The 57,671-nt window shown below is 60.1% G+C and carries 52 protein-coding genes (1 of these 52 running past the window's edge); 30 read left to right on the top strand and 22 right to left on the bottom strand.

The genetic code is table 11. From position 1 onward, the window contains the following. The 3 genes from AQZ52_RS17695 to AQZ52_RS17680 all read right to left on the bottom strand — a co-directional run. Nucleotides 1-2,671, bottom strand: the 5' portion of a protein-coding gene (locus AQZ52_RS17695) for an ATP-dependent helicase (RefSeq protein WP_082698259.1). It extends 641 nt beyond the left edge of the window; the window shows 2,671 of its 3,312 coding nt (coding positions 1-2,671); its start codon is at nt 2,669-2,671; its stop codon lies beyond the left edge, outside the window. An 86-nt stretch (nt 2,672-2,757) separates the two neighbouring features. Then, nucleotides 2,758-3,321, bottom strand: a complete 564-nt coding sequence (locus AQZ52_RS17685) for a hypothetical protein (protein WP_067914334.1) — start codon at nt 3,319-3,321, stop codon at nt 2,758-2,760. Further along, nucleotides 3,318-4,121 carry an RNA polymerase sigma factor gene (locus AQZ52_RS17680; RefSeq protein WP_067914332.1) on the bottom strand — a complete coding sequence of 268 codons (804 nt, stop codon included), beginning with the start codon at nt 4,119-4,121 and terminating at the stop codon, nt 3,318-3,320. Before AQZ52_RS17680 ends, AQZ52_RS17685 begins: the two co-directional genes overlap by 4 nt. 357 nt (nt 4,122-4,478) lie before the next feature. On the opposite strand from AQZ52_RS17680, the gene AQZ52_RS17675 reads away from it, so the two are divergent. After that, the gene (locus AQZ52_RS17675; protein ID WP_067914329.1) at nt 4,479-4,697 is read left to right on the top strand and encodes a hypothetical protein; all 219 of its coding nucleotides are present in this window, start codon (nt 4,479-4,481) and stop codon (nt 4,695-4,697) included. A gap of 14 nt (nt 4,698-4,711) precedes the next feature. Here AQZ52_RS17675 and AQZ52_RS17670 read toward each other — a convergent pair whose 3' ends face one another. The 18 genes from AQZ52_RS17670 to AQZ52_RS17585 form a co-directional block, all read right to left on the bottom strand. Continuing rightward, nucleotides 4,712-7,414 carry a conjugal transfer protein TraG N-terminal domain-containing protein gene (locus AQZ52_RS17670; protein WP_067914326.1) on the bottom strand — a complete coding sequence of 901 codons (2,703 nt, stop codon included), beginning with the start codon at nt 7,412-7,414 and terminating at the stop codon, nt 4,712-4,714. A 27-nt stretch (nt 7,415-7,441) separates the two neighbouring features. Beyond that, the gene (locus AQZ52_RS17665; protein WP_067914323.1) at nt 7,442-8,878 is read right to left on the bottom strand and encodes a conjugal transfer protein TraH; all 1,437 of its coding nucleotides are present in this window, start codon (nt 8,876-8,878) and stop codon (nt 7,442-7,444) included. A 1-nt stretch (nt 8,879) separates the two neighbouring features. Beyond that, nucleotides 8,880-9,716 (bottom strand): conjugal transfer protein TraF, encoded by an 837-nt coding sequence (locus tag AQZ52_RS17660; protein ID WP_067914320.1) that lies wholly within the window; start codon nt 9,714-9,716, stop codon nt 8,880-8,882. After that, the gene (locus tag AQZ52_RS17655; protein WP_067914317.1) at nt 9,697-11,391 is read right to left on the bottom strand and encodes a conjugal transfer protein TraN; all 1,695 of its coding nucleotides are present in this window, start codon (nt 11,389-11,391) and stop codon (nt 9,697-9,699) included. The genes AQZ52_RS17660 and AQZ52_RS17655 overlap by 20 nt, the downstream gene beginning before the upstream one ends. A gap of 14 nt (nt 11,392-11,405) precedes the next feature. After that, nucleotides 11,406-12,173, bottom strand: coding sequence for a type-F conjugative transfer system pilin assembly protein TrbC (trbC, locus tag AQZ52_RS17650; RefSeq protein ID WP_067914314.1), 768 nt, complete (start codon nt 12,171-12,173; stop codon nt 11,406-11,408). Further along, the gene (gene traU / locus AQZ52_RS17645; RefSeq protein WP_420806459.1) at nt 12,170-13,135 is read right to left on the bottom strand and encodes a conjugal transfer pilus assembly protein TraU; all 966 of its coding nucleotides are present in this window, start codon (nt 13,133-13,135) and stop codon (nt 12,170-12,172) included. Before traU ends, trbC begins: the two co-directional genes overlap by 4 nt. Before the next feature lie 59 nt (nt 13,136-13,194). After that, nucleotides 13,195-13,836 carry a type-F conjugative transfer system protein TraW gene (traW, locus tag AQZ52_RS17640; RefSeq protein ID WP_067914309.1) on the bottom strand — a complete coding sequence of 214 codons (642 nt, stop codon included), beginning with the start codon at nt 13,834-13,836 and terminating at the stop codon, nt 13,195-13,197. Nucleotides 13,837-13,838: 2 nt separating this feature from the next. Next, nucleotides 13,839-14,363, bottom strand: a complete 525-nt coding sequence (locus tag AQZ52_RS17635) for a S26 family signal peptidase (RefSeq protein ID WP_067914306.1) — start codon at nt 14,361-14,363, stop codon at nt 13,839-13,841. Further along, complete coding sequence (locus tag AQZ52_RS17630) at nt 14,350-14,730, bottom strand: type-F conjugative transfer system protein TrbI (RefSeq protein ID WP_240481776.1); 381 nt, start codon at nt 14,728-14,730, stop codon at nt 14,350-14,352. The genes AQZ52_RS17635 and AQZ52_RS17630 overlap by 14 nt, the downstream gene beginning before the upstream one ends. Nucleotides 14,731-14,753: 23 nt before the next feature. Then, nucleotides 14,754-15,149: a hypothetical protein gene (locus AQZ52_RS17625; RefSeq protein ID WP_067914300.1), complete on the bottom strand. Its 396-nt coding sequence runs from the start codon at nt 15,147-15,149 to the stop codon at nt 14,754-14,756. 27 nt (nt 15,150-15,176) lie between these two features. Further along, the gene (gene traC, locus AQZ52_RS17620) at nt 15,177-17,723 is read right to left on the bottom strand and encodes a type IV secretion system protein TraC (protein ID WP_067914297.1); all 2,547 of its coding nucleotides are present in this window, start codon (nt 17,721-17,723) and stop codon (nt 15,177-15,179) included. Continuing rightward, a complete protein-coding gene (locus AQZ52_RS17615) occupies nt 17,723-18,397 on the bottom strand; it encodes a conjugal transfer protein TraV (protein ID WP_240481775.1) in 675 nt (224 codons plus the stop codon). Before AQZ52_RS17615 ends, traC begins: the two co-directional genes overlap by 1 nt. 124 nt (nt 18,398-18,521) lie before the next feature. Then, the gene (locus AQZ52_RS17610) at nt 18,522-19,403 is read right to left on the bottom strand and encodes a DsbC family protein (RefSeq protein WP_067914292.1); all 882 of its coding nucleotides are present in this window, start codon (nt 19,401-19,403) and stop codon (nt 18,522-18,524) included. After that, entirely contained in the window at nt 19,400-20,734 is a 1,335-nt protein-coding gene (locus AQZ52_RS17605; protein ID WP_067914289.1) for a TraB/TrbI/VirB10 family type IV secretion system protein, read from the bottom strand. The genes AQZ52_RS17610 and AQZ52_RS17605 overlap by 4 nt, the downstream gene beginning before the upstream one ends. Then, on the bottom strand, nt 20,727-21,479 hold the full coding sequence (locus AQZ52_RS17600) for a type-F conjugative transfer system secretin TraK (protein ID WP_067914286.1): 753 nt from the start codon (nt 21,477-21,479) through the stop codon (nt 20,727-20,729). The genes AQZ52_RS17605 and AQZ52_RS17600 overlap by 8 nt, the downstream gene beginning before the upstream one ends. Further along, nucleotides 21,479-22,051 (bottom strand): type IV conjugative transfer system protein TraE, encoded by a 573-nt coding sequence (locus tag AQZ52_RS17595; RefSeq protein ID WP_067914284.1) that lies wholly within the window; start codon nt 22,049-22,051, stop codon nt 21,479-21,481. Before AQZ52_RS17595 ends, AQZ52_RS17600 begins: the two co-directional genes overlap by 1 nt. A 12-nt stretch (nt 22,052-22,063) precedes the next feature. Then, nucleotides 22,064-22,351 carry a type IV conjugative transfer system protein TraL gene (traL, locus tag AQZ52_RS17590; protein ID WP_067914280.1) on the bottom strand — a complete coding sequence of 96 codons (288 nt, stop codon included), beginning with the start codon at nt 22,349-22,351 and terminating at the stop codon, nt 22,064-22,066. 28 nt (nt 22,352-22,379) lie between these two features. After that, entirely contained in the window at nt 22,380-22,709 is a 330-nt protein-coding gene (locus AQZ52_RS17585) for a hypothetical protein (RefSeq protein ID WP_156425042.1), read from the bottom strand. A gap of 342 nt (nt 22,710-23,051) precedes the next feature. Between AQZ52_RS17585 and AQZ52_RS17580 the strand changes: the two genes are divergently transcribed. Both AQZ52_RS17580 and AQZ52_RS17575 read left to right on the top strand, forming a co-directional pair. Continuing rightward, complete coding sequence (locus AQZ52_RS17580) at nt 23,052-23,513, top strand: helix-turn-helix domain-containing protein (protein ID WP_067914277.1); 462 nt, start codon at nt 23,052-23,054, stop codon at nt 23,511-23,513. A 43-nt stretch (nt 23,514-23,556) separates the two neighbouring features. Next, entirely contained in the window at nt 23,557-23,793 is a 237-nt protein-coding gene (locus AQZ52_RS17575) for an AlpA family transcriptional regulator (protein ID WP_067914274.1), read from the top strand. 374 nt (nt 23,794-24,167) lie between these two features. Here the strand turns inward: AQZ52_RS17575 and AQZ52_RS18685 are convergent, their stop codons facing one another. Continuing rightward, nucleotides 24,168-24,938, bottom strand: a complete 771-nt coding sequence (locus AQZ52_RS18685) for a hypothetical protein (protein WP_169793767.1) — start codon at nt 24,936-24,938, stop codon at nt 24,168-24,170. Nucleotides 24,939-25,030: 92 nt separating this feature from the next. Here AQZ52_RS18685 and AQZ52_RS19300 point away from each other — a divergent pair, with 92 nt between their 5' ends. The 27 genes from AQZ52_RS19300 to AQZ52_RS18660 all read left to right on the top strand — a co-directional run. Further along, nucleotides 25,031-25,141 carry an AlpA family phage regulatory protein gene (locus AQZ52_RS19300; protein WP_082698258.1) on the top strand — a complete coding sequence of 37 codons (111 nt, stop codon included), beginning with the start codon at nt 25,031-25,033 and terminating at the stop codon, nt 25,139-25,141. Between the two features lie 112 nt (nt 25,142-25,253). After that, entirely contained in the window at nt 25,254-38,417 is a 13,164-nt protein-coding gene (locus AQZ52_RS17565) for a DUF6531 domain-containing protein (protein ID WP_067914268.1), read from the top strand. Then, entirely contained in the window at nt 38,417-38,806 is a 390-nt protein-coding gene (locus AQZ52_RS18675; protein ID WP_156425040.1) for a hypothetical protein, read from the top strand. Before AQZ52_RS17565 ends, AQZ52_RS18675 begins: the two co-directional genes overlap by 1 nt. A gap of 204 nt (nt 38,807-39,010) precedes the next feature. Further along, entirely contained in the window at nt 39,011-39,280 is a 270-nt protein-coding gene (locus AQZ52_RS17560; RefSeq protein ID WP_067914265.1) for a flagellar biosynthetic protein FliQ, read from the top strand. Between the two features lie 2 nt (nt 39,281-39,282). Further along, the gene (locus AQZ52_RS17555; RefSeq protein ID WP_067914262.1) at nt 39,283-40,038 is read left to right on the top strand and encodes a flagellar biosynthetic protein FliR; all 756 of its coding nucleotides are present in this window, start codon (nt 39,283-39,285) and stop codon (nt 40,036-40,038) included. After that, the gene (locus AQZ52_RS17550; protein ID WP_067914257.1) at nt 40,038-41,111 is read left to right on the top strand and encodes an EscU/YscU/HrcU family type III secretion system export apparatus switch protein; all 1,074 of its coding nucleotides are present in this window, start codon (nt 40,038-40,040) and stop codon (nt 41,109-41,111) included. Before AQZ52_RS17555 ends, AQZ52_RS17550 begins: the two co-directional genes overlap by 1 nt. Further along, nucleotides 41,108-43,129 (top strand): flagellar biosynthesis protein FlhA, encoded by a 2,022-nt coding sequence (locus AQZ52_RS17545; protein WP_067914255.1) that lies wholly within the window; start codon nt 41,108-41,110, stop codon nt 43,127-43,129. The genes AQZ52_RS17550 and AQZ52_RS17545 overlap by 4 nt, the downstream gene beginning before the upstream one ends. A 35-nt stretch (nt 43,130-43,164) precedes the next feature. Then, a complete protein-coding gene (locus tag AQZ52_RS17540; RefSeq protein WP_169793770.1) occupies nt 43,165-44,295 on the top strand; it encodes a tetratricopeptide repeat protein in 1,131 nt (376 codons plus the stop codon). Nucleotides 44,296-44,454: 159 nt separating this feature from the next. Beyond that, the gene (locus AQZ52_RS17535) at nt 44,455-45,159 is read left to right on the top strand and encodes a flagellar hook basal-body protein (protein ID WP_067914249.1); all 705 of its coding nucleotides are present in this window, start codon (nt 44,455-44,457) and stop codon (nt 45,157-45,159) included. Then, entirely contained in the window at nt 45,156-45,929 is a 774-nt protein-coding gene (locus AQZ52_RS17530; RefSeq protein ID WP_067914246.1) for a flagellar hook-basal body protein, read from the top strand. Before AQZ52_RS17535 ends, AQZ52_RS17530 begins: the two co-directional genes overlap by 4 nt. After that, nucleotides 45,926-46,549, top strand: a complete 624-nt coding sequence (locus tag AQZ52_RS18295; RefSeq protein WP_082698256.1) for a flagella basal body P-ring formation protein FlgA — start codon at nt 45,926-45,928, stop codon at nt 46,547-46,549. Before AQZ52_RS17530 ends, AQZ52_RS18295 begins: the two co-directional genes overlap by 4 nt. Beyond that, nucleotides 46,546-47,112, top strand: a complete 567-nt coding sequence (locus AQZ52_RS17525; protein ID WP_067914243.1) for a flagellar basal body L-ring protein FlgH — start codon at nt 46,546-46,548, stop codon at nt 47,110-47,112. The genes AQZ52_RS18295 and AQZ52_RS17525 overlap by 4 nt, the downstream gene beginning before the upstream one ends. After that, entirely contained in the window at nt 47,112-48,236 is a 1,125-nt protein-coding gene (flgI, locus tag AQZ52_RS17520) for a flagellar basal body P-ring protein FlgI (RefSeq protein WP_082698255.1), read from the top strand. Before AQZ52_RS17525 ends, flgI begins: the two co-directional genes overlap by 1 nt. 10 nt (nt 48,237-48,246) lie before the next feature. Then, nucleotides 48,247-48,591 (top strand): flagellar basal body rod protein FlgB, encoded by a 345-nt coding sequence (locus tag AQZ52_RS18290; RefSeq protein ID WP_169793769.1) that lies wholly within the window; start codon nt 48,247-48,249, stop codon nt 48,589-48,591. Between the two features lie 56 nt (nt 48,592-48,647). Then, a complete protein-coding gene (locus tag AQZ52_RS17515; RefSeq protein ID WP_067914241.1) occupies nt 48,648-49,016 on the top strand; it encodes a flagellar basal body rod protein FlgC in 369 nt (122 codons plus the stop codon). After that, nucleotides 49,016-49,339 (top strand): flagellar hook-basal body complex protein FliE, encoded by a 324-nt coding sequence (fliE, locus tag AQZ52_RS17510; protein WP_067914238.1) that lies wholly within the window; start codon nt 49,016-49,018, stop codon nt 49,337-49,339. Before AQZ52_RS17515 ends, fliE begins: the two co-directional genes overlap by 1 nt. A 5-nt stretch (nt 49,340-49,344) precedes the next feature. Further along, nucleotides 49,345-50,589 (top strand): flagellar basal-body MS-ring/collar protein FliF, encoded by a 1,245-nt coding sequence (fliF, locus tag AQZ52_RS17505; RefSeq protein WP_067914235.1) that lies wholly within the window; start codon nt 49,345-49,347, stop codon nt 50,587-50,589. Continuing rightward, a complete protein-coding gene (locus tag AQZ52_RS18670) occupies nt 50,579-50,914 on the top strand; it encodes a hypothetical protein (RefSeq protein WP_156425038.1) in 336 nt (111 codons plus the stop codon). The genes fliF and AQZ52_RS18670 overlap by 11 nt, the downstream gene beginning before the upstream one ends. Beyond that, nucleotides 50,911-51,555, top strand: a complete 645-nt coding sequence (locus AQZ52_RS17495) for a FliH/SctL family protein (RefSeq protein ID WP_067914229.1) — start codon at nt 50,911-50,913, stop codon at nt 51,553-51,555. Before AQZ52_RS18670 ends, AQZ52_RS17495 begins: the two co-directional genes overlap by 4 nt. Beyond that, nucleotides 51,552-52,862: a FliI/YscN family ATPase gene (locus tag AQZ52_RS17490; RefSeq protein WP_156425037.1), complete on the top strand. Its 1,311-nt coding sequence runs from the start codon at nt 51,552-51,554 to the stop codon at nt 52,860-52,862. Before AQZ52_RS17495 ends, AQZ52_RS17490 begins: the two co-directional genes overlap by 4 nt. Beyond that, nucleotides 52,855-53,304: a hypothetical protein gene (locus AQZ52_RS17485; protein WP_067914225.1), complete on the top strand. Its 450-nt coding sequence runs from the start codon at nt 52,855-52,857 to the stop codon at nt 53,302-53,304. Before AQZ52_RS17490 ends, AQZ52_RS17485 begins: the two co-directional genes overlap by 8 nt. Next, entirely contained in the window at nt 53,301-54,698 is a 1,398-nt protein-coding gene (locus AQZ52_RS18665; protein ID WP_156425036.1) for a hypothetical protein, read from the top strand. Before AQZ52_RS17485 ends, AQZ52_RS18665 begins: the two co-directional genes overlap by 4 nt. Then, entirely contained in the window at nt 54,689-55,138 is a 450-nt protein-coding gene (locus AQZ52_RS17475) for a flagellar hook assembly protein FlgD (protein WP_067914220.1), read from the top strand. Before AQZ52_RS18665 ends, AQZ52_RS17475 begins: the two co-directional genes overlap by 10 nt. A 1-nt stretch (nt 55,139) precedes the next feature. Beyond that, complete coding sequence (locus AQZ52_RS17470) at nt 55,140-56,282, top strand: flagellar hook protein FlgE (RefSeq protein ID WP_067914217.1); 1,143 nt, start codon at nt 55,140-55,142, stop codon at nt 56,280-56,282. 6 nt (nt 56,283-56,288) lie between these two features. After that, nucleotides 56,289-57,038, top strand: coding sequence for a FliM/FliN family flagellar motor switch protein (locus tag AQZ52_RS17465; RefSeq protein ID WP_156425035.1), 750 nt, complete (start codon nt 56,289-56,291; stop codon nt 57,036-57,038). A gap of 16 nt (nt 57,039-57,054) precedes the next feature. Continuing rightward, a complete protein-coding gene (locus tag AQZ52_RS17460) occupies nt 57,055-57,333 on the top strand; it encodes a FliM/FliN family flagellar motor switch protein (RefSeq protein WP_169793768.1) in 279 nt (92 codons plus the stop codon). 8 nt (nt 57,334-57,341) lie between these two features. Then, nucleotides 57,342-57,671, top strand: a 330-nt coding sequence (locus AQZ52_RS18660) for a hypothetical protein (RefSeq protein WP_156425034.1), incomplete at its 3' end; no start/stop codon positions are given.

The following is a 57,671-nucleotide window of genomic DNA, read 5'->3' as shown; positions in this document are numbered from 1 at the left end:
CATTAAGGACATAGGTGTAGAAGAAGCGTCGCGGACAGCGCTCGTAGACGCTAAGCTGGTGCTGCCAATATGTTGACTCGCCGATTAGATTGATCGCCACCGGTGCGTCGCTGTTGTCGATTCCGTAGTTTGTAGCTGAGACGATTCGGCTTTCGACGCCTTTCCCCATGCGCGCGATGAAATCTGACGGGTTGCGCTTGCGATTGGCGGTGTCCTTGTTCGGCGAGTAGAGGATTAGACGGTCCTTGGCGCGCGAAAGCGCGACGTAAAATAAGCATTGAAGCTCATCCTCGTCTTCACGCGCGGCGAAGTCGATGCCAGCGCCTCCTGCATCCTTAATCATGCCGTCGGGGGGCGGGCAGGTTGGGGCGGGATTGCGCTTGGGAAAGCTGCCCTTGGTCATGCCGGTCACGTGAACGGCCGGAAACTCTAGCCCCTTGCTGCCGTGCATCGTCATTAGCCGAATTGCATCGATACCTTGAGCCGCTTGCGGGATATGTCGCAGATCGCGATCATCGCTGAGGCGTACGAGGCGGCGAATGCGCTCTAGCAGGCGCGAAATCGCGTTACCGGAGCTTAGCGGCTGTGCTCGCACGAAATTCAAAAACTGCCAGATGGCAATTCCTTTGGCCCGCGCGGCCATATCGTTGCTCGAGCAGATATCGGCCGCAATTCGCGTGCGATCCAGCAGAAGCTGAGCAAGCACGTCCCAGGGCGCTGAACGCGCGTCAAAGCCATCAAGCAGTGCAGAATAACGCGCAATAGTTGCAATGCCATCGCTAGAGAAGCCCGCAACTCCGCTGCCAAGCCAAGCAAGTGGCGGCAACGCGTCATCGTTCAGTGCATCCGACAAGGCCCCGATGTCCTCAAGGCTAAGCGTCATGCCAGGTATGCCGGTGTCGCGCGCCATTGCCATCGCCCGACGATCGACAAGGAGCGACAGCCAGGCGAGCAGGTCCTTGACCTCAGGACGCTCGAAAACACTCCCGAGATAAAGGACCGGAATGCCGCGCGCTTCGAGCCCGCGACCCAGCTCGGCGAGCCGATCGTTGCCGCGACACAGCAGCGCCTGGTCTCGGTAGCTATATCCTTCTGCGCGCAGTTCTGCGATCGCGTCGGCAACGCCGTCGATCTCGTTTTCGGTGATGCCATCGATATGCCGAAACTCAGGGGGCCGACCGAGACGCCCGCGATGCGCTTTCAGCTTGACCGAAGTGGCACCCGCTAGGGTCATTCCGTCGGCGAATGTCGAATATGCTTCAACGATCTCTTCGCGCGAGCGATAATTGGTATCGAGCTGATCGCGCATTGCACCGGTGAAATCACCATGGTCGAACCTGGCGAGATTGAGCGACGATGCACCGCGGAAACGGTAGATCGACTGGCGCACATCGCCGACACACCAAAGGTTACGCCCTTGATTGGTTATCGCTTTCAGGAGCTGTACGCTGGCGCGATTGACGTCCTGATATTCATCGACCAGCACATGGTCGATGTCCTCGCGCAATTGAGCGGCAATCGTGGGATTTCGTGTTAGGAGCTCAGCGGGAAGCGCCACAAGGTCGCCGAAATCGATGCGCTCGAGCGCACGCTTGAGATCGGTATAGCTCTTATAGACCTGAGCCACCTCACGCGCCCTTTTGACCCGCTCTTGTGTCTCGGAGCTGTGATCCAACGCCCGCATTTCTTCGACTAATTCCGCATATCGATCAGCTGAAACGACTTCGTCCTGGGCGCGCGAGATCGCTGACAGAAAATCGCGGAGTTTGTCTGTCGGGTCGTAAAGCTCGCGGTAGTGCGTTAGGTTAAGCCCCGCCACGCGGTCCAGCATCAAATCAATCGCTTCGGCACGGTCTATCAGGCGCGGCTCACGCGAAAAGCCGAGGGCTTGATGGAACTGCTTTACGAGATTGAGGCCATAGGCGTGAAAGGTGCCGATCCACATCGCCGCCGCCGCGTCAGGCCGCCGCTTAGCGATCCGCTCTGAGAGTTCGCCAGCCGCCTTGTTTGAGTAGGTCATGACGACAAGGCGACGCGGATCAACGTTGTCGCGCTCGAGCAAATCGTCAATACGACCTACGAGCGTTTTGGTTTTGCCAGTGCCAGGACCCGCTTCCAACAAGAAGGCGGGCCCTCGGTGCCGCGCGGCGCGCTCTTGGCGAGGGTTTAGCGGATAAACATCCGCGTCGTCCTTCTCTGGGATGGCCAGTGGGAGGAGTAGCGCATCGAGAAGCTGTTGCGCGACCGCGTCAAAAGGAGCCGCATACTTCAATGCGATCTCCTGCGCAGTCATTCCCGCAAGGTGCTGATCACGAAGGAACGCGCGCGGCATGATCAGTTCGCGCGCGAACAAATCCATCTGTACCTCGCGCCGCGACATCCGGCTATAGTCGGCAACCCGCTCTTCGCCGTCGGGCGCGGCTTCGAACGATCGCGCTGGATCTGCCTCGCAGACGGTGTCCGGCAGGCGCGCATCGCCAAGTTCGGCGTGACCGAGCTCGTGTCCAATCAGAAAAGCAGTTAGAAATGGGCTGGGCGTGACCTCATGAAGGATCGAATGACTCTGAGGCTCATATTTGGCGCGCGACGTCCCCAAAAATGGACTGCCGGGCTTGAGGCCTGTGACCTCGAGAATGCCTATGTGCTTTGCTGCAGCTTTGACGATTGCCATCGCGTCCCAAGGATTGATGCTTCGGATAAGACTACTGCGTTAATTTCTGCCGCACGCTGACGTCCGAGCTCGATGGCATCCACCGCCTAGTCCTCGGCTAGGAGCTCTAGGGCTTGCTCGGCCGAAACGCCCGCATCATCGAGCAGGCTGGCAAAGCTCACTTTTGTCATGGGCGCTCGAGGCGCCTTGTCGGACTTGTGTTGAACGGCTTTTTGAAGACCAGGTGGCTGTGCGAGGAAGGCGATGAGTTCGCTCAAGCCCGTTCCCAGTTCTTGGGCAAGCTGCTCTAAAAATCTTAGCGGAACTGTCCCCGCGGCGACAAGCCTGTCACGAAACGCGTTCAGGATGATTGTCGGAACGCCAAGTGCGTCCCGCACCGAGGCGTAACGTGCGATATCGAGGTTCGCGAGTGGGTTAGGCGCTGATGCGATGTCGATGGACAGCCCATCTATCCAAACTTCACTACGCGCGTCGATCGGATTGTCGCCAGCCAGTGCCTTCTGCAGTTCGAGCTCGTGCAAAAGTGCGGCTAAGTCGCGCGCAGCATGCGGATAAAGGCACACATAGCGATTGAGTACCTCCGGATCGTGGCCCAAGTCGGTCGCGAACATTGCGAGGATGTCATCGATCGAGGGAGTGGAAGACGTCACGACACATCTCCGATCCCGAGATGTCGGCGGATATTCTTGACCGCGCTGTCGCGCCGATTGCGGACAGTTCTCGGGTCGCAACCTAGGATAGCGCTTATCGATGGCTGCGCGGGATCCTTCGCTTCTGCCGGGATGTGGCACATGAGCATTGAAATGACCTCTTTTTGTTCCGGTTGCAGGCTCTCTATCGCCGCCAAAAGCCTTGGCCGGAAAATCGGGTCGAAAAAAATATTGTCGTCGAGTTCATCGAGACTGCCAGCGGCGCGCTCGATCAGTGGCGGGAGCTCACCGGTCTCAGGGTCATGCTCGATCGCGACTTCGCGACGGGCGTTCCGCGCGCTGGCGCGGCGCGCTGAGAGGCGCAGCAGGGCGACAGCTTGGTTGAAATGGACTTCATAAAAGTCGAGCTGCCTGCCGCCTTCGCGATCGAGGGTTACGAGTAAATCGATGCGTGCGTGGGCCGCGTCATTGGCATCGCTGATCGCGGCATCGACCAAAAGCTTGGCGCCCTCTTGTCGCTCTGCACGCGGTAAGGCTTTGACGACGCGTCGGCGAAACAGTCGATAGAAGCGATTGTAACGCGCGTCACGATTGTCCTTCGCGTGCTGACGAAGGAAATGAACGATACACTCAGACGGCACGTAGCCTGGCACCTTAGGGCTGTCGATCTGGCACCGCACCATTAATTCATCGAGAGACATCGTGTGCAGCTCTTTCAACGCTTCCTCTATCTCCGGCTCGCGTGTGTATGGGCGACCATCGGGATAGCAGCTGAGCAAACGCAGCACATCGACGCTCATGACGATCGCTCAATTGCCTCCGATTTTGTGAGCCACAAAAATTTCCTATCACAACCATGCGCCAGTACAATAACTGTTTAGCCAACCTAACCGAGGAAGAGTAGCCGAATTCGATCCTTTTTCTCACAAAACTTGCAAATAGCCGCCCAAAGGGCGGGGCGTCTACGTTGATACCTTGAGCGCGTGGCTAGTATTGAGGGAGGGGCTCAGCGCCGAGCATGCTGCCGACATTGCTATGGCCTCAGGCGGACAGGTGTTGGCCCCCCTGCTACGCGCTGGCCGATGCGCTCCTAAAATTCTGCGGTTCGATGCGCCATGTTTTGTTATGTTCTCCGGAGAAAATGGACGATCGCCAGCATGACGAATTCCGACCTTGAAAGCGTAGCGGCGGCTGGAGGCAGCGACTGGAAAGGGCTGTCTGAAATCGATCAGGCAATCCGCGATAACCGCCTGACGGAATACCGGATTAAAAAATCCTGGGCCGATCCTTGGGGGCGCAAGCTCACGATTGTCGGCGTCGTCGCAATCAGTGGAGTCTTTGCGTTCTTGGCGGGTGCGTCTTTCGGTCTGTGGTGATTTTTACTCGCTGATCACCATTCCTTCACATCGTCAGCCGATTCAGCGCTTGCCCCCTGCGCCCCGCTGGTAACCGCCTCCAAACTCCCCTTGGATCCGCCAATCTTTTGGCGACCGGCAGCCTGAGCCCGCTGAACCTCATCATGGATAGTGCCAACGTCTACCTTAGGCACCGTGCCAGAACCGCCTCCGTCTGTCTGCGCGCGCCCTCGTACTGATCCGGCGCCAGAGATATTCGGACGGGATATAGGTTGTCCGGGAGCCAGGACGAGGCGATCTTCGATTCCGTCGCGAACCTGAGCTGCATAACTCTCAACAAACTTGGCTTGAAGGGCCTGCCCTCCAGAGCTGAGCTGGAACGCAACGTCATCGAAGCGCACGTTCCCATAGAAATCCCGGTTTCGCTCGATTTCAACCAATCCCCATTCTCTGTATGCCTGGGACAGGTTGAGGCTTCCTGCTGCGCTATTGCCCTCGAAGAACGAAGCCTGACTTTCAAGGCGATTGGCAAGTTCTTCGGCGCGCCGGGCCTCCCGGCTGTAGCTCTGGGCCTCAGTAAGCGAGGCGTTCATGCCGCCCGCGGTGGTCGCTACCGATGAACTGGAAGACGTGCTGACTGATCGAACGAACCCGTCTCGGGTGCTCGACCAATTGCGGCTGTCGGACATCTGGGCAAGGCTTCCGAAAATTCGGGACCTGTCTTCGGAGGCGATACCGATGTCACTGTCCGTCCAAGTTCTAGTGCCGCCGCCTTTGGCTCCAATGTTTGCGGAGAGAACGCCATTCGTTACTCCCGCGTTCGCGCCTGCTTCACCGCCTAAAAACCAGGCAGTGGAAATGTCGTCAGCCGCGCGGCGTGATAAACCAAACTGCCGTTGCAGGCTCGTGGACGCCTGATCGACCTCGCTGAAGGCGGTCTGGATGCTGTCGGAGTTGGACGTGCCAGTTGCGCTTTCGAAGGCCGAGCTGCGGCTGAACTGATTTCTGAGTTCACGGAATTTGGAAACTGCGCTCGCGGTCGATTCCGTGGCGACGGTTGCATAAGACTCGCTGTTTGAGCGCGCTTGCGACGCCATCGTCGAGAGCCGCGAGGTGAATTCCTGTCCGAGGCTCGGCGTGAACGGATAACTGGAGTTCGGAAGCTGGTCGTAGCTGGCTTCGGGAAAGCTTGTGGTCATTGACCCGGTGTCGCTGAAGGTGCGCGTCTGACCTGCACCGTAGGTGAAGCTGGGAGCGATGGTGCCTTGCGCGAACTGGCGGGTGAGAACCGTCGAATTCTCAAAGCTCGTGTTCCCGAGTGCGACATTGCCAGTGCTGGCCTCGCGGGCCGCTTCCTCCGCCGCGTTCTGACTGGGATTGAGGTAGCTTGTCGCGTTGTTTGAAATGGCCATCGCACCCTTGGCGACGCCGCCCGCAAGGAACGGCACCGAGGCAATCAGATAGCCTGCCAGAATGCCGATATCGCTGTTGACGTCGGCCATCCCGGTGAAGCTCGCCAGGCTCAGGCCCTTGGCGCCAGCAACCGCCGTCATGTCGGCCGCTCCCTTGTACATCAGCATCATGTGCAGGATCACAAAGAGCGGTCCCCATGCCGCGAGATAGAAAAATCCTGTGATGTAACCCTTCAACGCGACTGGGCCTGTCTTCGGCATCAGGAATAGCGGGAAGAGCACCGGAAACAGCGCGTAGAACAGGACAGTGAGCACGATGTTCAGGAGCGGCACCCACTTCATCGCGTTGCTGGCGATCGAGCCATAGGTCCGCTCGGTCTGGATGTCGGCCCTGGTCTGGGCATAGACATCGACATTGCCGGCCCCGCTGCCGCCGGCCATCGAATGCATCGCCTGGCTCATCGCGTTGATGGTGAGGGTCTGCTTGAAGATTGCGGTCGCATTGGCCGAGACGCCGCTGAGATACTGATAGGCCACAGGTAGATCGGCAAATAGCTTCGCCTTGGCGAGCGCCGCTGTCTGGTTGGGATAGAGCTGGCGGCCAAAGACGGTTCCCATATCGTCGATGAGGCCCGCCCACCGGGCATTCAGAGCATTATAGGCCTCGCGGCAAGTGACGATGCTTGAGGTTACTTGGCCGGACGCCGCATCGCGGGTGAGAAAGCGCTGGGCGCGGGCCTGGCTTCCCGGGGCTATGGTAACCCAGATGTCGTTTGTTTCTGCGAGTTCCTTCATCGAATAGCGCCCGAGCAGCACATCGTAGAAGACACACTGCCGGAAATGCTCATCGAGGTTGGAGGCAAACTCCGGGTCGGAGATGCGCAACGAGCGCGTAGCGTCGTAAAGCCGGGCGCCATAGATCATGCCATTGCGGGAATAGTTGAGATTGCCGGGCAGGCCAAACACGACTTCGGCCGAGCCCGTAAGATAGTCGCCGACCTGGCTGGTGAAGCTTGCCATCAGTGCAAGGCCGAGCGGCACGTTGCTGACATTGGCCGGCGCAAGGCTCGGGTTGAGCCGGTCGGTCACGTGGACGTCGAGGCGCGGCACCATCAGGCAGGAGTAGATCAGGGTCGCGCCGAGGAACCAGTTGATCCAGGCGCGCCAGTCCTGATTGAACGCAAGCGTAAGGGCTGACAGACCAAGGCCCATGACCATGACTACCTGAAGCAGGCTCTTGTAGCCGCCGCTGCCGGTCCAGGCTGCGACCGCCTGAAACACGTTCACCAGATAATCGCCGCCGCCGACCGTGAAAATTTCAACCATGGCTCATGTTCCGCTTGGGTTTGGCGATCAGTGGGTGAGGGCTCGGTTCTGAACGCCGCGCGACCAGTCGAGCGAAGCTGCCATGCCGGGCGACATCGAAGCCGCGAGCTCATTCTCGATGAATGCCGTCTTCTCGATGATCTGCATGATCGCGCCCACCTTGAGGTGCGTATTGGCCTGACGGTCAGCCAGCGCCTGGCGCACGACGCCCACCTGTCCCTGCCACATGGCGATCTTGGCCTCGTCCGCTCCAATGAAGCTCGACATCGAACGGCCGGCTTCCCCGACAATTCGGTCAAGGACCGCAAACAACATGTCGACGCTCGCGATCTCGGCCAGTGTCTCGCGATCATCCGTCGGCATGCCGCGGCCATAGGCGGCCTGTACGGTCAGGATCTTGTAGAGCGGCACTGACGAGACCTGCAGGAGTTCCTTCTGGGCCGAGGTGATCGCTGTGTCGTCGTGGATCGCCTGCACCATGCCTGCGATCAGCGCGGACACACGGGGGCGGAGGGCTTTTGAGGCGGGAAGGCTCAGCGACTTGAATCCAGGCTCGAGACATTTGGCGGGCTCGTCGCAATGGAAGATCAAGACATTGCTGCCCGACGTTCCATCAAGCAGCGATGTCACCAGTGTCGAGGAGGCTTCCCCCACGATCGGCACGAACTTGCCCGGCGCATCATCCTTGGGCGGCACGTAAATGATCGTGCCGAGGAGCGTCATGGCGTATTCGGCGAGCTCCTGGTCGAACGTACCATTCGGCGAGAAGAACGCCGACTTCTTGAGGATGGTCCAGGTATAGTTTCTCGCCACGCCTGTGTTCACATCATCATATTTGCCCCCGCCCTGGGCCGTGGTGCTGGTCCGCTGTCCCCTGGTGCCGCAGCCATGCTTGGCCGCGGCATAGTCGGTGAATATGCCTTCCGAATTGCCGATCGCCTCGCAGATCGCCTTGTCGGCAAGGTCGCCCTTTGGCCAAACGCCGCCGACCAGACCCTGGGCAAGCTCGCAGCTGCTGATGTTGAGATTGTTCATGAGCTGAGCCTTTTGGCTGAACTCCTGCATGATCTTCGAGCATTCCGGGCAGACCGTGTCGATCGCGAGGCTGAAGGCAAAACCGACCGCGTTGTTGGCGACCGCCTTCAGCATCGCGACGATCTCGCTCGCGTTGATAAAACTGAACGAGCCGGCAAAAATATCGATGCCCCCGCAGCCTGCGCGGGCGCGCGGCAGCTGCAAGTTTGCGATGTTGGTCGTCTTTTGCGGGAAGCGGGTCCAGATGTTGCCGAGGCTATAATAGCCCGCCGACTGGCCCTGAAACGCCGTCGGGCCGTTCACATTCGCGGCCCCGCCGACATCGCGCAGAAACGAATCCATCGAGCTGCCGACATTCGCGGAGACGCTGGCGAGGGGGAGGGCTGCCGCGAGGATCGCAGCGAGCAGCGCGGTCTTTGAGCGTTTCATGCTAGTAGTCACGTCCGGCTTCCTTCGATGTGAGGAGGTAGATGCGGTCCTGAAGCTCGTCGGCGGACATCACGCCGTAGCCGATCGGGATCGCCTGGCCTTTTGCGGCATCCCACAGCACAACTGCGGGTGTGACCTTGGGCTCAAGCCCCATGCGGACGCGCTGATTGGTCTCGACGGTGTAGCTCGGGAACTGCCGCGATGGCCCACCATCGGTCGAGACCGCGCGCACGGTGATGTGCCAGGTCGAAGCGACGCTTTGCACGATCGGCGACATGACCTCGCAGGCGCCGCAGGTCTGGGCAAAGAAGTAGAACAGGCCGTAGCGCTCGGAGAGGTGCGCCATCACGGTATTGCGCTCCGCGCCGCGTGCGTCCTGCCACTGGCGCTTGCCGAGCGTCGAAACCGGCCGCTGCAGGGTGTAGTCGAGATCAGGATCCTGCCAGATCGCGCGCTGCCAGACATCGCTGAAGAGCGAGGCCCGGTCGAGTTGCTCGCGCTGGAAACGGATGTAGGCCGTGACGTTGGCGGGTGTGGGCTCCATGATTGCCTTGGCCTTGAGCTCACGAAGCTCGGCCGTGACCGCATCAAGCTGGCTCGTCGCGCTGACGGCAGGGGCCGATGGTTTGCTGGCGGGCTCGGGCGGCTTGGGTTTGGCGCAGTAGAACCAGTATCCGAGCCGGCGCTCGGCGCAATAGAAGCTGTCCTGTCTGTCATCGGTCGTGACAAGCGGCGGCTCTTCGGCTCCCGCTGGAGCAGTGCTGAAACCACTGGTGGCGGTGAGGGCGAGGCAGGCGGCCAAGAGCCGCTGGCCGGTCTTACTGGCGCGCACTTGCATAATAGTCCTCGATCTTTTGCTGGATTTCCTGGGTTGCCTGCAGTTCGTCAGGCAGACGGGCGGCATCGGTGAACTCGGCGTAGACCTCGCTGAAATCCATTTTCGAGAGGTCGAGCTGCGCGAATTCGTCGACCGTGAAGCCGAGGCACTGTTCGGTCTTGGGCTTGCCCCAGGGCTTGCTCAGCTGCTGGCGGCCCTGCTCCTGCAGGATGCGGGAAAGCTTGGATTCAAAGCAGCAGTAGACCTTCCGCTTGGTGAAGCAGACCCCGAGGAAGCTTGAGGCGCAATAGGTGCCGACATAGCTGCACAGACCCTGCGCATCGCGCTGATGGAGCAGCATTTCCTCGCGCCCGCAGCCCAGCGCAACGAGCAGCTGGATCCCCGGGATGAGCGGAAAACCCTTGCCCTTGCAGCAATTAAGGATGCCGAAGACCTTGGAGGCGCAGCTTGCACGCTCGCCCTTGAACAAGCTCAGCGTACCGGGATCAAACTCGCGCCGCGCCTGGTCCATGGAGTTCAGCGCGACGACGGCATCCTTGAACTCGTCATTGGCTGCGCGGTTAATCGTCTCGCACGACCCGTCGATGCAGTAGACATCGCCGTCACAGATGAATTGATTGGTGCTCGCCTGCCTGTCCGGAACCGGGCAATCATAGACCCACTCCCAGGTTCGGCAGGGTTCGTCGGTCAGGCAATCCTTGCGCACCAGTTTACAGCCGGGCGTGGTCTCAAGCGTCTGGCAGTCCTGCGCTTCCGCAAACTTCGTGCAGGTGTAGCTGCGCGACCACGCCCAGCACGGCTGCGTAACGGCAACCCCGTCGACGATGCGGGTAACCGGATCGCTGTCGGTGCAGGTCTCGTTGTCCTGCTGGCAGGTGCTGTCGGCCGCAAGCCCGGTGCACTTGCTTTTATCGCGGGTCGTTGTGACGACATTCTCGCCGGTCACACTGGTCGGGGTCGCTCCATCGATGGCCGGCGAGCAACTGACCTGGTCAATGTAGATATCTGGAAAGCAGCCGCCAAAAGGGAGGCAGCCAATCGCCACGGAAGACGTGACTTTGCACTGGGGCGCTGGGTAACGGTTGCAGTTATAGACGCTCGTGGGATCGGCGCCCGGTGCCCGGACACAGAAGTAGCCATAGACTTGCCGTTGCTCGGGCTTCGCGGTCAGGGTGACGGGGCAAGTCCGGGTCTCTTGCGTCGCGGTGTAGCCGGTGTTGCAGGTGGCCATGTAGCGACCAGCAGTGCCGGACCCCGGCGGCAGCGGCACGCAGCGCCCTTGCGTGCCGCCTATGCCCATGCCGCTGGTATAGGAAAGAGGATTGTCACCAATGACTTTGCTGCGCGCGATCGTGGCATCGAGATCCTTCGGCGCAAAACGTGCGCGCCGGTCCATGGAGTCCCGCATGGTGCGATAGCCGGTGCTCGTTGAAGTCTGGCTGGCGGCCTCCCGGCTCATCCGGTCAGGATCAGCAAAAAAGCTCGCCTCAACCGGGACGCCGCCGAAGCCCGGAATTCGGCTGGCATCGGGGTTTGTGGTTGCTGCGCCCTGAGCCGCTGCGGCCTTGTCGCGGCCGAAGGCCTTGCCGTCGGCCTTTGCAGCATCGGTCGTCGTCTGGGCGTGCAGCGCTCCGGCAAACGTAAGGCAGACGAGGACGAGAACAAGCCGTTTCATTGGCCAACCCTTTTTCACTGAGGCGCCCTTTCGAGGCGGGCGAGGTGCTGGGCAGCGAGGAGCGCTCCGGGGCCGCCGCCGCGCGCAAAGGTTTCGAGCGCGTGACCCGCGGTCACGTTGCCGATCATGCGGTCGTGCGGCGGGAGCGGACCCGCGCAGTCGAAGCCGTCGCACAAGTCAAAGTCGCTGCTGGTGACGACATAAGCCGGCACTTCTTGGATCCCGAAGGCGCGGAACAGGCGCGGATCGATCCCCACGCCGTCAAGCTGCTCGCCCGGCTTCGCGACCTTCGCAAGTGCAGCGCTCAGAGCCTTGGCGCTGTTTTGCGGCAACCCGCGAAACACGACCACACCGCCGGCGCGGGCCACATCGTCGATCATAGCCCGCAGTGCAGCAGGGGGCATCGAGGTGCTGGCAAAAGCGATGAACCTGGGCGCCTGACCCATGTTTTCGCTCGCCATCGTGCCGGCATCGACAAGCACCTTATCGAAATCGAAGGTGCCTTCGGGGCCGGGCGGCCGCTTGGGCTTTGCCGCCTCAACCACGAAGCGCTTCCCATGTGCCTCCGCGCTCGCAGCGCTCGCCTTGGCCTCGTCTGTCAGCTTTTCTGCGCGCGCCCGCGCGCTTGCAGCAAGAGCATCCGCCTCTGCAGACTGACTGGCAGCGCGCGCACGGATGGCTTCGAGATCGAGTTCGGAGCCAGCGGTTTGGGCCGCTGCTCCAGCGAAGGCCGCAGCGCTCGCGAGACAAGCAATTACAGCAAGATGGGGAAGGGTTCTCATAACGCGCAACAGTTTCGTTTGCGCCAGACCAAGTAGCCCATGTCTTCGCCGATGGCGGGATAGACCTGACCTGCCGACATGAATGTGGTGGACGCGCCAATGGGTGCGCAGGCGTAGCGGCCCTTGGTCTGCGGATTGGGGTTCGTGGCCTGAAAACGGTATTGCTGCTTGCGCATGACCGGCATCAGGTATTTGCCGCAAAGGCCTTTGCCGCCCATCGTGCCCCAGGCGATCAGGTCGCGGTGGAGCTTATAGGCAAAGCGAGCGAGTGCGAGGCGCGAGGCCTGAACGTGGCCGATCGTGGCCGAGACATTGCCGTTCAGCGGATACATCGTCCCCTGACAGCCCGCGCACCAGAACAGCTGGTCAGTGGGCAATTTGACAGTGGCCGCCACGCAATCGGCAGCGCAGGCCGCCAGCGCCAGCGGATTGGCAAAGAGCACGGCTTCGGGATTGATGATTGCGGTGAGTTCGCTGTCCTGCCACAACGGATCGATCTCGGTTATGTAGAGGATGTCGATCGAACCTGACTCAAGGCACAGGAAATCCGCAATAATCTCCATCCAGTAGATCAGCGGATAGGCGTACCAGTGGACGTGCCACTGCGAGTTGTACTGGGTTGCGCCGCCCACCGCCGAGGGGCCGGCCATCGATTTGAAGCCGATGTCGAAGCCGGGATCGAGCTTCATCCCGCCAAGATTGACGAAGCACCACGGCTTCATGCTGACATCAGCGAGCCGCACCGGTTCCCAGAAGCCCATGGCAATACCGGGCCTGAGGCCGCAAAGGCAAACCGGCAGAGCAGGGTTGCTCGTGTCCGGTCGGCTCGACGGCCAGATCTTCAGACCTCCGATCGAGATCGGAAACAGGCACGACCAGCAGATATCGGTGATCGGGTTCACGAAATGCCCCGTGCAGCGGCCAGGTCCCGCCGAAGCTTGGGCAGGCGTGCTCGCCATCATGCTCACACTGCCGAGCAACAATGCGCTGCAAAGCCATACAAAAAGGCTGCTTTTCGGGTTCATGATGGTGATCGCTCCTGCGGCTTGATCGGCGCCTCGGTGATGACGAGGACGCGGCCTTGCTGCTCGACCGCCGCGGGCACCGCGCGAATGCCGAAGTGCTTCACGAGCTTGCCACCCTGATCAAAGTAGAAGCGGCGCTGGCGGGCCTTCATGAGTTCGAGCGGGGCGCCGCGAACCAGGATGAGTTTGGCGCGTGACGTCCCGTAGCGCTGTGCTGCCCAGGCGAGTTGAGCCGGGTCGTCGCCGTCGAGAAAGACGAGGGGGGCGCGCAGCGGGACGGTATCGAGTGGATTGACCCGTGTGCCCGCCGCCATGATGACCCGACCTTTGTCGTCGGCAATGTCGCGTTCGACCGTGATCGTTGGATCGAAGCGCCAGATGCGTGCTTCGGAAGCAGCGGTGATGCCGGCCACGGGTTCGGGCCGATTGACGCGCGCGATCGTGCGGCGCTTGAGCTCCTCGTTGAGCCGCGCGGTCTCACCGCTCGCTTCGAGGTGCTGGAGGCGTGCATGGATCTGTTGCAGCAGATCCGGCTCGACCACCGGCCATACCGCGCCTTGTTGCCCGTAATCGCGAGCCGATGCCTGTGTGGCGATCAAGAGCGCCAGCGCGGTCGCGCAGAGCGGGAGGGTGCGCATCTTCACAGTATCGGCCTCCCGACACCGAGGATGCGCTGGCGGCAGATCCAGCCAATGGCGGCATAGCGGCTGTCGAAACCGTCCTTGTGCCCGGTTGTCACGAAGTAGCAGCCCTTGGGCACGGCGCCGGTGGGGCCGAGCGCCAGCGCTTCGCCGATGCGGCTCTTGGGCTTTGCCGTGGCGACCAGCTTGCCATTGACGAAGAAGGAGCGGCTCCGCTCGGTCACGATGTCGCCGGGCACGCCGCTGACGCGCTTGCCAAACGGCTGCGGCTCCTTGCCGAAATGCTTCTCGAGCAAGGGCGAGGCCGGCGGATCGAACAGGACGATGTCGCCGCGCTGCGGCGTGGCACCGCGTGTTAGCCAGATGGCCCAGTAGGGCAGGCTCGGGCTGGCGTTGATCATCAGCGCATGGCTCTCGCCAAAGGCGGCGAGCGACGACACTGCCAGCGCCCCGGCACCAAGTCCGCCCAACAGCGCCAAGCGCCGCGATGAGGGGAATCTGTCAAAGAAGTCATGGCTGCGCATCGGGAAGCGCTCCCATCCGGTGCGCGACATCGGCGCGCACCGCAGCGGTGAAGTCCGGCGTGCTGCCCGCCACCACAGCTTCTGCGACAAGGACCGTGCGGCCATCGCGGGAGAGGCGCTGGACCGAGGCTTGGACGGCCTGGAGGTAGGCCTGCACGCGGCTCTTGGTCTCTTCAGGCGGACGACCGGCCCTGGCTTCTGCCTGAATGAATTCGCCCATGATCCGGCTCAGTTGCACCGTCACGACTTCGCGCTTCTGGAGATCGAGCAGCTTGTGCGTCGCCCAGACCCCCCAGAGCGTGGAAGCCAGCATGCTGGCCCCGAGCGCAATGGCGGTGAGATTGAGACCGGCGAACCACTTGGACATGGCCGATGTTGCCAAAATGTTCTTCACAGCTTTTCACCCTGGAGTCTTGTCGCGACCTCATTGAGGAAGCGCGGCAGGCGCCAGACGGCGAGCAGGGTTGCGAGACCCACGGCGGCAAACTTGAGCTCTTCGAGAAACCCGGCCTTCCGGATGGGATCGGCGGACAGAAATCGGCCAGCGAGATTCTCAACCTGCGCGAACAAGAGATCCACGTTGCCCCCCGAAATCAGCAGGAAGAACAGAAGCGGCAGCCCGAGCGTCATGAGATAGGTCGAGCCAAGGAAGCCGCCCGCTTTGACGAGAATATAGCAGGTGTCAGCGGCGTGCTGGCGCCAGCTGTTGGCTGACGGGGTTTCGAAACCCTCGTCCGGTCGGGTATCCAACGGCCGGTCAAAGGGGCTGATGAGATGAAGAGGCATGAGAAAGGTGTCCTTGGTTGATGCGTTTCAGGTGCGATCGGCGAAGGCGATCCGCTCGATCGCGTCGGCAAGCTGATGGCCGCGAGCAATCTCTGCATCGATCGCGGCAAAGGTCTGGGGTGAGCTTGAAAACAGCGTCGCCGAGTAATCATCGAGCACGAGCCGCCCGATGGCCTCGGTCTCCGGGCCCTTGATGAAGACCTCTGAATAGTCGTTGCCTGAGCGCTTCAGGCTGCGGATCAGGGTCTCGGTCCGGTCATCCATGTCGAGGCGCTTGGAGGCCTTGAAATCGGCTATCGTCTCGGGCTTCTGCTGAAGAATCAGCATCCAGTCGCTGTTCTCGAGCGCGGCTGTCGCGCCATCCGACTTGTAGTAGTCGTTGAGCGACTGCGTGGCGGTCGCGAGCGCGCCGCCATATTTGCGGCAAGTTCGGGCGTAGGTCTCGACGAACTCTCCCATCGAGCCGCCCTTCAGCATCGACCAGGCCTCATCGATGAGCAGCAGCTTGCGCACCGAGCGCGGGCTCCGGGTCATCGCCTGACCGGTCATGAACATGATGGCGGACAGCACGACAGCGCGCAGTTCCTCGCGGCTCGATAGGTCAGACATCTCGAAGACCGTGAAGTCCGCATCGAGATCGACACTCGCCTGGCCTTCGAAGAAGGCACCGTAAGTGCCCCCAGCCATGTAGGGCGCGAGCGCCGTTGCGAGATCGCCGGCGGCCTCGTTCCCGAGCGCTGCCAGGGCGTCCCCCACAGCGGTGATGCTCGCCTCGGCGCCGTGCTCATTCCAGACCGTGTTGACCGCCCGGTCTATGAGCCCGCGCTCGGTGTCGGTAAGCTTCGCGCTGTGGCGGGCCATCTGGCCCACGATCGCCTTGATCATGCCGAAGCAGTCAAGACGATAGTCCTCGTCCTCTTGCGCCCGCACCGCATCGATCATCGAGAACGGATTGAGGCAGAAGCCCGCCTTCATCGTGAACTCGACAAACCTGCCGCCTTGAAGCTTGACCGAATGCTCGAAGCTGCGGCCATCATCGATGACCACGACCTGGGCTCCGGCTCCGCGCAGCGCAGCGCACATTTCCTGTAGCAGCACCGACTTGCCTGAACCCGACTTGCCGCAAATCGCGACATTGTGGTTGCCGGCCTCGTTCTCGAACGGCGACCAGAAAAAGGGCTGGCCGCGGCGGCCGACAAACAGCAGGTGCGGGTGAGTGCCGCCCAGATATTCGCCTTGCATTGGGGCAATATTGGCAGCCGTCGTCGATAGCACAGTCTTGAAGCGCTTGAGGCGCTCCATGTCGGCGCCCAGGCCATCGGCCAAGGTCAGCGGCATGGCGGCCAGCAGCCCTTGGACCTGAAGATAGCGCTCGTCGGCAAGGTCCCAGCCTGCCGCCTTGTAGATCGACTTGATCGCCCGTTCGTGCCGGTCGCCGGCCCCCAGCGGCGAGAAGGTCGTGAGACCGTAGAAGACCCGGACAAGCCGGCGGCCTTCCTGGAGTTCGGACTGAACGTGCTGCCACTCGGCGGCCTGCTCGCCGATCCTCGGCAGAAAACGGGCGCTGCGCGTTCCCGCTAGGCTGGTCGTGCGCATGAACTTGAAGCCTGCCTTCGCCGCAGCTGCTTCCTGGTCGGGATAGACGAGACAGAGCATGGTCGCGGCGGGACACGGAAAGCGCAGCTTGTCGGTGAAGAGATCGCCGATCAGCCGCGCGCACTCCCACGGTGCCCAGCGTAGCGGCATGTTGCGGACAGAAAAATGCCGAACATCGAAGGCGTCAGGGTAGACAGTGCCAATCTCGGGAACGCCGTCGTTGACTTTGCCAGTGGCTCGGAAACGCTCGGTCCGCAGGTGCATACGATCTTCGTGCACGACGAGTTCGATGTCGTGGCGGATGGCCTGCGCGGCAATCGGATCATTCGGATTGTAGGGGACGACATCGTCCTGGGGCGCTGTCGTTGGCGAGGTCAGATCATCGATCACGCCGATGAGTTCCTGCGGGCCCACTTCTGCAACGCCCAGGTTCAGCGATTTGAGCATGGCGATCAGGCCGTCGCGGGTCTGCTTCAGTTCTTCGTTGCTGATGGCCTTGGACGCGGGACCGCCAACCGAGACGATCACTTGATGATGCCGGGCATGGAAGGGGGCGTCCGCGCAGCCCGACTGCCACACGAGCTCGTAAAGCCGCTTGGCCCGGTGCCGTGCGATCGCCTCATAGACGCCGCCCTGAACATAGCGCGGCGCAAACCAGGGGGCGACGATCCGGCTGATGCGAGGGCTGGCGAGGTGCAGAACCTGGAGGCAGGCGCCCGCTGGCAATCCTTCCGAAAAGAACTGTCCCAAGATTTCTCCGGTCCGTTCGTCCGCTCCGATAAGCGGCGTCACCGACAGGACGAAACCCTTTGAGCGCGCGTTGATATAGAGCCGGCTTTGCGGGTCGTAGACGCGGTAAGGCAGCCAGTCCGACAGCATGTCCAGCATGAGATGCGGTCGCTCCTTCTCGGCATATTCGGCATCGCCAACCAGGCCTGAGAGCACGCGGCCGATGATCGACTTCCGTTTCTCGGCCATCACTTTTGATCCTTGTTTGGTGCGATGGGGGTGGTTGTCTTGCCTTCGGCGCGCTTGGCGATTGCCGCCTGGATGGCCTCTATGCTCGGGAACTTGGGGGATGCCTGCTGCCCAAATGGCCGAGGGGTCCGATCATGCGGCGGAGCAGGCATGTCGAACCCCTCGGCTGCCGGTGCCTTGGCACCGGCTACGGCCTCGCGCGCCGTGGAGGGGAGGGCCAGCGGCGAGGCATCCGGAGAACTTGGGAGAGAATCTGGATCTGACGAAGCAGCCAGCGAAAAAGGCGAGGCCTGGACTGAAGGATCGGTCCCATCGCGCGCCGCCGCATCGTCCTGCGGCGCGTCCGCGTCAGACGTGGTCTCTTTGCTCACCTTTTCAGCGGCCTGTTGGGCTGATTTGAGCTGGCGTTGCAAATGGCGCATCAATGTCGGAGCGGTGTCTTCGCCAGGCTTGCGCCGCAATTCAGCGGCCCAACGCGGGTTTTCGATCACGGTCCAGGCGACGGCCTCATCGTGAAGCGTGCCTGCTTCGTCGACATGGGCTGGAAACACGATTCTAAGCGTGCGCTCGGCCGTGCGGGCGGTGTCACCGCCGCCAACACCGACGCGTAAGCGCGCAGGGTCCTGCGGCGCGGCGCCGTCCCCGACTACAGCGGTGGCACGGGCGTCGATCACGTGGGAGGGCGCGCAATCGCCCTTGGGCGCGCGGCAGGTGAAGTTTCCTTCGACATTCGTGCCGAAGGTTGCGCAACCGCTCATAAAGACGGCGAGGCAGGCGCAGACGAGGAGGCGCACGGGTTTAACCATGGGGTTGATCCTTTGTGATCGAGACCGTGGAAGCGCCGCTCAGGAATGTCCGCAGCGCAGCTGCAGGGCGGAAACCTTCGAGGACGGCGCCGTCGGAGGGTCGGACGATGACCGGGGTGCCGCCAAAGCCGTGGGCCTTGGCAAAGGCCTCATTGGCATCGAGCCCGCTGGTGTCGCACGGCTTGGGGTTGGCGAGCGCCAGCCCCGAATAGGCCATGTGCAGCGACACGTCCGGTCGCGGCGAACAGATCACCCGCTTGGCGTCTTGCCTGCTTGCCGCACCGAAGATCGAGATCGGTCGTTCCTCAACTCGCGCGCCGATCGCTTTCAGTTCGCCTTCGAGCTTCTTGCAGTAGCCGCAGTGAAAATCGGAGAAGACGACCACTCGGGGGCCATTGGCTGGCCCCCAGGTTACTGCGCCGCTTGCAGGCAGCCCCGCCAGCGAGACCTTTGCCGGCACACTTGCGCGCTGCGGGGGCGGCGCAACGTCGTCACCTGTGCGCCGGGCGGCACCTGCCGCCAGCAGATCGGGATTGAGCGCAAGCAATCGCGCTGCCGTCAGATCCTGGCGCGCCTCCATGTCGTATACCCGGCCGATCACGAGATATTTTGCCGCCCGGTCGACGTAAAAGAGTGTCGATTTCGAAGCGACCTCACACAGGCCTCCCAGGCCCTTGCAAGTGATCGCGTCGATCGGCGTCTTGGGCAGGCGCAGCTTAAGGGCTGCGCGTACTTTGCCGGTATCGGGGGCGCTTGCTGCCCCGGCGAAACTGGCCACACCCCAACCGGTGGCAGCAGACAGGGTGACAAGGGCGGCAATGCCCGCAGCGGGGCGGAGCCAGCGGCTTGGCTTTGGATCGAGGCTTGCAATCATCGGGAATTCCTCACGTAAACGCCGTCCAGAAAGACGATCTCCACATCGATCCCGGTCGGCATTTCGACGACGGGCTGATATTGCTCGGCGCGCTCGATCAGATATTTGCTGACCGTATCGGCCGCATCGGCCGCGCCCTGGCCAAGTCCGCCACCGACAATGTCACCGGCGGAAAGTTTGGAGCGGCTGCCGCCTCCATTGGCGGTGACACCGGAAAAGACGCTGTTGGAGTTCGCCGAGAAGCCCCGGCCAAAGCCGCCAACAATTCCTGCGAGCAACGCTTGGCTGACGAGGTTGCCCTCGCGGCTAACAACCCGGCCGCGCACACCGGATTTGCCCGCAAAGCTGATGAAGCCCTTGACCTCGGAGACCGCGACGCGGCCGCCGGGCTGATCGCAGGTCATGCGGGCCAGCTTCACGTAGACTTTCTCCGAAGACAGATCGCCGCGTGCCGCGCCGTTGACCACGCAGCCCTGGATCCGGGTCGTCAGCACTTTGCCGTTCTGCAGCACCGAGCGCGCAGGTCCGGTAATCCTGAGAACCACAGGGAGTGGATCGGTCTGGCTGGCGACGCCTGCCGATGCATCGACCCCGACGATGACGCGTGCCGTCGCATAGGAATTGGGCGGCAAGAAGTCGGGTGAGTCTTCGATCACGACCGGCGGTGCATCCGGCCTTGCCGACTTCAAACCGCCGAGACCTGCCTTGTCGGAGGTGAAGCTCATCAGCTTCACTTCACCTGGCGCAGGCGCCATCGCATCGCCGCCCGCTGTTGCATCGGCAACTGACGGAGGCAGCGGCGCGGCGCGGCCACGTGCGTCGTAACCACCTGCCTGAGGTCCATAGGCCGGCGCGAGCGCGGTTGGCGCAGAAACAGGAGGCGGTGTGGCAAGCCGGAATTTGAGGTCCGCATTCTCTGCCGAGATTGCATCGATAGCCGCCTGCCCATCGACCCGCATGGCCTGGTTCTCTGCCTTGAGCGCGGCAAGCTGCGCCTCGACTTCGGTGCGCGGGGCCGCTGCGTCCTTCAGAGCCTTCTGATCGCGCGTCACGGCGTCGAGACGGTTCCCATAGGTGGCCACAAATTCGCGCTGAGAGAGATCACGGTTGACGAGGCCCGCTGTGTCGATGGTCTGGGCTGCGCCCGGATCACCCGACTTCGCCTTGTCGCCGCCAAGGATGAACCAGCTGCCGCCGACCAGCGCGATCGCGCCGATGGTGCCGAGGAGCAGCTTTTGCCGCCGGGCGGTGCGGGCGTTGAGCCCGGTCACTTCTGAAGGCGACGCGGGTTCGGCCTGCAGGGGAGTCGGCTGTTCTTGGGGGTCAGTCATGGCTGCTCTCCCCATTTGCGCCGACCACGAAAGCTGTCGTGGCGGTGCCGGGTTCGAGCACTGGATTGGCGATCGAAACGGCAAGGGTATCCTTGGGGGCGAGATCGCTTGTGGTGAGCGTCAGGCTCCTCGCGCCGCGATTGGTGACGCGGATGACTTTCCCGGCGAGGCTGGCGCCGCGGTAGTCAGCGACGAGCTGGATCTCGAGAGTGCCGACCCGCGCCGGTAGGGCAGACGATTGCCGGACTTCAAAGCCTTCGATCGTCCGGTCGTTGGCCATGGCCTGGATGAGGCGCACTGCACTCGTCGGGAGCGGCGTTTCGCCTTCCCAGCGCGCGGCGTCGCTTTTGGCGATCGCGGGGTTCGCAATGAAAATCTGCGCTGCGGGAATGCTCTCGATGCGGCAGGCGATCTTGTAGACAAACCCCTTCCTGGTGGTGGCAAAGAAGCTGATCGACCGCGCGGCATAGGACTCGGGAACCGACACATAGATGTCGCCGCGCAGCGGTTCGTTCGTAACCGCGAAATCGTTGTACGGCGTACCCGTTGAGATCTTCGAGACACTCGCGAACTGATCCTCGACCAGCGCGAAACGAGTGAGCTCATGGGCAGACACCGAGCAATCGATGCCCGCGCCATCTGCGGCTTGTTTGAACTGATCAGCCCATGCGGGCGCGGCAAAGAACGTCGCCAGCGGCGTAAAGGCGAGAACCAGGCCATTTATAATGTTGTATCGACGAGCCATCAGTTGGCCTCCTTCGACTTGTCTGTTGGGGGGAGCGCGACGAAGCCCGAGAGCGCGAGGCGAAGACCCCTGTAGGTCCAGTTGAAGCGGAAACGCCGGTCGTCGCTTGCGACGACTTGTTCCCCCACGAAGGTCTTGAGCGTGCCGCTGACCTCGGACGTCAGTCCCTTCGGATCGACTGTCATCGACTGGAGGACGAAGGCCTGGCTGACATCCGAGCCACTCTGTTCTTCAACAATGCGAACCAGATCGGCCTTGAGGCGCCCATAGCTGCCAGGATCGGCGAGCTTCAGGATTTGATTCATCCAGTAGTCGAGGCCCTCGGGGCTCCGGTTGAGCAGAACGAGCGCAGTGTCGCGGGTGACGAGTTCGAGATAGTCGGCCTCAACGCCTGCGCTGGTCACGGTCAGCTGTTTGGGCAGCGTCGGCAGCAGCACGACTTCGCGGTCACGGGTTGCGGCAAGGCTGGTCGCGACAATGAGTGCGAGGCCCAGGCCAGTGCTGGTCAGCGCAAGGATGTTGCGTTGACGCAGAAGAGACTGCTGCCGCTCGTGCGAAATATCAGAAAACATGGGTTTCTTCCCTCAACCGGCAAGCAGGCGGCAGTGGGAAGGCGGCGTCGACTTGAGGCCCAGAAATCCGGCCGGCAGATACCAATATGCGGCATGGGCGACCCAGGCGCTGGTGCGTCCTGCTTTTGCCTTTCGCAGTGCGAACCAGGCGCCGAAGGCGACAACGATGCCTATAAAGATATGCTGGCAGAGGATCCCCCAGGTGAAGGGGACAATCATTCCGGCGAACTCGTCGATGGTCCAGAAGCCGATAAGCTCCGGGTCGTCGAGCCGGCGGGGGATGATGTAAGGGTCTGCCATGACGGCGCTGCCTTCCCGTGCCCGTCCGTCAGATGATCGCGGTAACGACCGAGGTGACGATCGGGACACCCGTGCCGACGCCAATGCCGACGCCGACCGGAACGGCAACCTGACCAAGGGAGAAGCGGCCAGACGCGAGGCCGATCAGACCGCTCGCCAAGCTGAGCACCGTGATGATCTTGCCGCCCGATCCCTGCAGGAAGTTGGTGAACTTGGTGAGGGCAGGGGTGAAGGTCGCGTCCGTGCCAGCAAAGGCGGCACTTGCCGCGAGCGCCGCAATTGCGACAGGAATGGCAATATTTAGGGTCTTGCCGATGCGATTGGCGCCAAGGCGCCGGGGAGGGGTAAGGGTCTGCATATGAAGCTCCATCTGGAGGGGTGAACACAGCCTCCTTGCGGTTGCTGTGCAGTCCACATGCATCTAGGAAAACGCTGTAGGAAAGCGCGAAGTGAGAAACGGAGATCAAGCCGGATGAATGCGGACAGATCGAAGTGTCCGTGTCGGCTAATCTGGCACATAGGAGCGGAGAATAGGCGTTTATGAGGCGGATTTCTCCAGCCGACTGGTCGGAGTTTGCCGGCGAATCGAACTATGGGAGTGATTCGCCGATAACCGAGAAATTCCTGTTTTGTTCTTTTTGTTTTCCTACAGGTCAATTGTCGGGATATGCCTGCGACTCACCAACCAAGGAGAGTTCGCATGCATCAAGTTTCACCCAAGTTCGGCAAGGCAAACGACAGTCTCGCGCGTGTCCTGACGCACGCGGTCGAGGGCATAGACAAGCCGCGGCACCAGGTCGCGCGCGAAGCCGGAATGCACCGGGAGACATTGCTTCGGATCATGCGCGGCGAACGCCCTATCGGGCTCGATGAAGCCGCGCGCATATTCGAAGTCTGCGGCGCCTATCCCCGAGCCAGCATGATCCTGGCGTTGGCGGGACAGGAGGAGCTGGCTTGCGAGTGGATGCGCAGCGAGATGGGTGAGTTCCTCGAAGAATTCTTCAGCAGTTTGCCGGTTCACCTCCAGCGCACGCTGGGACGCAGGATCGAGGATCTCAGGCCGCGCTGGGCGAACGGCACTTCGCAGCTTGTTGCGCGCATGCTGGCTAAGCACATCGACGATATTGCCAACCGGGACATCTCTATGGCTTTGCCCCGGTAATGTCTGAGCCTCGGAGGGGTCCCAGTTTCAGAAGAGATGATCGATGAGTGCCATTGACCAAACACATTCCCCCCTTGACCGCTCGCAACCGGTGCTGCCTCCGCCAGCCCGGCTTCTACGCCTGCCCGAAGTCATGGCGCGTGTCGGATTGAAGCGTTCGGCCATCTATCAGCGCATGAGCGAAGGCAGGTTTCCCAAGTCGAGGTCGCTCGGCCCCAAATGCGCCGTCTGGGTCGAGGCGGAGATCGACGATTGGATTTGCGGCATCGCCTCAAGCTAGGCTTGTTCAAGGCGATGCATTCTGAGCAGTTGCCGTGTTCGTACCCCCCCTGCCGACCTTGCGTGTGTGGATGAGCCCCGCAGTGCCAGTGGTTGTTGATGAGTATCGGCCGGGTGAATTTAAGTGTTAGGTCTGTTTGCGCAGCACCATATGGCTGCTGGCCCCGATGAATTGCTCAGGTCGCATCCCAGATCATATCATCGCGTTTGGTAAGCGGCCGCTCCGCTATCAGAGGCTTCTGCCAGGCGCTTCATACTCAGCATTCGCGGAGCGAGCGCCATTAACTCCACCACAGCAATCGACATGTCTTGAAAATGGGCGCGGCATTGCTGCCGCGCCCATTCTTGGTAGCCTTGCAAGCAATTATATCAGGATCATTCCAGACCTGCGTTGCCTTCAAGGCCAGAAAGCTTGGCCCCGATCGTCTTGGTCACATCAGTCCGCACGCTGTCATTATGAGCCTTGACCGACATTACGACGCTGCCTTTCTTGTCCAGAAGCTGCGCACCCTTTCCAGACCCGGCAGGGGCTAGTTGCACGATCAGTGGGCTTGGTGAAAGCCGGTTGCTCGCGCCGTTTGCGCCGTCGACAATCGCACCGACGCCGCCGCCCAAAAGGATATTCCCGAAAGATGCTCCTCCCAGCTTCGACTGAATGAGTATATAAGTGGGATCATATCCGACCAGCGTAATATCAGCTCGAGTATCTTCCTTGCGGCGCAGGGAAATTTTGCACGGCGTCGTACAGGTCCCCCCATTGGTAAATACAACATTTGCCCCTTTGGGCGTCGTATTGGCTTCGTATTTTATGTTGGGACCGTTGATGACGGTTGCGCAGCCGGTTGCACAAAAAGCAATCATTGTGACTGACAAAGCTTTGAAAAACCTCATTTCGACCCCCTGTTTGATTGTTAGTCTTAGCTTTGTAGGGTTGCCTTCTTGAGCGAGTAAACTGAAAAAGCGGTTGCCCGACCATGCAATCTCTCGAAATTGGATGTAGTCTGAGTTATGTATTTGATAAATAATGCGATTTTGGAATTTCCCGGCTGATTGAGCTCGAAGAATAGCGGATGTCTCCGATTGGACGGTCTCGGTGCCTGCCAGCACCGGCTGCTGCTTGAAGCGGAATCTGCCCTGGGCGGCCAAGGGCGCGCGACTTTCTAAGTTTGGCGATCGGTTGATCCGCGTACCCGAAGTCAGCGCGCGTCGGGCGAGAACGCTGATCGATCTACCAGCACATGGCTGAACGTCGCTTCCCGAAAGTACGTTCGCTTGGGCCGAGTTACAGGGTCTGGGTGGACGCCGAGATCGATGCGTGGATTTGGCCAGTTGCAGGGCTGACAGATTAAAAATTACCGTCCTGAAAAAAAGTCCTAAACTTTTGCCCGGTTTGTTTGATTTGGTCTCTGAGCGGGAAAAATGGGCAATTTGCCTGTTCCTTCCGTGTTCAGGAGGCTGACGATGGTTGCGATTTTCACTGGCGGTAGTGTTGGGCTTGAGCGCTCATCGGTCACGAAGCTGGGATCGCAGGGGATCATGGGCGATGCCGTCCAGGGCCGGTCGGGCGACAGTGTTTTCGTCAATGCGGCAACGGGCAATCTGGTTATCGAGAAGCAGGACGAGTTTCTCGTTGGCGTGGGGCCTGATGTAAACATTGCACGGACCTACAACAGCCTTGGTGATGCGAGCGACGAGAACGGGGACAACTGGCGCCAGAGCACGGACCGGCGAGTGACGCTGACAGCTGGAACGGCGGGCGCGGTTGGCAGCAAGGTTGTGCGTGTATCGGGGGATGGCTCGCGGATCGAGTATACCTGGGATGCCACGCGCCTTGCCTACATGTCGAAGGAGGGTGCAGGAGCCCAGCGTGCGATCGACAGGTTTGGCGTCCCGGGCAGCAGCGATGTCGGCCTGCAGGTCAACGATGCTGGCGCGCTCACCGTGCAGCAGTTCCAGTCAAGCACAGCGACAATCAATCCGGCCCAAAAATTGTGGGATGCCGAGATATCGCCTGCGCTCGACAAGATCGTGCAAAGCGGGAGCAACTGGCTTTGGACAGATGGGAACACTCTGACGGTCGAACAGTACGATGCCTCGGGCCGACTGACCAAGGTCACGGACCGGAATGGTCAGTACCAGATCAATACCTATGACACGGTCGCTACCAGTCACCTCACCCAGGTGACGGACGACAACGGCGACTGGGTCAAGTACACTTGGAGCGGTAACAACATCGCCAGCGTGCAGACGGGTTATACCGATCCGGCCACGACGGCGCTGGTGACACTGACGCGGATCCGATACGGCTATGATGCTTCAAATCGGCTGAGCACTGTCACCACCGACCTGACGCCGGGCGATGAGAGTGTCACTGACAACATCAAGTATGTCGTCACCTACACGTACGACAGCACGAGCCGGGTCAAGACGATAAGCCAGAGCGATGGTTCGCTGATCACTGTCAACTACGAGTCGGCGCAGGCAACTGCGCGGGTAAATTCGCTCGTCCAGCTTGTTGGCCCGGGCGATACGCGCACGACGAGCTTTGCCTATAACGCGGGTTCGACCGCTGTGACCGACAGCGCGGGCCAGGTCACGACCCTTACGTACGATGCCAACCAAAGTCTCACCGGGGTGTCGATGCCACCGGCAGCGGCAGGAGATGCATCCCAGACCATCAGCTTTATCTACAATGCTGACGGCACTTTGTGGAAAATCATCGATCCCTTGAACAAGGTGCTGACTTTCAACAACTACACCGCCGATGGTCAGCCGCAGTCGATCACCGACAAACTCGGCAATGTCACGACGCGGACCTACGGCAGCAAACACGAGCTGTTGAGCGAGACAGCGACTGCATCGGACAACGCGACACTTTTTGGTGTCTCGGCATCGCATACCACTCGCTATGTCTATGATACGCTTGGCAACCTGCGCTTTGAGATCGGCGCTCTGGGGGATGTTCGCGAGTACCGGTATAGCACGATTGGCGCGCTGACGACGGTGGTCGGTTATCCCGAGAAGCGCTTCACGCTGGCGCTCGATGGCGGTGGGAATCCGATCCAGCCAAGCGAGGCCGATATCATCGCCTGGATCTCGTCGATCAAGAAGCCCGATGGTATCACCAGCGATCTGTCGTGGACTGAGATCGCAAAGTACACTTACGATGTCCGCGGTGAAATTACCACGGTCACCGACTATGGCATAGCGACCGATGCAGGCGTGGCATCGAGTGCTCAGGGCTATACCAAGTACACGTACGCTTACGATCAGGCGGGTCGACTGGTCTCGAAACAGATGGGTGTCCAGTCTCCAACGAACTATGTCTACGACGGCATGGGCCGGATGACGGCTTCGATTGGCGCGGACGGCACAACGAATGTCGTGTTCAACGATGCCGCCACGACGACCGTCATAACCATGCAGAGCAGTGGGCTGACGAAGACTTCGGTTTACAACCTTGCTGGTGATCTGGTGGCGCAGGCCGACAACCAAGCGCCGACTGTGAACAACGCGGCGGGGGCGTTGACCAGTTGGACCTCCGGCAATCTTACAAGTGCCGCTACGACAGCAATCAACAGTCAAGCGGCATATATCTACACAGTCGGGCTGGGGGCCGTTGTAGCCTATACGCGTTCCGGGCTGCAGACGGTCAAGGCCGGGCAGACGGTCACGTTCGAAATAACGGTCATGGAGACGTCCGGGAACACTGGAATAGACAAGCTTGGCATCAACGGTTCGATGTCCGGGTGGGGCGCCGATGACCTGTCGAGGGCAGTCATTGTTTCTGGTCAGGGCGTGCTGTCTCAATCATCTGGCAGCATCTTCACGGTTCAGGGGCTCTCGGCGACAACGCCAACCGTGATCCGGATAACCAGGGTCTTCACGGTAGATGAGAGTGTGCGGGTCTATGCCTATGTGGGGGCAAGCACGGCTGCCACTACAGCTGGCGATCAGATCATCCTGTCAGCCCCCAAGATGACGATCGAATACAAGCCGGCGTTTCTTTACGACAAGCTGGGCCGCATGCGCGTCGCCTACGACGCATTGGGGAACGCAAGCTACGCTATATATGACAAGGCGGGCCGCAAGACCGCGGATGTCGCGGCAGACGGTTCGCTGATCGAATACCGCTATGATGCCGATAACCGACTGATCGCGCAGGTACGATATTCGGGCAAAGTTGCAGCGGCAAAGCTGGCCTCTGCCACCGATACCAACACACTGTCCGATCCAACGAACACACTCACCATTGCCGACCTACGGCCGGCAGGGACGGCGGATGATGAATGGACCTGGCATATCTACGATGCCATGGACAACCGACTCGAGACGATCGCCAGCGATGGTTCGGTCGCGCGCTTCGATTATGACGACGGCGGCAATCTGGTCCGTACGATTCAGTATTTTACGCAGCTGACCCAACTCCAGCTCGGCTCGCTGAAATCAACCTTGCCGACAGCGGTAATCTGGCCGACCGGATCCTACTCTAAAGCCCGCAACTTCTATGACAAGCAGGGCCGCTTGCTGGCGAGCACCAACCACTACGGTGCGCTCACCGAGTATGTTTATGACTACTCGGGCCGCCTGATCGACAAGGTTGTCTACGACAAGCTAGCATCGATCGATTATTCCACGGCCACATTCGACCAAGTCAAGACCGACATCGTCGGCCAAGCCGGTATCGAGCGGCACTCGCGCTATATCTACGACGGACAGATTCTGCGTTTTGTGATCGATCCGCTGCTTTATGTAACGCAGTATAATTACGACTTTGCCAGCCTAACGAAGAACACGGTCCAATACGCCACTCCGCTTGCAGGCACCACCACCGACTTCACCTTCGATGCGGTGATTGCAGCTGTGACCGCAAGCGCCAGTGCCAGCGACCGCAACACTTGGACGGTTGTTGACAACTTCGGTCACACACTCTGGAGTATCGACGCCGAGAACGCGGTGGTGGGCTACGCCTACGATGCATCCGGCAACATGGTTCGCGAGACGCGCTATGCCGCGACCAGGACGACCACGGCGCTGCCCAGCGCAGCGACGATGACCACTTGGGCGGGGACATCTTCTAATGCGGCCAACGATCGTGTCACGCGGATGGTTTACGACGCACGCGGACAGTTGGTCTACACTATTGATGCGGAAGGCTATGCCACAAAGACCACTTACGACGAGAATGGCCGGGTCAGTTCCGTCTACACTTATGATGTCGCTGTCGCGAACTTTACGACGCTGGCAGACACCGTTACTGTGGCGACACTCGATGGTCTGCTGGCGAGTACGACCTATGCACAGACCCGAACCGAGTACGACGGCCTTGGACGGGTTTCAAATGTCTATGATGCGCTCGGTTTCATCACTCACTACGAGTATTATGCAACCGGAGAGGTACTGAGCAAGACGGAAGCCTATGGCGTCCTGGAATCGACGACCACCTACACTTACGATGCGGCGGGTCGGCTGGAGACCGCCACGGATCCCGAGCTCGTGGTCACCCAGTATGCTTATGATGGCCTTGGGAACATCAAGAGCCGGACTGACGCGGCGGGCACTGTCGACGCCTCGATCACTTCGTACACCTACGATGCTGCTGGCCGGGTTCTGACCCGCATCGATGGTGACACTTCAGCGGCGGCGACCACGACTCGCTTTACCTATGATGCCTTTGGCGCGGTTGTGACAGAGACGGCCGCCTATGGAACCACCGATGCGGCGGTCACGCGCTACGCCTACGACAAGGTCGGGCGATTGGACACGCGGACCGAGGGCGATGGTTCGGCCACGCCCAGCACCACCAAGTACACATACACATCCTTCGGGCAGGTCGAGACCGAAACGGCGGCCTACAATGTCGCGACGGATGCATCGACAACACGCTATACTTACGATCGCACCGGCCGCGTCCTGACCCGCAGCGACGGCGACAACGATGCCGCAGTCAAGACTGTCACGCGCTTCACCTACGATGCCTTCGGCAACATCAAGACCAGGACTCTCGCTGACAACGTCGCCTCAGATGCCGCGACCACCACATACACCTACTACCGAAATGGCTGGCTGAAGGATCAGTCGCAGAGCTACATCGACGTCGCGGGCGCTACGGTGACAGTGACGACGTCATACGAGTACACGGCGCGCGGCGAAGTGTGGAAGGTGAGCGAACCCGATGGGAAGGTGACGTATACCTGGTACGACAAGCTTGGCCGCGTGACCGATGTTCGCGACGCGCTCGGATACCTCACCGAAACCAGCTACAATGCGCTCGGCCAGGCAACCAGCGTCAAGCGGTACGACACCGCGCTGACCACGACCCCCGCCATCGGCACGCCGCCGACCGGCAGCGGAACCACCTTCGTCGAGACCCAATACGGCTACGACAAGCTCGGACGAGTTCTTAGCCAGATCGAAGACGCGGGCGGTCTCGCGATCACGACGTCGTACGCCTACACGGCGCGCGGCCAGGTGTGGATGGTAAGCGAGCCGGACGGCAAGGTCACCTATACCTGGTACGACAAACTTGGCCGTGTGACCGATGTGCGCGACGCGCTCGGGTATCTAACCGAGACCTCGTACAACGCGCTCGGCCTTGCAACCAACGTCAAGCTGTACTTTACCCCGCTCCCGGCGAGCCCCGCGCCTGCTATTGGCTCCCCGCCATCGGGCAGCGGCACCTACGCCGAGACTCAATACGCCTATGACAAACTCGGGCGCCTCGTCAGCCAGATCGAGGATGCGGGCGGGCTCGCGATCACGACATCTTACGACTACACGGCGCGGGGCCAAGTGTGGAAGCTGAGCGAACCCGACGGCAAGGTGACCTACACCTGGTACGACAAGCTTGGCCGCGTGACCGATGTTCGCGACGCGCTCGGGTATCTAACCGAGACCTCGTACAACGCGCTCGGCCTCGCAATCAGCGTCAAGCGATACGACACCGCGCTGACCACAACCCCTGCTATCGGCACGCCCCCTACCGGCAGTGGAACCTACGCCGAGACCCAATACACCTATGACAAACTCGGACGGGTTCTCAGCCAGATCGAGGACGCGGGTGGGCTTGCGGTCCTGACCTCGTATGCATACACGGCGCGCGGTCAGGTGTGGATGGTGAGCGAGCCGGACGGTAAGGTCACCTATACCTGGTACGACAAGCTCGGCCGTGTGACCGATGTGCGCGACGCGCTCGGATACCTCTCCGAAACCAGCTACACCTACACCGCGCAGGGCCTGCAGACGAGCATCAAGCGGTACGACACCCCACTCCCGGCCACCCCGGCACCCGCGATCGGTTCGCCGCCTACCGGCAGCGGAACCAACGTCGAGAGCAGGTCCCAGTACGACAAACTCGGGCGCCTCGTCAGCCAAATCGAAGATGCGGGCGGGCTCGCAATCACGACTTCGTACGCATACACAGCGCGTGGCCAAGTGTGGATGGTGAGCGAGCCGGATGGCAAGGTGACCTACACCTGGTACGACAAGCTTGGCCGCGTGAGCGATGTGCGCGACGCGCTCGGGTACCTCAGCGAGACCAGCTACACTTACAGTGCGCTCGGCCTGCAGACGAGCATTAAACGGTACGACACCGCACTCCCGGCTACCCCGGCACCTGCGATCGGTTCCCCGCCCTCCGGCAGCGGAACAAGCGTTGAGAGCAGGTCCCAGTACGACAAGCTCGGGCGCCTCGTCAGCCAGATCGAGGACGCGGGCGGGCTCGCGACTACGACGTCGTATGAGTACACGGCGCGCGGCCAAGTGTGGAAAATGAGTGAGCCAGACGGCAAAGTCACCTACACTTGGTACGACAAGCTCGGCCGCGTGACAGATGTGCGCGACGCGCTCGGATACCTCACCGAGACCAGCTACACCTATGCCGCGCTTGGTCTTCAGACGAGTGTTAAGCAGTATGACACTGCGCTGACCACAACTGCCGCTATTGGCTCCCCGCCCACCGGCAGCGGACCCTACGCCGAAACCAAGTATCAGTACGACAAGCTCGGGCGGGTCACATTGCAGACCGACGCCAGATCCAATACCGAGTATTATCTGTACGACGGACGGGGTAACCGCACTCAGGTGACCAACCGCTTGCTTGGAGTCACCACGTACATCTACGATGCCCTCGACAGGCTCACGCGTGAATACACGCGGGATCCTGATGCTTCGAGCAACATCTCGGGCACCTATGCGGCCAAGGCCTACGGCTATGATGGTCGGGGCAATCGGACAAGCCTTGTTGAAGGCACGTCCACCGCCATCACTGCCAGCGCGGCGGTGACGGCGCTGCGTACGACGAACTATTCGTTCGACAAGCTCGACCGCGTTATCAAGGTGACCCACGATCAGGTCTCGGCACTCGCGGATGACATGATCACCGCGGCGACCGTGACGCCCACCGAAGACTACAGCTATGATGCGCGCGGCAACGTCATCAAGGAAGAACGTTACGGCCTTGCCGCCGGCAGCGTCCACCGCGATGCTGCGGTTACCTTCACCTACTTCGACAAGCTCAACCGGAAGATCACCGAAATCAGAGCCACGACCGCGACCACTGGCATCCGCTCTGATTATGGCTACGACCAGCGCAGCAATCTCAACAGCACGAAGGTCTACTCAGCGCTGGTGAACCTGCCGACAACAGCGGGCGGGGCGCCGGCCCAGGGCACAGGCAATTTCCGCCAGACAACCTTTGCATATGACAACCTGGACCGTCTGACCGACAGCGCGGTCGTCAGCACGACGGACGGAGCGCTGGTCACAGGCAGCTGGAACGGCACGACCTATGCGACCACCACCGGCGCATCGCTGCTGACCCACTACGACTATGACGCGCGCGGCAATGTCTTGAAATCGACCGACCCCAACGGCAACATCACATGGATCTGGTACGACAAGCTCGATCAGAAGACTGCGCAGCTCGATGCCGAGGGCTACCTGACGAAGTGGGACTATGACGACAACGGCAATGTTGTCACCGAAACCCGTTATGCGACCCAATGGACTGGCGCTGTAACGCCAGCCTCCCCGCCTTCTGTTGCAGTGAATGCGGCGAACGACCGGATCACGGGCTTCACCTACGACCAGACCGGTAATAAGCTTACTGAAATGCGTACTGGAGTTGCCTCCTGGCTGGTCAATCCCGCCAACGGGCAGTTGACGCAGGACACTCTCAGCTATTCCTTTACCCAGTACACCTATAACGCGCTGGGGCAGGTGCTGACCAAGGAATATGGCGCTACTGTAGGAACCGCGACAACCCCTGCGACAGCGACAACCAGCTATACCTACGACAATATCGGTCGCCTCCAGACCGAGGCACGTGCCCAGTACGTGGATGTGAACGGCAGCACGGTCACGCCGACCACGGCCTACAAGTACGATGCAATCGGCAACCTGATATCCACTGTCCAAGCGGGAACGTCGACAGGAACCTACCAGGCATCAACACGCACCACGAGCTACACATACGGTGAAGGCGGCCGGCTTCAGTCAATGACCGATGCTGAACTGAACGTGCATTCCTACAGCTACGACTCGCTTGGGCGTCAGAAGAAAGATGCTTACGCCCGGATCATCAACACCGATGCGACGTCCACGTCCTCCACAACCACGACAGTGGCGGAAGCAACCGGCACGACCTACGATGCTGCGGGGCGGACGCTCAGCCAGTCGATCTGGTCGACGGTCGGCGGAACGCTGACCCGAATTGCGCTGACCAGCAATCAGTACAACAGCTTCGATCAGGTCACGTCACAAGGACAGGGCGCCAACACCACCACCGGGGCAGCGCTGTACCAGGCCACCAACACGTTCGACAGCGCGGGGAGACTGATCGCAACCAACGCCGGCGACGGCGTCTGGAAGTTCTTCGGCTACGACGAGAATGGCAACCAGACCGTCGCCGTTACTTCCGCCGGCTATGAGCTGACCGCTACAACTGGCTTTGCGGCGGCCCTGGCCCTCGCGACAGACGTGACCAATGGCTCAAAAGTCAACGCCACATACACGGTTTACGACAAACGCAACCAGGCAACGAAGGCCGTCGAGGAAGGCCGCGATCTCTCGGCGACGGTGACAAACCAGACCTTGACGACCTTGCGGACCTACAATGCCTTTGGCGAAACCGCGACCGAGACAAACGCCCTGAACGCCAAAGTGGCCTACACCTACAATTCTCTGGGCAAGCTCATCCGCTCGGAAAGCCCCGCAGTCCAGATCACCAACGAAAACGGCAGCACCAACTGGGTCAAACCCTCAGAGGACTATTACTACGACCGCGCTGGCCGCCGCATCGCCGTCCGTGATGCCAACGGTACTTATGCCGGAACCGGTACAAACGCCGCAACGGCCGTGTCTAAGACTGCCAACACCGGGAACTTGACATCATATGTCTACCTAGCGGGTACCGGCTACTCTGGCGGCCAGGGCCTTGTCACAGACGAGTTCCATGCCGACGGTGGACACAAGCAAACGTTTTATGACCGCATGGGCGATGCCCGAGTGCTGCGCGATGAACTTTATGCCTACACCGGACTGACAGCGGCCAACGACACGCTTCACTTCGCAGAACAGCGGTTCAATCGACTTGGTCAGATGATCGAGGTCAAGCACAACCGGGCGACCGATGTCGATATCGCGGCGCCAAATGACAACACTCGCCTCATTGACAGCTACGCCTATGATCAGTTTGGTCAGCGCATCCAGCACTCGAACAGCCAGCTGACTTCTTCAGTTTCTGAAAAAGCAAGCTACGATGCGCTTAGCCGTACAGTCTCCAAAACCGACCTTAGCGGCAATCAAATCACGACAGGTTATTCTTGGGACAGCGCACTTGCGGTGACCGGCGTACAGGGTAGCTGGACTGAGACTACAACCTATTGGCAAAATGCTACAAAAACGACCTCAAAGCAGGCGATCAGCCAAAGCGATATCTACGACCGCGAGTACTACAAGGTCGACCTCGGGGGGCACACCTTCAGTAGCACATATGACAAGGCAGCACGCCTGATAACCAAAGGCTCAGTCTCATATACATGGTACAACACTGGGCATCTGGCAAGTTCTGCCCAAAATTCAGACTATGGGACCTTCGGTTACTATTACAATTTTGTCTATTACAAGGATAGAGACACTTCGAGCTATTCCTACGATGCGCTTGGCCGCCGCCTGACCGAGCAGTTCAAGAACGAGCTTCTCGATCCGACCACCGGGGCGGTCTATCAGACCAGCCAATACGTCAATGAAACTGCAACCTATGATGCGCTCGGGCGTCTCACGACCGTTACCGAGAGCGGCTCGACCTATGCCCCCGCTGCGACCATCACCAACAGCTATGATGCGACCGGCAACATCAGGCGGACGGTTAGCAACCACGCCGTGCTCGACAAGGACGGCGCTGTGGCCTCCACGACCACCGATGATTTATGGTTCCGCTACGACAGCATGAACCGCGTGGTCGTTAATCGCGGTGTTTTGAACGGTACGGCAGGTGCGGTGGGAACCACCATCGTGCGGGGTTGGGGCTCCTCATTCCGTACTGAGTTGTCTGGACAGGACATCGGCTATGATGCGGCAGGCCAGCGCAGCTACATGCTTCGTACGAACCAGAGCATGGCTCTTTACGTTCCGCAATATAACGAAGAGCGTGAGAACTACAGCTACGATGGTGCCGGGCATCTCACAAGCGTATATGTGACGTCTGGCCCAGGTGACATTGCAGTCTGGAACGCCGACTATACACTCACGATGCCCACGCTTATCGCTGCGCCTTCGACAGGTGGCCAGAAGACCTCGACGTTCGGGTACGACCTCATGGGCCGCCAGACGACCCAGTCAGATTTTGACAGCACCGGCACCAATGCGGTCTACAGCCGAACGGCGATTTACGATCTGAATGGGCAGTTGAGCTCGGATTCAGTCTCGACCACCAAGAACGACGGGAACATCTACAAGACCGACACGACGTACAGCTATGCAGACGTAGCAGGCCTCTACCAGCTCGGTTCGGTCTACAGCGTGAGTGCAAGCAACTACAAAAACGCGACCTATCAAAACGCCAGCTCGACGGTGAACGCCTACCAGTGGTGGGACGGAGCGGTCCAGGGGACGATCACCAACAAGCCCGACACCGGCAGCAGCACGGCGTTCACGACGAGCTTCATCTATGACAGCTTCGGCCAGCTCTACCGCGTGAGCATCAACGATGGCCGCCCCCGTACGGTGAACTACCGCACGAATGGCGACGGGCAGATCATCCGGCGCGATGAGTCGGACAACAACTCTGCCAATGGCGATCCGCACGAGGTCTGGTATCGCTTCAACGGGATGGAAGTGGGCTATATCGGCAACAACGGTACCAGCCAGCTCACCGCCACCGGCGCAGTGGCCGATCGGCGCGTGGTTGCCGGCGACGGCGCTTACCGCAATGGCAGCACCTCTCAGACCACGTTCAACGATTTCGCGCAGAGCGTGGCGCCGCTGAATTCGTTCTCGCAAGGAACCGCGAGCGGATCCTACGTGGTTCAGCGCGACGGCGAGACGCTCAGTTCGATCGCGCGCAACACCTGGGGCGATGCCTCGCTGTGGTACGAGATCGCAGAAGCCAACGGACTCACCGGCAATGTCTCCCTCAACGAAGGCCAGCGCCTTACGTTGCCCTCCGGCGTCGTCGCCAACAAGCACAACGCCGGTACCTTCCAGCCATACGATCCGAATGAAGCCATCGGCAACGTATCGCCAACCACCCCCAAGCCTCCCAAAAAGAACAATTGCGGAGTTTTCGGGCAGATCCTCCTTGCGGTGATCGCTATTGCCATCACGGTGATTGCGCCTTTTGGAGGTGGCTTCGTTGCTCAGATTGGCAACGCGATGCTGGGAAGCGTTGTTTCACAAGGCGTCGGCGTTGCGACGGGCATTCAGGAAAAGTTCTCATTCGGCGCCGTCGCGCTCGCTGGCATCGCCGCAGTTGTCGGCGGTGGGATTGGAAAGATTTTTGGTAACGGAGCAGTTGCGGGCAGCCAATTTGTAGGTGATGTCGTTCGGGGCGTTGCAGGGAGCGCGGTAACTCAGGGAATTGGTGTTGCGACTGGCCTGCAAGACAAATTCAGCTGGGCTGGGGTCGCGGCCGCCGGGATCGGCGCGGGTATCGGCGGTGCCGTGATGCGAGGGCTGACCAAGGATAACGGGCATTTTGCAAAGAATGGTCCGGAAAGTCAGACCGTTGATGGTAAAACAATCACATATGGGAAGAACGCTTGGGTGCCCGACGTTGGCATTAGCCCATCCTTTGGCGTGCAGGCCTTGGCAGGAACTGCCCAGCTCTTCGCTGGCGCCGCTACACGAAGCGCCCTTGAAGGGACAAGCTTTGGCGATGCAATCGTCCAAGGCTTGCCAGACGCAATCGGCGGTGTTGTCGGGCGCGCGCTGGGAGGCGAGGCCAAGTCTGCAATAGCGAAGGCAGAGGCAAAAAATAGGCAAATCGCCAATACCATCGGGAATCTCGTGGCCGATCAGGTCGCGAGTGGCGACCGAAAATCGGTTTCTGGCGCAACGACCACGGTGATTGATCCGCAAAGTGGACAGAAGATCGTAGTCGATGCTGCGCTTGCCGACCAGATCAGACTGCGGCACGACGGGCAGCAGATCGATAGAGAGATTGCAGCAGGCATCCGCAACCCTGATGGATCGCTGCGTGATAGCGGGTCGGGAGGAAGCCGCACAGCTGATAGCACCTCGGGCCGTACGAATGGTGATTATCTCAATCCTGACCGTATGGAGACTTTCTCGCGTTCCATCAATGAGTATTGGCGTCAAGGTTTTGAGGCAATTGACGCAGCTCATCTGGTCAGTGTGGGACATGAGTACACCGATGCCCCCGGATTACGGCAAGCCTACGCCGATCGTGATACCTACCTTGCGAAGCTTGATGCCTATTCGGAACAAATGGTCGTGGAGAACATACTCAAGCCAGCGGCTGTGCCTGCCGCGGCTGGGTTAGCGCTTGGTGTCGGTGTATTGTTAGCTCCGGCCGCCTTCTCGGTCGGGCAAAGCTTTGTTTATGCAAATGCCTTCCGGCTCGGCACTGCAAGCATGTTTACTGCCGAAGTGACGACCGGGGTGCAGGTGGGTACTCCGTTAGTCGCAGTTGGAGGCCTGCTGGCAAAAGGTTTGGCCGCAAAGGGCGCATCGGCGCTTGACGAGATGGGTTCTTTCACTGCGAATGGAAGCGAAGTGTTCCATAGCCCCGGGCTTACGCGCGTGGGTGGCGATGAATTTTCTGTGCGTGTAGGCCAAAACGTGGATCAGATTGATGGTATGCACAACGTCGTTGTCCATGGCACACCCTACGACGAGGCTGGAGCGGTTTTCAACGTGGATGGTCAAGCGACCCATGCCAATCAAATTGCCGACGCGATCCTGGCGAATCCCAGCTATAACGGAGAGCCGATCCGGTTGCTTACATGTTATGGAGGATGCGGTCCTGCCCAAGAGCTGAGTGATATATTGCAGGTGCCGGTGCGAGGAGCAACAGGACCGGTTGGCGTGCCTAGAGTGCCAAACTCTGCTCCTGTAGTTAGAGGCGGTTCATTTCTCGACTTTTTCCCTAGGGGAGGCAATTGATGAAGGTGGTAGGCGTGTTCCGTGAGCTTGAGCCAAAATCCAATTCTGGGTTGACTTCAATTTATGATGTTCGTGATGCGCTGCCTGCGGGACTGGCGAACGCTGTTGCTGCCTACTTGAAGAATGGTGAGCCTGTTTTTGATATTATGGAGTTCACAGTTGACCCCTTCAATCCCGAAAAGGGCGTTCCGGGAGGAGCTAGCCTAGTTACAGACGGACAATGGACTTGGCGAAATGATCTGGCATATTATGTCCAAAATTATCGCGTCGCGCTTCCTAGTGAATTTATTCAATTTACAATGAACAATGATATTTCTGATATGGATCGCTCCGCCGCAATTGCAGATTGGAAGTCATCAGTCGATGCATATGACTTGGCGATAGCTTAGCGTTCGCGCTCAGCTCTTTTTGCCGCAGAGAGTGAAGGCGGTTCCCGCCTCGCGCAGGCCGAAGCCAAAAACGGCCTGGCAACTATTTTACCTCCATTTCCGCTGCCCCTCCTCCCACAGGCGCAAACTCCGTGATACGTGATTGCGCGAAATGGGCGCAGCACTTTGCCTACGGCGGAAAAAAGAAGGGACGGCATCAGCTTCATGGGGGGGGATCGGGCGCTCGGCCTGCTGAATGATATGCTGTGGACCTGTATCTATGTCGCGGGGCCGGTGCTGGCAGCAACCTTGCTGGTCGGGCTGCTGATCAGTGTATTCCAGGTGACCACACAGCTGCAGGAAATGACCCTGAGCTATGTACCCAAGATCCTCGCAGCCACGTTTATGCTCATTGCAATCGGTCCGTGGATGATGGGCCGGGTCACCGAGTTTGCGCGGACGCTTTATCTCACGATCCCGACTATCGTGAATTGACCATGGGCCTCGAAGAGCAGGCGCTCGCAAGCATTCTGGCAAGCCTCAGGGTTGTACCCGCTATCGGCTTTGCGCAACCCTTCACATCGGTTCGCACGCCGGGGATCGTGCGGGCGCTGCTGGCGCTTTCTATCGGGGCGTGGCTTTCAGTCGGCAGTCCGCCGCAAGTGCGCTTGACAGCCAGCCCAGGGCTGCTCGCCTCGGTGGCGGCCATTGAACTCATCATCGGGATCGCGCTCGCATTGTGCTTGCACGCCGCCTTTGCCGCGCTGCTGACTATCGGGCGGCTCATGGATATCCAGGCTGGGTTCGGTCTTGCTGCACTGGTCGATCCCACAACACGTGCGCAGCTACCGCTCGCAGGCACTGTGTTCCTTTACGCCGCTGGCGCACTGTTCTTTTCCGGTGACGGACCGGCGAATCTGCTCGCGCTGCTCTCAACCTCGATGACAGCGATGCCTATCGGCAGCCCGGTGTCGCTGAGCCCGGCTGCGCTGGCCGCGCTCCTTTCCACGTGCTTCACGATCGCCTGCGGAATTGGCGGCGCGATTATTCTTGCCTTGTTCCTCACGGATCTTGCGATCGCTTTCATGTCGCGCACTTTGCCGCAGATGAATGTCATGCTGCTGGGCTTTCAGGTGAAAGCCATCGTGATGCTGTTGCTGCTGCCAGTGAGCCTGAGCCTCTCGGCCAGCGTGATCGTGCGATTGCTCAGGACCGCGTTCGAGATGGCGCCAGATCTGATAGGGCGTGCCTGATGGCTCAGGAAGGGCAGGAGCAGAACCGGACCGAGGAGGCGACCCCGTTCAAGCTGCGCAAGGCGCGGGAAAAGGGGCAGGTCGCCAAGGGTATGGATCTGGGGTTCGTGGCCTCATTGGCGGGGATCGCGATTTTCGCGGCGGTAGCGGGTGAGCGTATGTTCGCCAATCTGGCGACTATCGCGCGCACAACCATGATCGATGGTATGCGGGCTGTCGGCAATCCCCGATCGGTCGAGGTTCTGGCAGCAGGCGCAATCTGGCCCTCGGTGCGACCGGTGGTGCTGTTTGGGGGAACCTTGATGGCGCTGGTGCTCTTCGTCGAGATCGTCCAACTTCGCGGCTTAATGTTCAGCACCACGCCGCTCAAGCCCGATTTCAGTCGGCTGAATCCCGCGCAGGGGCTCAAGCGAATCTTCTCGATGAAGATGCTGAAAGAGGCAGGCAAGAGCATCGCGAAGATGGTCGTCTATTCAGTGGCAGCCATCCTCGCCATCCGGCAGGCCGTCAGCACCAATGAGCTGACCATGACCGATGCTGCGCACGTCGTCGCCGCACTGCAGCACGCAGGTACCAAGCTCGTCTATATCTTCCTGCTCATCGCGATCCCGTTCGCGGCGCTGGACCAAGTACTTGCGCGCGGTTCCTTTGCCACGCAAATGAGGATGAGCCGCCGCGAAGTGACTCGTGAAGTGCGCGAGCGCGAAGGTGATCCCCGCATCAAATCAAAGCGCAAGCAGCTGCATGCAAGCTTTGTGAAGCAGTCGAAAGGTCTTGCAAACCTTTCGGGCTCGGACATGTTGATCGTCAACCCCGTGCACTTTGCTGTCGCCCTCAAATATCGACCTGCCGAGATGGATGCGCCTGTTGTGACCGCCAAAGGGGCGGACAGGCATGCCGCGCAGCTGAAGGCCCGTGCGATCCAGCTCGGCATTCCAGTCTTCGAAGTACCGGAGCTGGCCCGCACGCTCTTTGCCAGCACAGCGATGGACCAGGCCGTGCCCAGTGATACCTTTCACGCCATTGCCGACCTCTATTTCAAGCTTCAGCCGGGCCGGACCGCGAAGACATGATCGCAAGATTTCTCAAGAACAACCAGGACCTGGCGCTCGTTGGCGCGGTGTTCGGCATTCTCATCATTCTGTTCGCACCGGTCCCTGCTGCCATTCTCGACATTTCGATTATCGCGAACTTCGGCTTGGCCCTGACAATTCTCCTGCTGACCTTCTACGTCAGCAAGCCTGTTGAATTTTCTACGTTTCCCTCCCTTCTGCTGGTGGCGACGCTTTTTCGCCTGGCTCTCAACGTCGCCGCCACACGGTTGATCTTGACCGGGGCCAATGCCGGTCAGGTGATCGGCTCGATCGGAACCTTCGCGGTGCAGGGCAACTTTGTTGTCGGCCTCGTCGTCTTTTCGATCCTCGTGGTCGTCCAGTACATCGTTGTCACGTCGGGCGCGCAGCGGGTATCGGAAGTCGCTGCGCGCTTCACGCTCGATTCCATGCCTGGCCAGCAAATGAGCATCGACGCAGATCTCAACATGGGACTGATCGATCAGACAGAGGCCGTGCGCCGCCGTACCGGGCTTGAGCGGGAAGCCAGCTTCTATGGCGCGATGGACGGCGCTTCCAAGTTTGTGAAAGGCGATGCGATCGCCGGGATCATCATCTTGCTCATCGATATCATAGCAGGGTGGATCGTAGGTATCGCACAGCTCGATATGGAATGGGGCGAGGCTCTGCAGCATTTCACGCTTCTGACCATAGGAGACGGAATCGCTGCGCAGTTGCCCGCGTTGATCATCTCGGTAGCGACTGGCATCATCGTGACGCGTTCGTCCTCGGACGCTGACCTATCTACCGAAATATTCCGCCAACTTGCGTCAATTCCCCGGATTCCCTTTATTGTCACTGGCGTACTTGCCGCATTGCTCTTGCTTCCCGGGATGCCCAAGTGGCCAATCATATTCATGCTGGGGCTCGGATATCTCGCCTGGCGCCGCATGCGCCGCGAGACTGGGGTGGAACAGAAGCTTGAGGCCGCAGAGCACCAAGCCAAGCGCACGGCGGTCCCGTCGGTCGCACCTATCGAGGTACGGTTTGGACCTGAACTCGCCGACGCGTGGAAAAACCTGGAGGCTGTGCTGCTCGACCGCATCGAAGGCATGCGCAAAGCACAGGAAACCGGCTTCGGGATCGATTTCCCGCAGGTTCGGTTTATCGACGGAGCAGCACTCGGCGCTTTTGAATACGAAATTCGGCTTTTTGGTGCGAGATTTGGACATGGCGAGGCCAGACCGGATAAAGTCCTTGCGATTGCGCGGGACCAGGTGCCGCTCGACATAGAAGGCACCCGCACAACAGATCCCACTTTCGGCCTGCCCGCGATTTGGGTGGACGAAGCTGATGCGGAATTGCTGCGCAGCAAAGGCCTTCAGGTGGTCGATCCAGTGACTGTCCTGATGACGCACTTCTCCGAGATCATCAGTTCAGAGATGTCGACGCTCGTGACACGCCCAGTCATCATGCGGTTGCTGGAAGGCGTGCGCCAGCGGCAACCGGGCTTGCTTGAGGAGATTATTCCAGGTCAGCTGTCGATCTCGGACATCCAGAGGGTTCTCCAGAACATGCTTGGTGAGGGCGTCTCGATCGCAAACATCGACTTGATCATGGAGAACCTTGCGGACCTTGCGCGGACATCCCGTGATCCCGGAGACCTGACCGAGCTCGTGCGACAACGCCTCAGTTATGCGATTTGCAGTCAGTTGCGCGGCACGCACCCGGACCTCGCTGTTGTCAGCCTCGATCCGCGTATCGAAAACCAGATCACGGCCAGCCTTCAGGCGGCCGGCATTGGCAGCTTACCGATCGAACCCAGCCTGGCCGAAAAACTGATCCGCAAGTTGTCGGCAATTTCGGAAGCGATGCTGAAGGAAGGGCGCTCACCGGTATTGCTCTGTGGCCCGGACTTAAGGCGTCATCTCAGGGCCTTCACCCGGCGCACATTGCCGAAGCTTTCGATTCTCTCGGTAAACGAGATACCGATGCGGATCAGCCTTAAATCCTACGATATTGTGCGAATCGAGGCCTGACGCTCCAGCGTTCTGGCCCTTGGCAAGGAATGACGATGACCGACGGTGACAATGAAGCCCTCTTGCGGAAACTTGCGGCCAGGCTGGGTTTCCTCAAGCAGGATCCCAAGAACAGGCGACTGCTCCTGGAAACGGCGGATTTGGCTTTGGAAGCAGGCGATCCCGACCAGGCCATCGCGCTGCTGGAGCGCGCAGGACAGGTGGATTCGCTCTCATTTTCAGAACTGAATGTCCTTGGTCTTGCCGCTATCAAGGCCAAGCGCTTTGATTTGGCAGTCGAGTGCTTCGAAACAGTGGCGCGCGAGACTGGTGAAGACGAGCCGGGACCACGCTTCAATCTGGCATGGTCGCTGGCCGTTCTATCCCGGTCTGAAGAAGCTTTGCCAGTTCTGACCGATCAGACAGCTCGTATTTTGCCCCAGGCTGCGACACTAAAGGTGCAGCTCCTACACAAGCTGGGCAACCTTGACGAAGCGATGGACCAGGCCAAACAGCTGCTTGAATGTCACCCTGAACACCCGGGGCTGCTGGGGGCCGTGTCTGTGCTGGCCATCGACTGCGAGGATTTGGAGCTTGCGGCGGAAACGGCGGCGCGCGCTGGTGAGCAGTCCGACGCTTTAACGACCCTCGGGACGTTGGCCCTGGGCGAGGAAGATGCTGCGACCGCTCGGAGGGTCTTTGAACGAGCTCTGGCGATCAGGCAGGATGTACCGCGTGCATGGGTAGGGCGCGGCCTTGCCAAATTGCTGGATCAGGACCCGCTGGACGCTGCCCGCGATATCGAAAAGGGTGCCGAACTGTTTGGCGATCATCTCGGTTCGTGGATTGCTGCAGGTTGGGCCCGCTTTGTTGGTCAAGACTATGCAGAAGCACGGCGCATTTTCGAACATGCGCTCGCACTCGACCCAACATTCAGCGAGGCGCATGGCTCAATGGCCGTCATCGAAATTCAGGAAGGGTTGCTGTCGAGCGCTGCTGAACGGGTCAAAGTGGCAACCAGACTGGATCGCAATTGCTTCTCGGCAGCATTCGCTCGAACCCTATTGGCAAGCGCTGATGGAGACCAGGACAAGGCTCGTGTGATCTTCGAGAAGGCTGTCAACGTGCCAATTGGCAAGGACGGCCGGACTATTGCCCAATCGCTCGCCAAAATGGGGCTCCGCTAGCCATAGAGCGTTCTAAAACCTTCTCATCTATCTGTTTTGAAATAAAAATGTCATTTGGCGACCCGGCAAATGCCTAAATGGAAAATCTCTCCAAAATGAACGGAACGGCCCTTGACCGTTAGCACGGACTAAGGGCTTATACGGGTCAGGGAGGGTCCGATGAGCAGCTTGATCGATTCTGCGACCGCCATCATGACAAGCTCGGCGCGGCAACTTGAGTTGGCGGGCACGAATGTCGCGAACGTCAGCACGCCCGGCTTCAAACAGGTCCATTCAACACGCAGGTTGGCGACAATGCCAACGGAGAGTTTTTCAAGCGCGCTTGAACAAACGCGCGCAAGGCTGGACCAAGGAAAGCTGATTTCTACCGGGCGGCCATTCGACCTTGCCGTAATGGGTAGCGGCTATCTGGCCGTGCGGTCGGGCGATAGCATTTCCTACATCAGGAACGGGCAATTTGTGCGGTCAAAGGACGGGTTGCTGGTCTCCACGCAGGGCGGTGTTCTCCAGCGGGCGAACGGAGGCGACTTAGTCGTTGCGAGCCAAACGCCGGAAATCCTCGAAGATGGTGTCGTCATGGAGGACGGCCATGCGACCGGCCGGGCAGGCGTCTTTGAACCGGCGTCAATCGATCAGGCGAGCTCAGTCGATGGCGCGCATTTTGACCTCGGATCATCTCCTCAGGCCTCCGACACAGCCGGCTTGCGACAAGGTTTTCTGGAAGCTTCCAATGTCGATACGGGCGAGCAGATGGTCACAATGATGGCGGCCCTGCGTCAAACCGAGGCTGGTGCAAAGCTTATACAGACTTACGATGAGCTGCTCGGCAAGGCGTTCGCGACCCTTGGTCAGGCTGGCCGATGAACGGGGCATTTTATGTCGGTGCAGTGGGGCTCGATGCGCAGCAGCGGGCTCTTGACACCCTCTCGAACAACATCGCCAACATCAACACACCTTCGTTCAAACGTTCGGACGTGCGCTTTTCGGCAGTCTTGGCTGTAAGAAGTAGTCCCGACACTCCAGCCCCCGATCTGGACACGCAATTCTCGGTGGCAGGTGTGCAGGCAAAGTCCGTGCCATCGATTGACGAACCTGGTCAGATCGATCGAAGCGGCTCGCCGATGGATATTGCCATCGACGGACATGGCTTCATCGAACTGCTCGGTCCCAACGGACAAACCTACCTGTGGCGCGGCGGTCACCTCAAGCTCGGCAAAGACGGGATACTGGAGTCAGCCTCCGGCGGTTTCCCGTTGAAGGCCATGGTTTCTGTGCCAGCTGACGCGAGTTCAATCTCCATAGCTGCTGACGGGACGGTCTCCGCAACGACAGAGGACCATCCACAAGGCACTGAAATTGGCCGGATCGAAGTGGTCAAGTCAGAGGATATCGATGGTCTCGTTGCCCTCGATGGCGGTTTCTACCGCGTGGATGATGCCGGATCGCTTCGGACAATGGAGCCAGGCCTTCCAGGAACCGGAACCCTCGTGCAGGGCGCCCTTGAACGCGGCAATGTCGATTTGACGACTGAGATGGTGTCTCTTCTGCTTGTTCAGAGAGCTTACGCGGCAAACGCGCAAGTCATCCAGGCCGCCGATCAGATGGCAGGGATCGCCAACGGGCTCAAGCGGTGATCGGGCTTTTGGCAATGGCAGCGGTCCTTGTGCAGCCCGGTCGGATCGAACTTCAAGGACGCAATATACGTGCACGCGATGTGGCGGTTTCCAGTCACGGCGGTGATGCGATCATCGCGCAAATTCCGCCTGATCGATCTTCCGTGATTTTGTCGAACCAGGCGCTTGTTCGCCTGCTGGCGCGGGCAAACCTGACGGTGCAGACCGGAACGCCTGCCGCTGAGTACGTCTTTGTCGTTTCGGCAAATCCGGTGCGGGGTGAGCAATGCTGGAATGCGCGCCGTCTCATTCCTGAGGGCAGGGCGATCGACCAAGACGATGTGACTGCATCACCCTGCACGACATCATTGGAGGCGCTGCACGGTTTGAGGACCGAGCGCGGGCAAACCATTGCCATGAGCGCCGTACCGGCGGGTGCTTCGCTGGGCCGCCTTTTGCTCTCTCGTCGCAAGGCTGTGAGTGCAGGAGAAGCAGTGACGCTTGTCTCCCGGATCGGTCCCGTAACGATCGAGCGTGATGTCGTCGCCTTGCAGAACGGTGAGGCAGGTCGCCGCATCTTCGTCCGCGACCGCGAACGCCGCATTTTCGCTGCGGACCTTTCTTCAGGGCTCGCACCATGAGATACCTTGTTTGCGGCGCGCTCCTCCTGGTTCCCCAAATCGGGCTTGCGGATGATCTTTATCGTCCGGGGAACTTCGCAGCCTTGGCATCCGATCGTATCGCCCGGCAGATCGGTGATACACTTACTGTCGTGGTCTTTGAGCAGACCGAGACGAGCAACACCGTCAAGCTCGATTCGCAGCGGAACAGTCAGATTGGCGGATCGTTTGCCGCCGGACACGTGAACGAGAGCGCCAACCTGCAATTGGGCGGCGCAGCAAACGGTGGCGGCGGACTACAGCGCAGCGACCGGGTCGTGGCCCAGATTTCGGTCGAGGTTCGGCAAGTTTTGCCGAATGGCGATCTTGTGGTCGGCGGGCGGCAGCAAATGCGGATCAACGGTGAGCGCACCCAGATCGATCTTGAAGGACGCGTCAGGCAAGCGGACATCGCTAGCGACAACCGCGTCCTCTCCAGTCGTATTGCGAGCGCACGGATTTTCTTTGAAGGCCGCGGGTTCTTGGCCGGAAGCGCAAAGCCTGGAATCGTGTCCCGGATATTCCGTTTCCTGGGCCTGGGCTGATGCCGCGCGCCCACTTCATTCTTCAGGCGGCCCTTCTGCTCTCCGGGCTCGCGTGGTGTGCACCTGTCCATGCGCAGGCCGTCCCGCTGACTGCCCTCGGACGATTTCAAGGTTGGCGGGAGAATGCGCTGATCGGTACGGGCCTTGTGACAGGTCTGTCTGGATCGGGCGATTCCTCTCGCAGTGCCGTAACCCGGCAAGCCTTGCGCAATGTTCTCGGCCGCCTTGGCACCAATGTCGCGGACGAACAGATAAACAGCAGGAATGTCGCGGTCGTCATCGTGACGGCCGTACTGCCGGCCTCTGCCAATGTTGGTGACCGTATATCTGCAACAGTCTCATCAATAGGTGATGCGCGCAGTCTCGCCGGCGGCACGCTTTTGATGACGCAGCTAATGGGCCCAAACGAACGCGTCTACGCGCTTGCCCAAGGTCAGGTCGTTGCAGGTGGCTACAGTTTCGAAAGCGACCTCAATCGACAGCAACGCAATTATCCAACCACGGCAACACTGGAAGGTGGCGCCACGGTCGAGGCGCCTGTGGATGCACAGATACTTGGAAATGACGGCACCGTCGGATTTCTGCTGAGCGAGCCGGATTTCGGGACGGCCAACCGGATCGCCGAAACAATCAATGCCCGTCTCGGAGCAAACATAGCAATGGTGCAAAATGCCGATGAGGTTCGCGTGCGATATGACGGCGCAAGACCGGGCTTCGCGTGGTTCATGTCACGCCTTGAAGCGGTCCTTGTGGAGCCCGGGCAGGCTGCCAGGGTTGTCGTCAACGAGCGAACGGGCACCATTGTGGCCGGCGGCGCTGTTCGTCTTTCCAGCGTCGTCATAGCACAAGGCGACATTCGCGTGCGCATTACCGGCCAGCGGACTGCGTCGCAGCCATCCTTCGTCGGCGGATACGCCAGCGACATCGCGAGCCTGGTTGTGACCAACACCAAATTGGAGGTCGAACAAGGTCAACGCGACGCCGTGGTGTCGTTGCCGAACACGACAGTGGCAGATCTGGTTCTGGCGCTTACCAGAGCGCATGTCGACACGCGAGGTATCATCAGCGTGCTCCAGGCGGTCAAGGCAGCCGGCGCGCTGCACGCCGAAATCATCGTACAATAGGGCCAAGACAATGGATCCGGTTTCTTCGGCAGTACTTGCAAAGGCGCTCGACGGCCTGTCCCGCAGGATGGACGTGATCGCATCCAATATCGCCAATGCAAACTCTCGGGGTTTCAGCCCTCAGCAAGTTCGCTTTGAGGATGCTCTGCGTCTTGCTGCGTCGCACAACGCATCCGAAGTAGCAGCTGTCCCGATTACCGTTGAACCCGTGCAAGGCCAAAAATCCGGTGAAGTCCGGATGGACCTTGAAGTGCTCGAAGCATCCCAAACCGCCGGGCGCTATAGCGCAATGCTTGGTCTGCTGGGACGAGAATTTGAACTGTCCCGTATCGCAGTTGGTGGAGGTCAGGGGTGAGTACTGCCGAAGCAATAAGCCGCTCAGGTCTCGAGGTCGAATGGCAACGGCTGCAAGTGATTGCCGCCAACCTCGCCAATCTCAACTCCGTCGCACCGGCAGGAACAGCACCTTACCATGCCTTGCGACTGATTTCCGGTCCTGCAGGGTCGTTTTCGGATGCATTGGCTGCCCGAAATGGCAAGGATCATGCTGGAGAGGTCAAGGTCATCGGGCTTGAACCGGTCGCTGGCGCTGAGCGGCGCGTCTACGATCCCACAGCTCCCGAGGCTGGACCCGACGGCTTCGTCACCTTTCCGCTGATCGATAACACCGCAGAAATGGCTTTGCTGATCCGGACCTCCCGATCGTACGAGGCCAACGTGACAGCGCTCGGCATTGCGGCGCAGATGGACCGGCAAGCGCTTGAAATCGGGAGAGGCTAATGAGCGCCGCGATTGAGGGTATTGGTGCGCTTCGGCTTTCTGACGTGAATGCCATGCCCCGGGAAGTCACTGCATTGCCCGTCAATGCGATGGACCAAGGGACGGCTTCCTTTTCAAAAATCATGATGTCCGGCCTGGACAAAGTCGATCATCAGATCGCCGCCGCAGATTCGCTTGTACAGCGCTTTGCACTTGGCGAGCCGATCCCGGTTCATCAGGTCACAATCGCACTCGAACAGGCCCGGATTTCGCTTGAGTTGGCCATGCAAGTCCGCAGTCGCCTCCTGGAAGGCTACCGCGAAATCATGAACATGCAGCTCTGACGGCGATGAGCGATGCTCAACCGGGTCTGGTGAACCGCATCTCGGTTCGTATCATCATTTTGGCATTCTTACCGATTTTTGCGGCGCTGGCAGGCGGCTACTACTTTTTCCTTCGCGCGGACTATGTACCCGTATTTACTGCGCTTCGCGCGCAGCAAACTGCGTCTATTGCAAAAGTCCTGTCTTCAAAGAGCATAGCTTTCCGACTGGTGCCGGACGGCTCAGCCATTGAAGTGCCGAGCGACAAGGTTGGTGAAGCGCGCCTGGCGATCGCCGGATCCGATGTCAGCCCCGGCACAACGACCGGATTCGAGTTGTTCAACAAATCTGACATGGGCCTCACCGACTTTGCGCAAAAGATAAACTACCAGCGGGCCCTGCAGGGCGAACTCGAAAGAACGATCCTGTCGATCGACGGGATAGAGACCGCGCGCGTTCATCTTGCCCTGCCGGAAAAATCCTTGTTCCGTTCTGTCCGAAGCGAAGCCAAGGCCTCTGTCCAGATTGGCACGCGCTCTGACACGCCTCTCGATCCCATGCGGGTCGCGAGCCTTCAGCACCTGGTCGCTTCGGCTGTACCGGATCTTGAGGCTGGTGCCGTGACGGTAGTCGACGAGAGCGGCAGTCTTCTGAGCGGATCAGCCAACGATGATCCAGATGCAATTGCGTCACCGGAAACCGAAGAGCGCCGCGCGGTGCAACACCTTTTGAGGGCTCGACTTCGCGGAGCACTGCAAACGGCAATCCCGGAGCTACGCTTCGACGTGAAAGTCCTTGCCCTGCAATCCACTTCCAATCCCCAGCCCTCCGATCCTGCGGCACAAGGCGAGGTCAAGCGTACCTTTGGTGTGCGCACCACACTCCTCACACCGTATCCGCTCGAACCGGACCAGCAGGCGCGGATCGAGGAAATTGCCAGGGTCGCTATCGGATACAAGCCGTCAAATGGTGACCTCATCGCCTTTGAAACCGGCACGCTGCCAACTGGCGCAATGCCGACCGCACTGCCCGAGCCCATCGCACCCCCAGTGAAGCCGGGCGAGGCGCAAGCGCGCGCGGACCCCTCTGCGTTAAGCCCGTTGCTGCTCGTTGGCGGGGCGTTGATTGGTCTTTGCGGTTTCGTGGCCTACTGGATTTTTCTGGGTACGCGCCGGCGCACGGGCACGCTTCCAGCATCGTATCACGCCGATCTCGCGGCGCGCATCCGCACAGCGCTCAGCCCAAACGGGGAGGCTCGCTATGGCGAATGATCTGCCGACGGAAATTATTTCAGAACTGGAATCTCTGCCAGACCATGATCTCGACGCCGTGCTGAATCTTCTCGATGAGGCAGAACGCAGTGTTGTTTTGGCTTCCCTGCGCCGCACCAAGGGGCAAGCGCTGCCCATTGACGGCAGCCATAGCCTGTGGATGCAGGACATCCTGGATGGCAACAACGGGCTGGTTACGCATGCCGCACGGACTGCTTTGGTCGCCGGTGGTATTGGTGCGACCGCGGCCGAGACACCGGCATTGCGCAGCCTTTTGGGCGGTGCCCAAATGCTCAGCTCTCTGTCCAGGCAGAGCCCGGCATGACCAGGATCTTGCGCGGTGATGCTGCGTCCAGCCTTGCCTTTCCATTGCCGCAGAGCGCTGAAACTGCCTCTCGATCAGCGCAACCGGATGACGAAAAGCTGCGGCTATCGGCCAGAATTGCGGAACTTGAACGCGAACTGGCCCAGCAAGAGCGGCGCCGGGTGGCGGACATTCGTCAAGCCAGTCTGGATGGCGAAGCAGCTGGACGCAAGGAAGCGGAGGCGCGTGCCGAGAAACTTAGCGATGCCTTGTCGCAGGCGCACAGTAGCTTCGAGGAGCGCATGGGCGACCTTGATCAGTTGGCAGCCGCCATGGTCCGGAGGGCTCTGGCAAAGATATTTGACGATGCCGATCAGCGCTCAGAGCAAGTCATCTCGGTCATCCGGAATTGGTTGGGCGAACAGTCCGCGCTGGCGCGCGTCACAATCAGGATCAGCGCTGCAGACTTTGCTGATATCGGCGAGGAAGGGCTGCGTGATGCTCTGGGCGAGTTTGCCGAACATGTGACTGCAGATCGCTCCTTGGCTAGCGGTAGCTGTATGATCGACGCACATGTGGGGAGCATAAATCTTGCTCCGCTTAGCCAGTGGCGTGAGTTGGAGAAGGCCTTTCAGGCCATGCTCGGGGAGCGGGCCCAGTGAAGCATCCGTACCTTCTGATGCTTGAGGACACGCAAACCCGGCTGCCGTTCGGGCATGTCGTCGGGGTGAATGGTCCAGCGATCGAAGCCAGCGGGCCAATCGGGGCGATTGGCGACATCTGTGTTATCGAGAGTCAGAACACAGAGGCGGTCGCTTACGCAAAGATTGTTGCGGCAAATCGCGACGGGATCAGCCTCATGACCCTCGAGGACAGGCTTCGGCCAAGACCTGGTGACAGGGTAACGGCATCGACGTTCGGGGCTTCCCTCAGAAAAGGCAGCGGCTTTGCTGGACGAGCGATCGACGCGTTGGGGCGCCCGATTGACGGTGGACTGCCGGTTACCGGGACTGAACGCTCGGCGTTGCCGTCCGCCAGTATGCTGAGACGGCGTGGACCTGTTCAGATGATCGAGACGGGGATCCGCGCGATTGACGGCCTCCTGACACTTGGCGAGGGGCAACGCATCGGGGTGTTCGCCGCAAGCGGAGTTGGCAAGACCAGTCTGATCGATCAGATCATCCGGCAGGTGCATGCTGACCGGATTGTAGTCTGTCTCGTAGGAGAGCGCGGACGGGAGGTTTCCGGTCTCTGGGACGCTGCCGATCAGGATCGAGAGCGTTTGACTTTGGTCGCGTCTACATCGGACGAAAGCGCGGTCATGCGAGTGCGGGCGGTGGAGCAGGCTTTGGCCATCGCCTGCCATTGGCGCGCGTGCGGTGAGCATGTGCTGTTCGTGATCGACTCGGTTACGCGCTATGCGATGGCTCTCAGGGAAGTTGGTCTCGCAGCCGGCGCTCCGCCAACGATCAGGGCCTATACGCCAAATGTGTTTGCCGCCTTGCCAGAACTCGTTGAACGTTGCGGCGCCATCGATGGCGAAGGTGCGATCACTGCGGTCATGACGGTGCTCAGCGAAACCGATGACGTCGATGATCCAATCGTCGAAATCATGAAGTCCCTTCTGGACGGACACATCATTCTATCGCGCCGCCTCGCCGACAAAAGACATTTTCCGGCCATAGACGTGGTCCGCAGTGTAAGCCGTCAGGCAGAACGACTGATGGACAGCGGCCAGGCGGGAGACGCCCGCGATGCCATGGAAGTTCTTGCAACATATGAGGAAAACCGTGTGCTGATCGAAAGCGGCCTTTACCGGGCAGGCGCGAGCCAGCAGATTGATCATTCCTTGAGGGTCCGGGATGGATTGATGAAATTTCTCGCGCAGCCGAGCGCGGAGCGATGCTCGCTCGCCGCGACAAGAAAGCAGCTAACTGCCGCACTCCAGCGCGGAGGCTCTCGTGTCTGACGGTCAGCACGTCTCCGACCTTACCGTCGTCGCCGAATTGAGGGCGATACTGGTGCAAAAGGCTGCGGATGACGCTCAAGCTGCAGCTGCAGAGCTGGACGAGCGCATTGAGGCTCTGCGCTTGGCCGATGAGCTTGGCGAGGCAGCAGCCTCTGTCTGGTCTGCGCATCTGACCAGCTCCTTCTTCGATCCAGGATTTGGACTGATGTTGGCTGCGGACCTTCTCGCAAAGGATGCACGCGTTCAGGAAATGCGAAGAGAGCATCAACGCAGCGTTGCTGCTTCGGCGGCCTGCGAAGAGCAATGGCAGCGGGCGCTGGCGGAAGATGAAGCTGGCAAAACGCTTTTGCAAGGCGCGCGAAAGGTGCGAGAGCGGCGCCGCGAGGAGCTTCGTTTGGGCGAGATGGCCGACCGTGTCACCTTGCGTTGGGGGGCTAGATGATCGCGCCCACGCACCCCAGCGACAGCATGCATTGCGGTGTGCCCGCCTCGCACATCACGGCATCTGAACGCGGTGCTGCCGGTCCTGAGCAGGATTTCGCTCAGATCTTGGGTGCGATGGCGACGAAAGGGCCGCTCCAACCGCGCTTTGCTCCAGTGAAGCGCCCAATTGAAGAAATGGCCGCGCACTTCGATCCGCAATTCCCGGAACAATTCCGTCCAGCAGAATCGGACGCGGGTGACATCAGTCTACTCGGACAAACTTCTGCCAATTTTGTGGCAGGTACCGAGGTGCTTGCCAACGTGCAGGTCGGTTTGGGCGCCGGCCCTGGCTCCTCAATGCCTATCGAGGTCGTCGCTGACTTACCGGCAGCCGCAGCGATAAGCCCTGCAATAGACCTGGGAGAGGTTGCGCCGACCTCGGCGGTCAACATCGACCAGATCGTGAATGTCTCAAAGGCAGCGTTCCCCGCGCACACACTCCGATTTGCTGCGCTTGGATTGCTCCACGATCGGGGCCTTCCGGTCACCGCTCCATCGCTGAGCAATTCAGGGGAGACGCTGCCTGAGATTGCCAATGCGGCCGACGCCGCCCCGATGGTCCCGCGGCCGGTCGGGTTTGCGCCCGCGGCAGACAATAGTCTGGGGCCCAATGTACTTCCGCATTCCGCTAAGGTGGAAGCAGGTAGTCCCGTTCAATCCCTGCAGGGTCAGCCGCATTTTCAGCAAGTTTCCGCTTCACCCGCGCTGGTCAGGCAGTTCCCAAGCGCGGAGGCGGAGAAACTCCCGGGATCACCTCGGCAGGCTTCGGGTTCACGCAATCAGTTTGGCGAGGTCTCGCTTGACCGAGCCGAAGCGAGCCGCCGAGCCTCTCCGTCCTTCTTGGGAGGCGAGGATACGCATGCCAAAACGGTTGGCGTCGCGCCGAGCACGATCAGCCTGCCGAATGCCGAGGTTCAATCCAATTCTCGCGAGACCATCAGTTCCGATCCTGTTGGCAATGACCCAAGCCCGCGTACCACGCGCTGGGGACCATCAACGGCATTCGAAATGGCCCCACGGCGCACGGACACGAATTCGGCTTTGCCGAACGTGACAGATGGCAGGCGTCCTGCATCGACCCGCAGTGCCATCTCCGAGACCACCTCGACTGGCCGAAGATTTTCGATTGCAAATCCGAACGCGGCTAGCATGGTCGCCGTTGCAGCAAGCATGGACCAGACCGAGGTTGTCAATGTGACGATCAGGATACCGCAGGTCGATCAGGGTGATGCCCAGATGCTCGCGCAGGTCAAACAGGTTCTGGCACGGTACGGCATGGTCGCCGGCAAGATCATCATTGGAGGACGCCAGGCCCCGTCCGATGAGCAGCGGGGAGATGACCAATGGCGCTAGCACCTGTCACGAGCAGCGGGCAGTCAAGTTCCACTGGCGCGGCCAGTCCGACTACGCAGTCGACCGCTACCAACGCATTCGGTTTGAGCTTTGAATCGCTTCTGAAAATCATTCTGACGCAGCTCACGTATCAGGATCCGCTGAAGCCCGTTGATAACTTCGAGTTCGTCTCGCAGCTCGCTCAATTCTCGCAGATCCAGCAGGGCCAGACGATGAATGACCGGCTTCAGTCGCTGGTGTCGGCCCAAAGTACGCTTCAGGCTTCCGGGCTCTTGGGCAAAACCATCGATATCCCATCAGGAAATGCGGTTATTTCAGGCACGGTAACGGCCGTCACACTGCAGAACGGCGACCCGCTGCTGACGATCAAGACAAAGGACGGTCAAACTATCGGCCAGCTTTCACTATCGAGCATTTCTCAGATTCGGCTAGGAGAGTAACATGTTGAGTTCAATCTACATCGGCTTGAGCGGTCTGTCTGCTTACTCGCAGGGCCTGCAGCGCATCAGCGGGAATGTTGCCAATCTCAACGCGCAAGGCTTCAAGGGCTCGAACGTGAGCTTTCAAAGTGTGATGGGCGAGGCCGGCTTTGGTGACGGCGTCAGGAATGCCACTGACCAGACGAATTTTTCCCAGGGCGAACTTCGTCAAACCAGCCGTGATCTTGATCTTGCGATAGATGGGACAGGGTTTTTGGTGCTCCAACGCGGTGAAGAGACCGTGTACACCCGTACAGGCAGCTTCGAGGTCAATTCAGATGGCTTTGTCGTGCTTTCGGGCACCGAATACCGCCTCGCCACTCTTGATGCCAACGGCAAGGCTCAAGCCGTCTCGATCGATGCGGTCAGAACAAGCAAACCGTCGGCGACAACCAAGATCACGATGGCGGACAACCTCTCCTCGAGCGCGACAACTTTCAGCGTGAGCGACGTCAAGGTCTATGATCCTTCTGGTGGTCAACACACCTGGCAACTCACCTTCGACAAGGATCAATCGTCTGCTGCAGGGCCCTGGAACGTCACCATCAAGGACGAGGCCGGAACGACAGTTGCGACCAAGCCGATCACGTTCACCAATGGCGTGATTGACTCGCAATCGGCGCAGGTCAGCATAGCCGATGCAGCTCATGGCTTTACCGTGAACCTTGACTTGACGGGTGTGACTTCGTTCTCGTCCGGGACCGTCTCCACCCTCAGGGCAGCCTCGAGCGATGGCTTCACGACCGGCACGCTGACGAGCGTGACCGTCAACACCGATGGGCAGCTCGAGCTCGGCTATTCCAACTCGCAGAAATCGCAGGTGGGAAACGTCGCCATTGCGGAGTTTCGCAATCCCGAGGCGCTCAAGCAGCGCAGCGGCGGCCTGTTCACAAGCAGCGGTGATAGCCAGCGCACAATCGTGCAGAGCGGTGATCCTCGGGTCGGGAAAATCCAGTCCCGGCGGCTCGAGGCATCGAACGTTGACCTCACTACCGAATTCTCCGATCTCATTCTGGTGCAGCGAGGCTTTCAAGCATCGTCACAGATCATCAGCGTTTCCAATGAAATGATCCAGCAACTCTTCGGCATTCGCGGGCAGGGGTAACAAGCTGTGCGCACGCCTGCTGGTATTGTCTGGAGGCCATGGCTGCCAATCAATGCCATCGCGCGTGCGCTGGAGATATTCGATCCTGCTGCCTTGGTGGCCGATTGGACAGCGTCCTGGCTGGGGCACGGCGCGATCGGCGCGCCGGGGCCTTGGCAAGAAAGCGGCATCTGCGAAAATGAACTTTGCCTTTGGACAGCTGACTCGTCGGCTGGGCTCTGGCTATCGGCGGATCTGCGAGCGAGCTTGCAGTCCTGCATGTTTGGAGTTCCGCCAATTGGAACCGAACGGACAGCTCAGGATCATGTCTTGCTCGATCAGGCAGTAGAGGCCTGCATCCAAGACCTTTGTGGGCGGATTGAGGGTCGGCTCGGGCTGGGCAAGCAACCTGAATGGAAGGCGCAAACAAGCCCGGTGGCATACTATGCCTGCGCGGTTGGGCCAAACCTCAAGATTGCGCTCTCTTCCAGTTGCGTCATCAGTCTGGCCAAGGGGGCGATATCTCCCGCGCCGCAGACTGCCCGGAAGCTCACTAGCCTTGGCGAGGCGCTTGCCCAAACCGAGGTGACGATTGGTGCCAGAATTGGTGGCTGTCAGGTGTCCGTGGCAGAGCTCGGCACGCTTGCGCTCGGAGATGTTTTGACACTTGACCGGGCGGTTTCAGCCGGTGTCGACCTAGTGGTCGATGGCTCGGCGGTGACCAATTCGTCCTGCCGGCTTGCTGCCGAACAGAATACTCTCACGCTCATTTTTTGATAGGCAGGTCAAGACAGTGGTCGATAATGTGAAAGCTTCAACGTCCGCGCAAAAGTCTGGCGTGCTGTCCGATACAGTCCTCGACGGGGTGCAAGTTGAGCTGGAGGCTTTTGTCGGACGGGCGAAGATCACGATCGCCGAGCTCAAGCGCTTGAGACAAGGCGACGCCCTGGCATTGGCGACCCAGCTCAATCAGGCCATCGAATTGCGGCTGAACGGTCAAGTTATCGCTCGAGGCGAAGTGGTCGCCGTCGGCGACAATTTCGGTGTCCGGCTTACAGAGATCGTGTCCTGACAGGGATGATGTCTCTTAAAGCCCTCGCGCAAGTTGCCGCCTCAGCAAGCAAACTTGGCGGTGCGGAGCCGATCCAGATACCGGTCCTGCGGATATTCATCGCGGTCGTTGTCTGCAGTGCTTTCGCATTTTGCGCTGCACTCCTCATCAGACACCGGGCAGGAGGCTACGACTTCGCGAAGTGGATGCTTCCTCTGGCAAAGGCGCCCCAGGAACTGCGGGTTGTAGAAGTCCGCCGCATTAGCGTGCACGGCGATGTGGCCCTGATCGAACACGGCAGCCGTCGCTACCTGGTCCTCGTCCAGGCCGGCAGTTCGACCCTGCTCTGCGAAGAACCG

The organism is Novosphingobium fuchskuhlense, assembly GCF_001519075.1.
In the GTDB taxonomy this organism is placed as follows: Bacteria; Pseudomonadota; Alphaproteobacteria; order Sphingomonadales; family Sphingomonadaceae; genus Novosphingobium; species Novosphingobium fuchskuhlense.
The sequence above is the reverse complement of the archived record's forward strand: the minus strand, read 5'-3'. Positions and strand labels throughout refer to the sequence as shown.

Bases quoted from the DNA above. Each gene is read 5' to 3' on its own strand.
- fliF (WP_067914235.1), top strand. From the start codon at position 49,345: ATGAGCGATGCTCAACCGGGTCTGGTGAACCGCATCTCGGTTCGTATC.
- AQZ52_RS17550 (WP_067914257.1), top strand. From the start codon at position 40,038: ATGGCTCAGGAAGGGCAGGAGCAGAACCGGACCGAGGAGGCGACCCCG.
- AQZ52_RS17535 (WP_067914249.1), top strand. From the start codon at position 44,455: ATGAGCAGCTTGATCGATTCTGCGACCGCCATCATGACAAGCTCGGCG.
- AQZ52_RS17600 (WP_067914286.1), bottom strand. From the start codon at position 21,479: ATGGCTCGTCGATACAACATTATAAATGGCCTGGTTCTCGCCTTTACG.
- AQZ52_RS17605 (WP_067914289.1), bottom strand. From the start codon at position 20,734: ATGACTGACCCCCAAGAACAGCCGACTCCCCTGCAGGCCGAACCCGCG.
- AQZ52_RS17540 (WP_169793770.1), top strand. From the start codon at position 43,165: ATGACCGACGGTGACAATGAAGCCCTCTTGCGGAAACTTGCGGCCAGG.
- AQZ52_RS17530 (WP_067914246.1), top strand. From the start codon at position 45,156: ATGAACGGGGCATTTTATGTCGGTGCAGTGGGGCTCGATGCGCAGCAG.
- AQZ52_RS18675 (WP_156425040.1), top strand. From the start codon at position 38,417: ATGAAGGTGGTAGGCGTGTTCCGTGAGCTTGAGCCAAAATCCAATTCT.
- AQZ52_RS17560 (WP_067914265.1), top strand. From the start codon at position 39,011: ATGGGGGGGGATCGGGCGCTCGGCCTGCTGAATGATATGCTGTGGACC.
- AQZ52_RS17495 (WP_067914229.1), top strand. From the start codon at position 50,911: ATGACCAGGATCTTGCGCGGTGATGCTGCGTCCAGCCTTGCCTTTCCA.
- AQZ52_RS19300 (WP_082698258.1), top strand. From the start codon at position 25,031: ATGGCTGAACGTCGCTTCCCGAAAGTACGTTCGCTTGGGCCGAGTTAC.
- AQZ52_RS17675 (WP_067914329.1), top strand. From the start codon at position 4,479: ATGACGAATTCCGACCTTGAAAGCGTAGCGGCGGCTGGAGGCAGCGAC.
- trbC (WP_067914314.1), bottom strand. From the start codon at position 12,173: ATGAGAACCCTTCCCCATCTTGCTGTAATTGCTTGTCTCGCGAGCGCT.
- AQZ52_RS17475 (WP_067914220.1), top strand. From the start codon at position 54,689: ATGGCGCTAGCACCTGTCACGAGCAGCGGGCAGTCAAGTTCCACTGGC.
- AQZ52_RS17660 (WP_067914320.1), bottom strand. From the start codon at position 9,716: ATGCAAGTGCGCGCCAGTAAGACCGGCCAGCGGCTCTTGGCCGCCTGC.
- flgI (WP_082698255.1), top strand. From the start codon at position 47,112: ATGCCGCGCGCCCACTTCATTCTTCAGGCGGCCCTTCTGCTCTCCGGG.
- traL (WP_067914280.1), bottom strand. From the start codon at position 22,351: ATGGCAGACCCTTACATCATCCCCCGCCGGCTCGACGACCCGGAGCTT.
- traW (WP_067914309.1), bottom strand. From the start codon at position 13,836: ATGCGCACCCTCCCGCTCTGCGCGACCGCGCTGGCGCTCTTGATCGCC.
- AQZ52_RS17555 (WP_067914262.1), top strand. From the start codon at position 39,283: ATGGGCCTCGAAGAGCAGGCGCTCGCAAGCATTCTGGCAAGCCTCAGG.
- AQZ52_RS17585 (WP_156425042.1), bottom strand. From the start codon at position 22,709: ATGCAGACCCTTACCCCTCCCCGGCGCCTTGGCGCCAATCGCATCGGC.
- AQZ52_RS17580 (WP_067914277.1), top strand. From the start codon at position 23,052: ATGCATCAAGTTTCACCCAAGTTCGGCAAGGCAAACGACAGTCTCGCG.
- AQZ52_RS17545 (WP_067914255.1), top strand. From the start codon at position 41,108: ATGATCGCAAGATTTCTCAAGAACAACCAGGACCTGGCGCTCGTTGGC.
- AQZ52_RS17595 (WP_067914284.1), bottom strand. From the start codon at position 22,051: ATGTTTTCTGATATTTCGCACGAGCGGCAGCAGTCTCTTCTGCGTCAA.
- AQZ52_RS18670 (WP_156425038.1), top strand. From the start codon at position 50,579: ATGGCGAATGATCTGCCGACGGAAATTATTTCAGAACTGGAATCTCTG.
- traC (WP_067914297.1), bottom strand. From the start codon at position 17,723: ATGGCCGAGAAACGGAAGTCGATCATCGGCCGCGTGCTCTCAGGCCTG.
- fliE (WP_067914238.1), top strand. From the start codon at position 49,016: ATGAGCGCCGCGATTGAGGGTATTGGTGCGCTTCGGCTTTCTGACGTG.
- AQZ52_RS17680 (WP_067914332.1), bottom strand. From the start codon at position 4,121: ATGAGCGTCGATGTGCTGCGTTTGCTCAGCTGCTATCCCGATGGTCGC.
- AQZ52_RS17630 (WP_240481776.1), bottom strand. From the start codon at position 14,730: ATGTCCAAGTGGTTCGCCGGTCTCAATCTCACCGCCATTGCGCTCGGG.
- AQZ52_RS17625 (WP_067914300.1), bottom strand. From the start codon at position 15,149: ATGCCTCTTCATCTCATCAGCCCCTTTGACCGGCCGTTGGATACCCGA.
- AQZ52_RS18290 (WP_169793769.1), top strand. From the start codon at position 48,247: ATGGATCCGGTTTCTTCGGCAGTACTTGCAAAGGCGCTCGACGGCCTG.
- AQZ52_RS17610 (WP_067914292.1), bottom strand. From the start codon at position 19,403: ATGATTGCAAGCCTCGATCCAAAGCCAAGCCGCTGGCTCCGCCCCGCT.
- traU (WP_420806459.1), bottom strand. From the start codon at position 13,135: ATGATGGCGAGCACGCCTGCCCAAGCTTCGGCGGGACCTGGCCGCTGC.
- AQZ52_RS17575 (WP_067914274.1), top strand. From the start codon at position 23,557: ATGAGTGCCATTGACCAAACACATTCCCCCCTTGACCGCTCGCAACCG.
- AQZ52_RS17470 (WP_067914217.1), top strand. From the start codon at position 55,140: ATGTTGAGTTCAATCTACATCGGCTTGAGCGGTCTGTCTGCTTACTCG.
- AQZ52_RS18665 (WP_156425036.1), top strand. From the start codon at position 53,301: ATGATCGCGCCCACGCACCCCAGCGACAGCATGCATTGCGGTGTGCCC.
- AQZ52_RS17670 (WP_067914326.1), bottom strand. From the start codon at position 7,414: ATGGTTGAAATTTTCACGGTCGGCGGCGGCGATTATCTGGTGAACGTG.
- AQZ52_RS17655 (WP_067914317.1), bottom strand. From the start codon at position 11,391: ATGAAACGGCTTGTTCTCGTCCTCGTCTGCCTTACGTTTGCCGGAGCG.
- AQZ52_RS17525 (WP_067914243.1), top strand. From the start codon at position 46,546: ATGAGATACCTTGTTTGCGGCGCGCTCCTCCTGGTTCCCCAAATCGGG.
- AQZ52_RS17665 (WP_067914323.1), bottom strand. From the start codon at position 8,878: ATGAAACGCTCAAAGACCGCGCTGCTCGCTGCGATCCTCGCGGCAGCC.
- AQZ52_RS17635 (WP_067914306.1), bottom strand. From the start codon at position 14,363: ATGCGCAGCCATGACTTCTTTGACAGATTCCCCTCATCGCGGCGCTTG.
- AQZ52_RS17565 (WP_067914268.1), top strand. From the start codon at position 25,254: ATGGTTGCGATTTTCACTGGCGGTAGTGTTGGGCTTGAGCGCTCATCG.